Source organism: Jutongia huaianensis (assembly GCF_014384985.1).
Taxonomy (GTDB): Bacteria; Bacillota; Clostridia; order Lachnospirales; family Lachnospiraceae; genus Jutongia; species Jutongia huaianensis.
Window position 1 is genome coordinate 1 of the sequence record NZ_JACRSX010000007.1, and the last position, 57,671, is coordinate 57,671.

Below are 57,671 nucleotides of genomic sequence, written 5' to 3' on the forward strand. Positions count from 1 at the left end.
AAATCTTTTTGTCTTCTGAAATATCTTTTTTAAGATGTGATCTACATCTTTTATTTAGAATTTTCAGGGTTGTTTTACTGTTCAATTATCAAGCTTCTCTCAAGCGTTCCCGCTTGTTTCTTACTGACTCTTTTCTGCGTCAGCGAGATATATATTATCACGCTTTTCCGAAGTTGTCAACACTTTTTTTTAAGTTTTTTTATTTTTCTACAAACTCTCGTTTTCCAACCGTTTTGCAGAAAAGATTTCCTGTCCGGAAATTAAAACTCCTCTATGTCATCAACGACTTTTGAGCGTAAAAAAACACAGTATGATATAACTCACTGTGTAACGGAGAAGGAGGGATTTGAACCCTCGCGCCGCTATTAACGACCTACTCCCTTTCCAGGGGAGCCCCTTCAGCCTCTTGGGTACTTCTCCAGGCTGATTCAATACACATATTGTAGTATCTGATCATTCCTGACACTATCTTTGTCAGAAAAAAATTGCACGGTGTCAATCCGACTCCGGGCAATATTAACGGAGAGGGTGGGATTCGAACCCACGCGCCCTTGCGGACAAACGGTTTTCAAGACCGCCTCGTTATGACCACTTCGATACCTCTCCACATATTCTTTTGTGGCGTTTGCTTGTCTCTCTCAAACGCTGCTTGACAAGTATAACATCCGACGCAGTCCCCGTCAAGTGTTTTTTTAATTTTTTTTAACGTTTTTTCAAAATATCCCTTCTGCTGTATTTATCCCTGATCTCCCATCTTATTCTCCATAACGAAAAGAGGACCATATAAAATGATCCTCTTGCTGTCAAAGAAGCCCAAAATGCCGGTTCCTGAATTTTGAGTCCTAGCATATGCTAGGTGGGTCACCGCACATATACTTCTGCCGTCCCCGGTAATAGAGGCGTGGCATCCATATATAGATATAGGAATCCCTGTTCAAAAGTGTAGGTTCAAAATATCAGGAGTATCGTACACCCCAGGTGATTTCTTTTATAGATAGTATACTCAATTTCATCTCAAAATACAACACTTTGTGTAAAGTATTTTTTCCATATTAAATCTCTTATAGAAAAACAAGGGACTGGAAGGTATGATGAATGTAATGTTCCAGATAATGTTTCATAAAGTCGGCCAGTTCTTTTTCTACCGCATCAGAAACCCGGAAACTAAATAGCTTGCTTAATGATGTTGTCAAAATAAACTGCAACGCATATACTGCATCTCCACTAAGAGTGTAACCTTTTTCCCTGCCGGATGAGATCAGTCTTGCCGCACATTCCCTGCACAAAAAACCTCCTCTGGAAAAATATACTTTTAAATCATCTTTCTTTCCACAGTCCAGGCACTGAAACAGCTCCAGTGCTTCTCCCTGAATCTGCATCATACGCATCTCATAAATCGTTCGCACCAGTGGCAGGGATACCTGTCCTTTGGTCAGAGCACTGCATGCTACATAAAGAAGAAGCAGCTCCTGCGGTGCTTCTACATTTTCTCTGGTAAAATATCTCGCCAGCTCTGCGAAATAAGATGCATAACACAATATATCAAAATCATCTGCAATCTCAGAAAAAAACTTCTGGATATGGGCAGACTGCACATTATAGGATGATCTTCCTTCATATAGATAATATGTGCCGAAAGTAAACGGGATCGCACATGCCGATACTTTACTGTTAATCTTCCGTGCTCCCGTCACAAAAGCCGAGATCCGTCCCCGCTCTCTGGTCAGCAACTCTATTCTTTTGTCATATTCTTTTACCGGAGATGCTGCTAATACCATCCCTGTTACTTCTACCAGCTCTGCCGCCATAATATGTCCCTGCTTTTTCTTCTGCTTTATCCTGATCCGGATTATGTTCTAATGTCTTGTTGTATTCTGCGTTGCGATAACTTAAATAGTCCTCCACCCTGCCACTGGCTGCAAATTGATTCCATCGATCCTGTAATTCCATCGTCCATTCTCCTTTGCCCGTGATATGGCATGATATCACAACTCCGCAGCGTTTCGGCAAAAAGCTCTAAAGATCCTCTTTCCCTTTCCGCACATGATGTCATATATCTGCCTACTCTTAGAATGGCTTTTTCTCTAATGAATATACTGGAAGCTTATGGTATCAGATTATTTCGCCTGATAAACAGCCCGGCGGGGATTTCCATCCTTCAAAAGTGTCTGATACTTTGTCTTGACTGCCTTTGGCATAACAAAACGGATGCCGGAGGATGTCCTGTAAAACGCATCATCGCCTACATTTTTTAGTTTCTTTCCCTGAAATGTAACTCTTTTGAGCTTGGAATCTCCCATAAACGCCCCATATCGAATCTGTTTCACATATCGTCCAACCGTAACATTTTTGAGCTTTTTACATCCCTTAAATGCCTCATAATCAATCATCGTCACATCATAATAAATATCCTGCACACAGATTTTAGCCGGAATATGAATTGACTTCTTCTGTTTTGCACTGTTGGTACATCCGATCAAATGAGCATATGTCGCCGTATATTCATAGATCAGTCCTTTTTTGGTGATTTTCTGTTCTACCGGGGCATTCATTACGGACATTGCCGGTTCCTCTGTCGGAGAAGCAGTCGGAGTTGCCGATGCAGATACCGTAGCCGATGGATTTGGCGATGCCGAGGACGATGCCACTGCTGTCGTTCTCGGTGTGACCGTTGCTGATGCAGCCGGCGTCGCGGTCACCGCCGCCATAGAGTTTTGTGGCATATTAGTCAGATTCACCACTGCCATCACTGCCAAAATAACTCCCGCAATACTTCCTGCTGTTAAAATGCTTTTTATCTTTTTCATATCGTTATTCCTCCTGTCCCTCGGATCGATAACCAAAATTCTTGATCAGGAAATCGCTGTCTCTCCAATCCTTTTTTACCTTAACCCATAATTTCAGGTTTACCTTACAATCCAAAAGCGCCTCAATATCTCTGCGGGCATCTGTTCCGATCTTTTTGAGCATGGAACCCTGCTTGCCAATAATGATTCCCTTGTGGGAATTGCGCTCGCAGACAATCGTTGCATCAATATCAATGAGCGTTCCTCCCGGCCGTTCCTTCATACGGTCAATAGCCACAGCCACTCCATGAGGAATCTCATCATTGAGATTACGCAACGCCTTCTCCCGGATCAGCTCCGAAACAATCTGTCGCTCCGGCTGATCTGTAATGGTGTCCTCATCATAATACTGAGGTCCTGCCTCCAGATAACGGAACATAGACTCTAAAAGCTCGTCGGTATTTTCTCCCTTTAAGGCAGATACCGGAATGATCTCTGCAAAGTCTGCAATTTCCTTATAGGCATCAATAAATGTAAGGATTTCCGCCTTTGCTACAGTATCAATCTTATTGATCACCAGAAATACCGGTGTTTTGACATTTTTGAGCTGCTCCGCAATATGACGCTCTCCCGCTCCAATGAAGGTTGTAGGCTCCACGAGCCAGAGGATCAGATCTACCTCCCGAAGGGTACGTTCCGCCACAGATACCATATATTCTCCCAGCTTATTTTTTGCCTTATGGATTCCCGGTGTGTCAAGAAAGATAATCTGTCCTCTCTCATCTGTATACACCGTCTGAATTCTGTTTCGGGTCGTCTGTGGTTTGTTGGATGTGATCGCAATCTTCTGTCCGATCATTCGATTCATCAGGGTGGATTTTCCTACGTTGGGACGACCGATCAATGTCACAAAACCGGATCGAAATTCTTGTTTTTTAGCCATATTTTTCTCCTTGTACTATAAAGTCATTAACTCATCAAAAAGCTGCTTTTGTTCTTTTATATGATTTTCGTTTCCTATGACACAGATATTGCCATTCTCTGCAATCGCCTCAACCATGGCTGCTGCCGCACGGATGTCCTCCTGCGAGCAAGCCAGTACCTGATCTCTTTCCTGCTGGAGGATTTCCGGCGGAATCTGTGACAGATAAATTCCCATGGAGCGTTTTCCTCGGGATGCCGGCGGTTTCGGAGTATCTAATCCGCTAACGGTACCGATAATCGTTTTTAACAGTTCTCTTTCCTCCGTCTCAAAGGATTTCAGATAAGATGCCGCTTTGCGGTATGCCTCCAGAGTACTTTCCAGCCCTGGATCCCGGTATGATGTAAAGAAACCCTCTCCATTCCGGATCAACTGGCAGGAAACGCCATATGCTCCTCCCTTGACACGAACCTCATTCCAGAGATATCCAAAGTTTAATAAATGACGTACTACATCTAATACTCCTTTTTTGATGCCGGACATATCACTGCATTTTCCAGCCAGTGCCACATACTGCACCTCTGCCGGTGTCATGATCGCTTCGTTTTTCTGCCCGGCTTCTCTCGTAAACGCTGTCATTACATCATCAGGCCGGTCAATATCCGCTTTCTTTTCAAACTGCTCCAGCTTTGCAAGAAATGACGGCAGCTCCTGATCTAATGTCTCAAGCCCATGCTGGTCTGCTGTACAGGAAATGGTCATATTGGCACGCTGAAAGATTTTGTGCAGTAATGCCAGACATCCCTTCTGCAGTTTCTCCTTTTCCTTATCAAAATGATCATCAAGCAACGCCAGATACTGATAATAACCGTAACCGCCATATTGCTCTGTCAGCCAGTCTACCTCTGATAAATGAGACATCGCCCGAAGCATTGCCGCCTGATGTCCCGCAGACATCAGACTCATCTTTTTGCGGGAACGCGCCTCCGCTACAACCTCGCGAAGGTGTTTTTCATCGGCAAAGCTCGTGGTAAACATAATCTCTGCCATAAGCTCCAATGCCTCAGAAAGCTTGCTGCGAAGCACCTTGGTACTCATCTCAAAACGAACTCTGCAGGCATCCTCCTCGCCATACAGACGATAGAAATTTACATCGGCGCCGATGCCACCGGTGTGGAAATTAATCTCGGTATCCAGACTGCTGTAGCTGTGGGACGCGGTATCCATATAGCCGAGCAGTGTCTTTAAAAAGCTCATCTGAGGCATATATTCCCGGCAGTCATCTACATCAAACAGCAGATCAAGATAGACAATATCATTTGTATGAATGTCGTGATGCATTACCGGAATATCACACAGCTTCACCTCTTTGTTATAAATTGGCGCAATTTTTTTGTCAATATCTTCTCTGGAGAGCATCGGAATCTTCTCCAGTACTTCCTTCGGAGACGGCTCCTCCTGATATGCCTTAAGCGCTTGGGTATCCTCAATCAACTGACGGATCTCCTCCTCTGACAGAGATGCCTTATAGGCGGCCAGACGATCCTTTTCCTTCTGCTCTGCCTCAGCAGCCAGACCTTTTTTCGGTTTCATTTCCACCAGAACAGCATGGGGATTATTTAACAGGTACTTCTCGATCAGATTCTCGTAGTAGCCTGTTCCTAACTGTGTTCTCAAGAATTCGTAGGTATCCTGGAAACAAAGTGCATCATACGGCATCTTATCATCATAAAGCCATGTTTTCATAGTATTCAGACCATAGATCAGCCCCTTCGGGAACATTCCGTAATCCGCTTCCCTTTCTTTAAATTCCATGGCGTTGATCGCTGCCTCTAATGCCTTTTGATCCAGTCCCTGCTTCACCTGTTCCTGCAGGGTACTATGGATAGTATCATAAAAGCGCTGTCTGTCTCCCGCTTTGGCATTCTGCGTGGTCAGAGCGAAATAGCTCTGGCGCAGAATATCACAGAAATCCACATCAATATCCGTACCGATTCCGGCATCAAGAAGTGCCTGCTTGAGGGGTGCTCCCGGCATCTCTGCCAGAACATACGCCATAATCTCAAATGCTTTGCACACCTTCACATCAAGAGTGACGTCCATCGCCGCTGCAAAAGCATAATATGTCTTTTCGTCGCTGTCCTCATTTTCAGAAACCGCATACTCTGTCTCCAGCTTCTTCATCCGGGTAAACGGCTTCTGCAGCGGAATGGAAGAATCCAGCTCGATCGCAGGAAAATCCCTCAGATAATGCTGATCCATCCATTCCAGTCTCTCCTCAATGTCCATATCTCCGTATAAATAAATATAACTGTTGACCGGATGATAATAACGACGGTGGAAATCCAGATACTCCTCGTAGGTAAGATCCGGGATATTGGCAGGATCTCCTCCGGATTCATTGCCGTAGGTATTGTCCGGGAACAGTCCGTTCATCACAAAACGCTCCAGCTTTCCATCCGCAGAGGAGAATGCACCCTTCATCTCATTAAATACAACACCGTTATAAGTCACCGGCTCCTCCGGCGAGTTCAGCTCGTAATGCCAGCCCTCCTGCTTGAAGATTTCCTCATGCTCATAAATATTCGGATAAAAAACCGCATCCATATAAACATGCATCAGATTCTGAAAGTCCTTATCATTGCAGCTTGCTACCGGATATAATGTCTTATCCGGATAGGTTGTGGCGTTGAGATATGTGTTCAAAGAGCCTTTTACCAGCTCAACAAAAGGATCCTTCGCCGGAAACTCCCTGGAACCACAGAGCACGGTATGCTCTATAATATGTGGTACACCGGTCGCATCCCTGGGTGGAGTACGAAAGCCAATGGAAAATACTTTATTGTTATCCTCATTACTCAGAAAAAGAACTCTCGCCCCGCTTTTCTTGTGCCGGAGTGCCAGCGCAAAGCTGTCGATCTCCGGAATCACTGCTGACTGCTCCAGTGTATATGTGTCCGGTATTTTTACTTCTTGTATGCTTTTAATCTTTGATGCCATAAAATAACTAACCTCCGTCGATTGCTCTGTATTACAAAATTTCTCTTTATATACTATACCCAATATCTGTCAAAAAGTAAAACCCTGTCCGAAAAGATTTTTACATCAAAAAGGGCAAAACCAGCGTTTTGCCCTCCAAGAATTGCTTCGCAATTCTCGTTGGCTTCCCTCTACGCTACGAGCATTTTCCTATACACTCAAAAAAGACAGCAGAGTCTTTGACCGGAATCCCTGCTGTCCTGTTATCACACAATGCCTCCCCGGCATCTTTTGATCTTATTGATATAATTGTTCAAAACGCCGATATGCCTCATCCCACACAGCAGTATCCTGCGGCAGATATTCTGCGGTATCAAAGGATGCTGCCAGAATATTGCATTTTTCTTCTCTGGTCCGGTATGCTCCCAGCGCATAAAGCTGTTCCATAATATTGCCAACAGCGGTTGCTTCGCTGGCACCTGTGATCACCGGAATCCCTAACGCATTGGCCGTAAACTGGTTAAGCACCTGATTTTGCGCCCCGCCGCCCACAATGTAAAGCTTTTCTTCCCATGTAATATACGGCTTCAGGCTCTGATATACCTGTCGGTAACGCATTGCGAGACTCTCCAGCACACAACGGATCAAGGCACCATCCGTTTGCGGTACCGGCTGTCCTGTCTTTGCACAATATGCCCGGATTTTCTCCGGATAATCCCCCGGCTGCATAAAATCGTCCGGGCGGATAAAGCTCTGCAGCGGTTTTTCCGCCGCCGCCATTTCATTCATCCGGGCAAAGCTGTACTCCTTCCCCTCTCTCCGGAAGCTGCGACGCAGCTCCTGATTGAGCCAGAGACCTATAATATTAACAGTCGGACGGTATCCACCATCCCAGGTCCCTTCGTTGGAAATTTTGTCGCGAATAACCTGTTCTCCCTCTAGCATGGTCTTGGATGAAATACCCATCAGAGACCATGTTCCGCTGGATAAAAAGGTGAATTCTTCCTCTCTGGCAGGTACCGCGGCAACAGCGCATGCCGTATCATGTCCTGATACAGACAAAATATGGAGCTTCTCCTGACCTACCTCTCTGGCTATTTCCGGTCTGAGCGGACCCAGATCCTTTCCGGCATAGTCCAGAGGTGCCAGCAGAGACGGAGCGATTCCTGCTTTCTCCATCAGCTCAACTGCCCATTTCTTTTCTTTCATATCGAGAAGCTGCGAGGTGGATGCAATGGAATACTCACTGTGTACCACTCCGGAAAACAGATACTCGATCAGATTTGGCATAAACAGAATCTTATCGGCTGCCTTCATCTGCTCCGGCATTGCCTTTTGCTGATAACACAGCTTATATAATGTATTATATGCCAGGCTGGCAATTCCGGTCTGGGAAAATGCGTAGCGTTCTCCTTCCTGTACCGCCTTGTCGTGGTCCTTCTCCTCCGGTACAAAGGATGCCAGAACTGAATCCATATTTTCCTGATCCAGTGCCGCATCACGGTAGCTTCCCGGCATACCGAGAAGATTTCCCTGTGCATCAATCATCCCACAGTCAACCCCCCATGTATCAAAACCAACACCGGAGAGCGGCTCCTTACAAAGACGCATTCCCTCCTTCATCTCCTCATAAAGAGAGACGATATTCCAGTATGCCCGTCCGTTCAAAACGGAAAAGTTATGTGGAAAACGGTGAACCTCCTCTAAAGTAATCTTTGTACCATCAAAACGCGCCAGCATTCCTCTGCCACTGCTGGCTCCCAGATCAAACGCCAATACATTAATCGTGTCCATATCCTTCCTCCGTATTATCCTTTATGTGTATGTTATACGCTGCCATCTTGCAGCAATCATCCTTTTTTCATAAATCAGCCGGATATCCATTGGCCTTTCGCAGATACTGTAAAAATTCCCGTTCCGGCAATGGCTTGGAATAGAAATATCCCTGCAGAAAATCTCCCTGCAGTCTTTTAAAGATATCAATATGTTCCTGTGTTTCGATTCCTTCTGATATGATCCGTTTGCCTTCCGCATGGATCATCGGTACAAGCTGGTCCAGATATTTGTTTTCTCCTCTGCCATAAGACCAGACAAGACTTTTATCAATCTTTACATAATCCACCGGCAGGCTCACAATGCTGCTGACATTGGAATAACCGGTTCCAAAATCATCCAGAGCAATCTTTGCTCCGGAAGAACGAAGTGTTTCCAGTGTCTCCCGGATCTCTTCCTTATCCATGATCCCGCTCTCGGTAATCTCCAGATGCATTCTGGACATCGGGATATCATACTCTCCGGCAATACGGATCAGATCCTGTGCCAGCTCCTCGTAGCAGCATTGTACCGGCGACAGATTGATATTAATGTCATCAATCCCCATATCAAAAATATGATTCTGCTTTGCAAAGATACATGCCTTACGATAAATCTGCTCTCCCAGAGCAATAATGTCTCTGTTTTCCTCCGCTACATGAATGAAAAACTCCGGGTTAATGAAATTTTTATCCTTATCCTTTAACCGGGACAATACCTCAAGAGATGTAACTCGCCCCTTTTCCAGTGAATAGATCGGCTGGAAATAAATCTCTATGCTGTTATCAATGACTGCCTGTTCTACCAATTCCGCTACCATCTGCTTTTCTTCTGCAGGCTTCACAGCATCATGGGTCAGAGGAATGAGCTCTCCCACCTTATGATGCCCCGGATGATCAGATCTTGCATAGGCGACCCGCTGTAAAAGCTCCTCCACTGAATCACAGTCATCCAAGATATTCACTTCATAAAAACAATATTCGTGAACAATTTCCTCTCCATCTATCGTCCAGATTTTTGGCATAACGTCTACAAAACGCTGATGCACTTCCTTTGTTTCTTTTTCATTGGGAAGCAAAATAGCAAAGGTAGAGGCAGCGATATGATAATAATCCTTGTCTCCGCACTCTTTCTGCATCAGCTCCGCCATAGCCGCCTGAATTGCGGTAAGCCTGGCATCCTCGTACATCTCCGTCATGGCATTATAGTTGATAATACGGATGATCAGTACACTGCACTCCTCCTTGTATGCCATCTTTTCCCGGACGGTTTCCTCGAAACCATGCATTTTGAAAAATCCTGTAACCTCATCCATATAATAATCCGAGTTTTGAAGGAACAGATAACAACAAAATACCATGACACTGTTCACCGCATAAGCAAACAAAAAGTTCGGAAATACTGTATATTCAAAAATCTTTGCCATCACAACTGCCACAGGAATTGCCACGATCCATTTTTTAATCCTCCGTGACACAAAGGAAACTTTTTGCATCAGCAGCAACGGAACAAGTATATACACAATACATATACCTGCGACCAGATAATACCATCCATTCTTATAAAACATCCCATTTGCATCAAAATGGTAAAGCAGACCGGTAAACGGAGTTGTCACAATCGCAGTGATACCGATAACAAAGGGGATACACCATAACACTCTATGCACATAGATATAATCCAGCCGATGCAAAAGCTCCATAGCATACAAAGAATATATAACAGAATACACCATAGACATTATCAGAAATGCAGACTGCACGATAATTCCCAGCCAGCCGGGAACAGAATGATACATTACGATTCCGCAAAAGACATCACAAACAGCAGTCGCAACTCCCAGCAGCATAAGCCAGAAAAACAGACTGCTCCTATAAACACGTAAATGTCTCTGATGAGAAAACACCAAAGTTGCAGCCAGCATAAATATCATCGCTGCAATTTCATAATGTATCTGTACCGCCATTATACTTCCTCCATGTACAAATGTATCCTCTCCGGAGTCAGAATCCCGGAATAATACCGCCCCTGAAGATATGAAATATCTCCGAGGTCTCTTACTTTGTCATAACGCTGCTGGTTGTCAATCCCCTCCAGACAAATATTCCATCCATTATCATGGAGCATATTGATCTGATATTTTAAAACATCGCTCTCGCCGGAGCAATATCTTTCTACCATCTTCTCGCTGATCTTTACTACACGGAACGGCATTTTCATAATCCCCTGCAGATTACATACATTATCACCATATCGATCCAGAACAACCGTCACACCCTCACTGATCAGGTCATTTATATATTTCTCGAGACGCTCAAACGGCACACTCATATCCTCTGTCATTTCCAGACAAAGACGATTCAGAGGAAATTCATATTTCTTTGCCAGAAATCTGTATTCACGCAGTACCGTTTCGGAACTGATATGAAGCGGTGTCACATTTACGATCAGCTTTTTAAAACCATGCTCTAAGATCCTCTCCTTCTGAGCCAGCTCCAGGGCGCTTTCCAGCGTAATGCGCCCCAGTTCCCGGACATATCCCATTTCCTTAGCAACAGCCCAGATTGCTCCCTCCGGAATCGTCTTTCCATTTTCCCGCAGCATGTAGATTTTTGCCTCAATCGCATGTCTCTGTCCGGTATGGTTGTCAATGATCGGAGAAATGCAGATATCACAGCGTTTGTCCTGCATGATCTTTTTTAACATACGGCCGATCTGAAGCTCCAGATCAATATTGCGCCGCACCTCCCCTTCATATCGGAGAAGCTGTCTGTCATGAAGCTGATCCTTGAGCATTTTTTTCATGCTGGCAACCATCTTATAAAACTCTGACTGGTCATATGCAGCTTCCTCCAGAGTCAGCATATAAAAACCATAGCTGATTGGAATACTTTTATTATTGATCCGGACAGTTCCCGGAAGAATCTGCGAAACCATTTCATACAACTGAACACTTTCGTTTTCCTTCTGCTGCAAAACAGCAAAATCAGATCCATGGATGTGAAACTGATTCTGTCTGCCTCCATACTTGCGCAAAATCTCGCCAATCTCTCCCATAACACCGGTTAATTCGTCCTCTTCACAAATACTCAGAATATTCTGAAAATTCTGGATCGTGATAAAAAGACAGCTAAATCTCTGACGATATTTGAATTTTTCCTGAATAACCTTCCGAAATCCTGCTCTGGAAAATCCTCCGCTGATCCGGTCTGAATACCGGTCCAGATTCTGGTAAAGCATATAACATACAAAGATCATAAATCCGGTTGCAAAGAAAGACAGCAGATATCCATTTTTTAAAATGACCAACTGCAACGCAATTGTAATATCATACATCACACACAATATCACACATACAAACCCTCTGCGCATCCATGAATCGGTACGATTCCGAAACGCCATCAGACATGCTCCTGCAAAGTAAATATTGATCACTAAAATAATTAAATTATGTAAAGAACCCCTGTGATAAATCCCCTGTGCATCATAATAAAATATAAAATGTGTAACAGGGCTGGTAATGTCAAGGATCGTTACGATAAGCGCCGGCAGCACCAATTCCATGTTACGGATACTTTTCAAAATGATCCGGTGTCCACTGAGTGCATGCCAGTACTGAAAATAATAAACAGATAACCAGAGCATAGCGATCCTCGGAATCACAGAATCCAGATTGCGAATAAAGATGCTCTCCGGGAACACAAACTCCCGCAGTATATTGATCACGATATCCGCAACGGTAAAAAGCACACCTGCCTTCAACAACTGGTCAAAGCAGCGGTTCATATACAGATCCAGCCAGTTTTTCTTTTTGTAGCTGACCATGACCACAATCAAAAAGATCGCTGCGATCACTTCATAGGCATACTCGCTCGTCATGTGCTCCTCCATTCTAAAATCAGGTTAATAATGTAACGTTACTCATCTGCCGCACTGTGCTGGAACAGATTGTATCTGTCTTTTCCGGAACGCTTCGACAGATATAATGCCTTATCCGCTTTCTGATAAATAGACATAAAATCCTCTCCGTCTGTCGGTGCAGATGCAATGCCAATACTTGCAGAAACCTCTACCTCATTGTCCCCGTTAGCATATTTTGCCTTGAGACTCTGGCAGAGCTGCTGCCCTTTCTTGCTCATATATTCTGTGAGGTTTTCCAGATCAAACGCATCGAAACCCGCAAATACCGCAAATTCATCACCACCAAGACGTCCGATCAATGCATTGGCAGGAAAGATTTCCTTGATCTTTTCTGCAGTGTCGGTCAGGACACGGTCTCCATATGCGTGACCCAGATTGTCATTGACTTCCTTGAAATTATCCAGATCGATCATAAAAAATACCAGATTCTCGCTTCTCATACGGTGCTCCAGCTGTGCAGAAACTCTGCTCTCCATAGTCTTTTTGTTTAAAATACCGGTCAGAAGATCATTTTCTGCCATCTCGGTGAGTTCCTTCTCCTGAGTCATCTGGGAATCAATATTTTCCATACGGACTACAAATCGTTTATTTTTCCGGTTCTTTTCATGCTTTACCAGAGTGCCCGTCACGGCATACCACGCATATGTATCATCCAGTCTGCGAAGCAGCAGATCTGTTTTGAAGTATTTCTCTCCACTGTCAAAAAAGCTGCGTATTGCTGACCGGACCGGTGTTGCCTCCTCATTGACCCAGTTATAGATATCGTAAACCTCTACGCCCATAAAATCCAGCATATCAAATCCTGTGAACTGCCCGATCGCCCCGGTCACAACGAGATGCTGGGGAGAAAACGTATAATCCAGCCAGATACTTTCCTTTTGTGCTGCGATCAGATCATATCGTTCCTTTTCCTCGTAGATTTTTTTAAACTGAATACCAAAAAATGCAATTCCCGCACAAAGCACAACAATAAACACCATAAGTCCAGCAATCACAGAAATAAATGTCACTCTTTCTGACGCTGCTGCAATGGGGTAATAAAATAGCTTTTGCCACATATTGTTTACCTTTTTATCCTTTCTGCTGTTAATATGTGATTTTGTACTTTACGCCTTCCCCTTGTTTTACCTTCTCAAAATAAAACCTTATTGATATGATTATATCATCCTTCCCGGAAAAAGAAAAGCAAAAAAGCGACTGTCTTTCAGCCGCTTTTGAAATATTTATTTTGTCTGGTCGGCCAGTCCTTCCACCATTTCATGGACATAGTCATAAATATGGGAGCCTGCATCCCCGCCGTATCTGGCAACAATCTTTACAATAGCGCTTCCCACAATGGCTCCGTCCGCAATGGAACTGTACTTATGCACCTGCTCTGCGGTGTTGATACCAAATCCAACGGCTGTCGGTGTATCTGTCACCTCTTTGATCAAACCAACAATCTTGCCTACATCTGTGGTGATCTCGCTGCGCACTCCGGTTACTCCCATAGAGGAAACCACATAAATAAATCCCGTAGCTTCCCTGGCGATCATCTGAATCCGGTCATCGGAGGTCGGGGCGATCAGGGAAATGATATCCACATTATGAGCTGCTGCAATATCCGCCAGCTCTCCCTTCTCCTCAAATGGCATATCCGGAATGATCACGCCATCAATCCCGACTTCCTCGCATCTGGAACAAAATTTCTCATAGCCATACTTAAACAAAGTATTGAGATATGCCAGAAATACCAGTGGAATCTGCGTCTTCTGACGAAGGTGTGCCACCATATCAAACAGCTTATCGGTGGTGCAGCCCGCCTTGAGTGCCCGGATGTTCGCCTCCTGGATCACCGGTCCCTCTGCGATGGGATCTGAGAACGGAATACCAAGCTCTACCAGTCCTGCCCCCGCTTTTTCCATCTGCAGTACAAACTCTTCTGTTTTGTCAAGACTCGGATCTCCTGCCGTTACAAATCCGATAAATGCCTTTTTGCCATCAAATGCGTTATGAATTCTAGTCATGTAAATCAACCCCCCTGTATCTTGCGATTGCTGCCACATCCTTGTCTCCACGTCCTGACAGACAGCAGATAATGATCTGATCTTTTCTCATAGTCGGTGCAAGCTTCATCACATGAGCTACTGCATGAGAGCTCTCGATGGCTGCGATAATGCCTTCCTCTCTGGCAATATATTCAAATGCCTGCACAGCCTCCTCATCTGTTACCGGGACATACTGTGCTCTGCCAATATCCTTGAGATAAGCATGCTCCGGACCTACCCCCGGATAATCCAGTCCGGCCGAGATAGAATATACCGGTGCGATCTGTCCGTACTCATCCTGACAGAAATAAGACTTCATCCCATGGAATACGCCTTCTGTACCGGTTGCCATGGTTGCTGCCGTTCTGTCCGTGTCCACACCGAGACCTGCCGCCTCGCAGCCGATCAGCTGAACACCTTCATCCTTGATAAACTCATAAAACATTCCCATGGCATTGCTGCCACCGCCGACGCACGCCATAACCACATCCGGAAGCCTTCCTTCCTTCTCCAGGATCTGTGCTCTCGCCTCCCGGCTGATCACACTCTGAAAATCCCGGACGATCATTGGGAACGGATGAGGTCCCATAACCGATCCAAGCACATAAAGAGTATCATCGACACGGCTGGTCCACTCACGCATACATTCGTTGACCGCATCCTTTAATGTCATAGTGCCACTCTCCACTGCGTGTACCTTCGCACCCAGAAGCTCCATACGATAAACATTGAGTGCCTGGCGGATTGTATCCTCCTTTCCCATATAGATCTCACATTCCAGCCCCAGAAGTGCTGCTGCAGTTGCAGTCGCAACACCGTGCTGTCCGGCACCGGTCTCTGCAATAATCCGTGTCTTGCCCATCTTCTTTGCAAGAAGCGCCTGCCCCAGAACGTTGTTGATCTTATGGGAACCGGTGTGATTCAGATCTTCTCTCTTGAAATAGATCTTGGCTCCTCCCAGATCCTTCGTCATCTTCTCCGCATAATAAAGCAGCGAAGGGCGTCCAGCATACTCTTTTAACAGCGTGTTTAATTCCTGATTAAACTTCTCATCCTTTTTATAAAACTCATAGGCATCCTCCAGCTTCTTGATCTCGTTCATCAAGGTCTCCGGAATATATTGTCCGCCGTGGATACCATATCTTCCTTTCTGACTCATAATTTATTCTCCATTTCTTTATATATTTCATACCGTTTTATCACCGGTATCATTTGTATTACTCTGCATAACCGATAAATTCCTTTACCGCTGCCACTCTGTCATCTGCACGCATCATCGTCTCCCCGATCAGCACGCCATTGACATTGTGCTCCATAAGCTGCCGGATATCTTCCTTTGTTTTGATCCCGCTCTCCGATACAAAAAGTACATCCTCCGGCACACTCTGACGATAGCGGATACTGTTGTTAATGTCAATCGTAAAAGTATGAAGATCACGGTTATTGACACCGATCAACCGCGCCCCTATAGTTAAAGCGCGATTTACTTCTTCCTGATCGTGTGCTTCTACAAGCGCTGTCAGTCCCAATCCATCGGCAATATCAAAAAACCGTTTTAATTCCTCATCAGTCAGGATGGCACAGATCAAAAGAACCGCATCCGCTCCCATAAGCTTTGCCTCATAAATCATATATTCATCTACCACAAAGTCTTTTCGGATGATCGGAAGACCGACAGCCTTTCGAATTTCCTTCAGATAATTATCACTGCCTTGAAACCAGTATGGCTCTGTCAGTACAGATATCGCGCGTGCACCGCCCTTCTCATAATCTCTGGCAATCTCTACATATGGAAACTCCTCTGCGATCACTCCTTTGGAGGGAGATGCCTTTTTCACCTCGCAGATAAAGGAGAGTCCGGAAGCTGCAATAGCTTTTTCAAAAGGAAAACCCGTGTCACATTCCATAGCCTGAGACTTTTCCCTGATCTGCTCCAAAGGCTTCTCCCGCTTCAACTGCGCGACACGCTCTTTTGTTTTTGTCGCAATCTCATTTAATATCGTCATAATAATCTTATATTCCCTTCCCAGTCCACAAACTACGGACTGTCGGCACAATATATACCACTTATATCTCTTCCTATGCGCTGGCCAGCTTAATAAAAGCATCCAGCTGCTTCAGCGCCTTTCCACTGTCAACGATCTCTCTTGCCATCTCAATCCCCTGCTTGATAGAAACATTCTCCTTAGAAATATGGAATGCTGCGCCTGCATTTAATAACACAACGTCACGCTTCGGTCCGGTTTCTTTTCCTTCAAAGATATCTCTGACAATCTGCGCATTGACTGCCGGCTCGCCACCTACCAGATCACTCTTCTGGCAGCTTTTTAATCCAAACTGTTCCGGTGTAATCTCGTATGTCTTAAAATCGTCTCCGTCAAATTCACATACCTTCGTCGGTGCACTTAATGAAATCTCATCCATGCTGTCCATGCCATAAACGGCCATTCCTTTCTTAACACCAAGATTATGAAGTACATGCGCCAGAGGCTCTACAAGATCTGCACTGTATACACCATAAAGCTGCATGGTTGCTCTCGCCGGGTTCGCCAGAGGTCCCAGAAGATTAAACAGGGTACGGGTGCCCATTTCCTTCCGGACAGGTCCCACAAAACGCATTGCGGGATGATATTTCTGGGCAAAGAGGAAGCCGATATGGATCTGATCCATAACTTCTTTCATTTTATCTGCATCCACGTCAATCTTAACACCAAGCGCTTCCACACAATCTGCTGTTCCGCACTTGCTTGATGCGGCACGGTTACCATGCTTTGCCACGGTCACACCACCTGCTGATACGATTATGGAAGCAATCGTAGAAATATTGATGGTATTGGAGCCATCTCCACCGGTTCCCACAATTTCCAGTACATCCTTGTCATTTTCGAAATGCTCACAGTGATCTCTCAGATATTTTGCTGCTGTTGTGATCTCGCTGATCGTCTCCCCTTTCATGGAAAGTGCGGTCAGGAACGCCGCCTTCTGTGCGTCTGTTGCCTCACCGGTCATGATCTCTCCCATCACCTGTTCTACCATGCTGTCATCCAAATCTTCTCTCTTACTCAAGAGTGCTATTGCTTCTTTAATCATGATTTTACACCTCCAAAAAGTTTTTCAATATCATTCTTCCTTCCGGTGTCAAAATAGACTCTGGATGAAACTGCACACCATATATATCATAATCTGTATGTTTTACAGCCATGATCTCGCCATCCTCTGTCTCAGCGGTCACCTTCAATGTATCCGGGATTGTTTCCTTAACTGCCGCCAGAGAATGATATCTTGCCACCTCTGTGGTCTCTCCTATCCCTTTAAAGATCGGACATTCCTGATCCAGCTTTGCCACAGACATTTTGCCATGCATCAGCTTCTTCGCATAGGAGATCGTTGCTCCAAAGGTTTCACAGATTGCCTGATGTCCCAGACATACTCCTAAGATCGGAAGCTTTCCTTTAAAATACCGGATCGCATCTTCACAGATTCCAGCATCTGCCGGTCTGCCAGGCCCCGGTGATATGATCAGATGTGTTGGATGCATCTCCTCGAGTTCCTCCGGAGTATACTGATCATTGCGCACCACCTTGATATCCGGCTGCAATTCTCCTATCAGCTGATAAAGATTATAGGAGAAGCTATCGTAATTATCAATCAATATAATCATGTTTTAATCCTCCTTAATCCAATTCATCACTTTCGTTTACCGCATTCATAACAGCTCTTGCTTTATTTAAGCACTCGTTATATTCACTCTCCGGAACACTATCTGCCACAATTCCGGCACCGGAGCGGACAAACACCTTACCATTCTTCTTGTAAGCAATACGGATTGCAATACAGGTGTCCAGGTTACCGGTAAAATCAATATATCCAATGGCTCCGCCGTAAATCCCACGTTTATTATTTTCCAGCTCATTGATAATCTCCATAGCACGTATCTTCGGGGCTCCGGAAAGGGTTCCTGCCGGAAGCACGGCATCTACCGCATCCAGACTGCAGCGATCCTCCCGGATCTGTCCTGCCACAGTAGAGCCAATGTGCATTACATGGGAATATCGCTCAATGGACATATATTTTTCTACCTTGACGGTACCAAACTGACTAATTTTTCCCAGATCATTTCTTCCCAGATCTACCAGCATATTGTGCTCTGCTCTTTCCTTTTCATCAGAAAGAAGGATCCGCTCCAGCTCCCGGTCTTCCTCCTGCGTCTTTCCTCTCGGCTTCGTCCCTGCTAACGGGAAGGTATGTAAAACACCATCCTCCAGCTTTACCAATGTCTCCGGAGATGCTCCCGCCACTTCCATATCATCGCTGCTGAAATAGAACATATACGGTGAAGGATTGATGGTCCGGAGATGACGATAGGTATTTAACAGGCTTCCTTCATAATCTGCCTCCAGACGATTGGAAAGCACTACCTGAAAGATATCTCCCTCGTAAATATATTTCTTAGCCTTTTCTACCATGGCACAATACTCTTTCTCTGAAAAAAGTGCCCGGAAATCCGATGTGATCCTGCCCGGCTCAATCGTTGTCGGTATGCCCTCCCGGATCAGTTTAATGATGTCCTCGATCTCTGCGGTGCATCTGGTATATTCTGCTTCAATATCCTCCATACGGGCATTGGCGATCACGATGATCTTCTGTCGCAGATTGTCGAAAGCAATCACCTTATCAAACAGCATCAGATCCACATCCTTAAATCCTTCTGTGTCTTCGGCGTCCAGATTTAACTTCGGCTCACTGTACTTCACATAATCATAGGAGAAATATCCCACCAGTCCACCGGTAAATGTCGGAAGTCCCTCCACCTTCGGACTGGTATATTCTTTTAACAGCTCCTTGATCCCTTCTCCCGGATGCTCCACTGTCTTTGTCTTCGTGCTGCCGTTGCGAATCGTCAAACTGCCGTTCATACAGGTAATCTCCATTTTAGGATCGTAACCCAGGAATGTGTATCTGCCCCAACGCTCCTGATGTTCCACACTTTCCAGCATATAACAGTGTCTGCTGACACCCTTCAGAATACGAAGGACTTCAATGGGTGTCCGGATATCCGAAAGAATCTCCTTGCTGATGGGAACTACCTTGTAGCCTTTTCCCAGTTCTTTTGCCTCGTCTAACGTAATCATCATTCCACCTCTTTCTTTTCGCCCGGCATGGTTTCCTACACACTCAGAAAGAGTTTCGCTTGCGAAACTCTCCGCCTGCGGTGGGTCGCAGGAAAGCGACATCTTCCTATCCGCCGCAGCGCGATCCTCGCGGAGCGTTTTTTATTTATAGGAAACGAGCAGTTTCCTATAAATAAAAAAGTCCCTGACTATCACAGATATTGTGATAGTCAAGGACGGTAAATTCTATTAACCGCGGTGCCACCTTGCTTTATGGTTTCCCACACTCTCAGCGAAATACAATCATATTTCCGGCAACTGACGTATGCCCTCACGTCATGGAATACTCAGAAGAATCCTTCCTTTGACCATGCCCTCAGTGGTCCATTTAATGAATCGCATCTCCGCAGGTTCTCAGCAATCCCTGCTCTCTGTAGGCGCGTGCCTCATTTTTATCTCCACTTCAACGGTTTGAAATATTCGATTTGTTTATATTATACTCCGATTTTCTGATTTGTCAATCACTTTTCCGAGTAATTCGATAGAGTTTAGCGGACACAGGTGGAGATTGCCTCGATCGCCACGCTGCCGCCGCGAACCACCTCGACCCGGTTGATAAATGTCTTTTTAAACAATTCTATCATGTCATTATTATGCGCTTCTGTCTTGACACATTCCACCAGTACGGTATTCCGATCATAATCAACTACTTCCATCCCGAAGGTCTGCACGATCCGGAAAATCTCCTGCTTGTCCTTTTCGCTGCAGCTATGAACCTTAATATATAACAGCTCCTTCTTACGGATCGGTATGTCCGTAAAATCAAGAACCTTAATAACCTCCACGCTCCGGTTTAACTGCTTGATGATCTGCTCGAAAGTAAGATCGTCGCAGGTCAGCCCTATGGTCATTCTTGAAATCGTAGGATCCTCGGTCATTCCCACGGTCAGGGTGTCCAAGTTATAATTTTTACCGGAAAATAATCCGGACACTTTTGCCAATACACCGATCTGATTTTCTACATATGCAGAAATCACTCTTTTCTTTGTCTCCATATTTTCACCTCAGCCTTTCCTATCTCATATCTATTCGCATCTGAATTGCATTTAAATCTCCAGGATCATATCGTCCAGCGAATTGCCTACCGGCACCATTGGAGCAACATTTGCTTCCCTCTCAATGATAAACTCTAACAGAGTTGGCGCATTCTTGTGAGAACGTGCAAATTCAAAGGCCTTTGGAATATCCTTCTCATCGGTGATCCGCATGCCATATGCGTCGTAGCTCTCTGCCAGCTTTACAAAATCAGGACTGTATTTCGGACATTTTTTATTCGGATCCATACAGTTATGCTGACAGCTTCTGCGATAGGTCAGACACGTACATGAATATCTCCTGTCGAAGAGCATCTGCTGCCACTGTCTTACATTCCCAAGATATCCGTTATTGAGAACGATCAGCGTCAATGGAATCTCCAGCGCAACTGCCGTTGCAAACTCCTGAATATTCATCTGCATACCGCCGTCTCCGGAAATCGCAAAGACGTCTGCATCCGGGTTACCGAGCTTTGCACCGATTGCGGCAGGGAAGCCATACCCCATAGTTCCAAGACCTCCGGAGGTCAGAAGCTGGCGATTTCCCTCCAGCTCCAGAAACTGTGTGGTCCAAAGCTGGTTTTGTCCTACGTCTGTTGAAACGATCGGACGTTTATAATTCTCCGCAATATACTTAATGATCTTCTCCGGAGTCAGACCTTCATATCGCTCCATAGTGATCGGATATGTTTCTTTCCATTCCTTCAGCCTCTCTACCCACGATTCGATCTTTAACGGTGCAGCATACTCCAGAATTTTCCGGATCGCCAGCTTTGCATCCGCTACGATCGGAACATCTACAACGATATTTTTTGAAATAGAAGCGGAATCAATATCAATATGAATGATCTTGGCATTTTTGGCAAATTCACTGATCTTGCCGGTGATGCGGTCGTTGAAACGGGTACCGATAGAGAAGAGTACATCGCACTCACTGACTGCATGATTTGCCGCATAGCTTCCGTGAATACCGATATTTCCCATATAAAGAGGATGACTGGTAGGAATCGCCCCCTTACCCATGATCGTTGTAATCACCGGCGCACCGGTAAGCTCCACAAGCTTTTTCATATCCTCATTGGCACCTGAAATATTGACACCACCGCCCAACAGGAATAACGGTTTTTTCGCTTTCTTCAATAAAGAGACCGCCTTCTTCACCTGACCTACATGGACGCTTTCATTCGGCTTATATCCACGGATATTTACCTCCTCCGGATACTCCTCATCTCCCATAGCCACCTGGATATCCTTTGGCAGATCCACCACAACAGGACCCGGTCTGCCTGTTCTCGCAATATAGAATGCTTCCTTGATGATCCTTCCCAGATCCTCTCTCTTTCGCACAGTCACAGCATATTTACAGATATTCCGGGTGATTCCGACGATATCTACCTCCTGAAAAGCATCATTTCCCATGAGTCCTAACGGCACCTGTCCGGTAAAGCAGACTAACGGCACACTGTCATAGTTGGCTGTCGCAATTCCGGTCACAAGGTTGGTTGCTCCCGGTCCGCTTGTCACAAGACAGACGCCAACCTTTCCTGTGGATCTGGCATATCCGTCCGCCGCATGGATCAATGCCTGCTCATGTCTTGGAAGTATCATTTCAATCTCATGTTCATCATAAAGTGCATCAAAAAGATCGACTGCCTGACCTCCCGGATATGCAAACAGAGTGTCAACTCCTTCTGCTTTCAGCGCTTTTACAAATAATTCTGTACCTTTGATCATCTTATTGCCCCTTTCTATCTCATACAGGAAATGAAACATTTCCTAAATTAAGGTAAAAAAAATCCTAAGCCTTACGACTTAGGACGAATATACTCCGTGTTACCACCTAACTTCGGGAAATTTGTCAGGACGGCCGAAAATCCGCCACGGTAAGTCTCCCGCACTCTGCCGGCACGCAGATACATGTTATATACCTGATATACCGTTCCCCTGTAACGGTGGGAATCCGTTGGATGCTACTAAGGATATGCTCCTGTTCGTTCCACTGCTCAAAGGCTACTTCCATACAGTCAGAATAAGAACTTTCACCGGTCGTTCTCTCTCTCCAAATCTGAAAAGTATGTACTCCTCCTCGTCATCGCTTTTTCTTATACTTTCAAGAATAATACTCTTTTTTGTCTCTTATGTCAAGAGAAATGTTCTTTAAATCCATTCTTTAAATCATCCGGCTGTCTCAATTCACCCGCGGAAGCTTTTATTTTACAAACAGCATCAGAAAATCCACCGGCAAAAACTTTGCCAGAATCCGAAAGCCCTTCATCAGCGAACCATACACAGAAACGCTGCGGCCATGTTTTGCGTCCACCAGTGCCTGATACACCACCCGGTCTGCCCTTGCCATGGTCAGCTTTTTGTATAGCTTGACGGCTTCATATGTCTCTGCAATATCAAAGAATTCTGTCTTGACCGGTCCCGGACATACGGCCGTCACGGTAATGCCCCTGCCCGCAAGCTCTCTGCCCAAAGCCCTGGAAAAGCTTAACACATAAGATTTGCTGGCTGCATAAACAGCAAAGCCCGGCTGTGGCATAAATGCTGCTGAGGAAGCCATCTGTATGATCTGCCCCTGCTCTGTCATATAAGGAAGTGTGATATGGGTCACAGCCGTCAGTGCCCGGCAGTTAGTATCCACCATACCGGTACAGTCCTCCTCTTTCATTTTCCCAATCTTTCCAATGATGCCAAAGCCTGCTGCATTTACAAGGATACGAACTCTCGGCTGTTCCTCCGCCAGAGCCTTCTCCAGTGTATCAATGCCCTCCTGCCGGCTCAAATCCAATGCAAGGATCTTCACCCTGCGTCCCAAAAGCTTCTCCTGCAGCTCCTCCAGTCTTTCCCTCCTTCTGGCAACGATCCAGAACTCATGAATGCTTGGATAATTCTGTGCGATCTGAACTGCAAACTCCCTGCCCATCCCGGAGGAAGCTCCTGTAATAATTGCTACGTTTCCTTTTTTCCCCATATCATCTTCTCCTTTAACTGGTAGTGTGCATCCTTTCGATGTTCCTCATCAAAAAGATAATTATATTGAAGTATACGGTACTCTTTGATCCATTCCTGCAGCTCCGCATCCGCCTCATCCAGGTCATCCCAGCTATAAAGATTTCCCTGTCGGTCGTAGAAGCCATTAGCGGTGATGGACGGGATATATTGATACATATCCAACAGAAAATTCTGATAATCCGTCAATTTCAGGCCCGCCGTCTCTGTCATCAGCGTAGACAGATAGTTAATTGAAATCTGCGGGATCTCGGCCGCCCGGATATCATAATTGGCCCAGATCATAAACGGCACCTGATACCGCTTCATCGCATCCTTCTGTGACAGATCATCCGGCATCTCTCCCATGACATTTTTATAAAAATAATCCGGCAAATGCGGCTGGTGATCTCCAAACAATACGATGATCACAGGCTCCTTTACCTTCTCAAAATAAGTGATCAGTTCTTTCAGCGCATCGTCTGACATTTTGATCAGGGAAAGATACTGTTCTGCCTCCGGCTGTAATGTCATACTTGTTAGTTTTACCGGATTTTCAAAGGTATAATCCGTATCATCATAAGAGCTGTGATTCTGCATCGTCACGTTAAAGAGACAAAGAGAGCTTCCTTCCTTTTTGTTTTCATACAGAGATTCCAGCATTTCGTAGTCTGACGCATCGGAAATGTATTTGCGCACCAGCAATGGATTTTTGAAATCATCAATATTGAGAAACTCATCCATATGAAGAAGAGGATATACTCTGTTGCGATTGTATCCGGATGGATTATAAGGATGGATCGCTACTGCTTTGTCATAGCCCTCCTGTGTCTTGATATTGCTGACAACATTGGGCAGATAATCCTTGATGTACTGCAGGTATGGATTGCCCGGCAGAAATGCTTTGGTGCATCCCGTCAGGAATTCAAATTCAGAATTGGCAGTATAACCACCATATACGGAGGAGTCCGCATAACCACGGATCGTATTCTTTTTCAGGCTGTTAAAAAACGGCAGATATGCCTGATCCGTTTCAAACCTTCCCAATACACTGAGATCTGAAAATGACTCATTCATGATCATAATAAGGTTTGGCGACTTGGCGGAACCGGCATGAGATGCCAGCACACTATTGGTAGTGGAAGCCTTTTGATACCGTGACAGGATCTCGTCAGCCTTTGCCGGCGAATACCCATCCGGCTTCTCTACCTTTGCATTTCCGGCATTCGCCGTAACATACAGAAGATATCCATAATCGGACATCCCTATACTGTGATCCCAGGTCAGATTTGTGACGTCACCAAAAAATCCCTGCCCCAGATTGATCCATACAAAAAAGACAACACCGGCTGCCGCTCCCACCACCGATGCAATTCCCTGACGGATGCTTTTCCCGTGTGAACGGGATGGCGTGATCACCACACACAGCACAATAAAAGCAAGTCCCAGGACCAGGCCAAGCCATAGCTGCGGAGAGCCATGGTATTTGTACTCTCCTGCCACATTTGCCGCTGTTTTTACAGCATAAATATCCATATAGACAATGCCATATCCCCGGAAGGCATCGACAAAATAATTTGCCATACCTAATATCAGCACAAATACTCCTGACAGGAGAAATGTGAATCTCAACCATCGTGTCAATGACACGATGATGAGATTCACCCCCATCAGGAGCATAATATTTTTGATACTATATTCTAATCCAATACTGACAATGTCACCATCCAGAAACGCCTCGATGATCACATATTCCACAAAGGACAATGCCACAAACAGGATCGTCTGAAACCAACACTGTCTGCAGAAGCTGTCCCAGCCAGTCTCTTCCTTCATGATTCATTCCCCAATCTATCTGTTAATTTCCAAATCCCGGAAAGAGACTTCCCCAGCCGTCAGAAAAATCATCACTGTCACTTTCACCGGAGTTGTCATTTCCATCGGCCCCCCCCTGTGAGTTCCCCTGATCCCCGGAATTATTATCGGAGCCGTTATTGCCGGAATTGTTATTGGAGCTCTCACCGGAATTATCCTTTCCGCTCTGAAGGCCATTTAAGGAGCCGGAACCCTGCAGTGTCACATCAAGCTCTTTCTCTACATAGCTGCCGTTATCACTACGTTTCAACGTAATCTTTACCTTTGTCCCTTTTTTGTAGCTGTTGGCTTTCTCTTTCAGGCTTTCAATGGTTGTTACCTTGATACCGTTGATGGCTGTGATAATATCTCCCTGCTTGATACCTGCTTTGTCAGCTGCACCATCCTTGGATACCTCAGCCACATAAACGCCCTCCGGCATATTAAAGTTGGATGCCTCCTCTGTGACAGTCTTACCGCTGATACCAAGATAACCCTTTTGGGCATCGGTAAGTACTTCCCGGTTCATAAGCTCATCGATGATCGGTGTTGCCTCGGAGATCGGAATGGAATATCCTACACCCTCAACAGAAGAAGCGGCAATCTTGGAAGAATTGATACCGATAACCTCTCCCCTCATATTCAGCAAAGGTCCTCCACTATTACCGGGATTGATCGCAGCATCTGTCTGAATGACTTTCATCTTGCTGCTCTGTGTGCTTCCATCCTCACTCTGCTCCGTAATCTCCCTGTCCTTGGCACTGACATAGCCCACTGTCACAGACTGGCCATATCCCAAAGCATTACCAATAGCAACTACCATCTCGCCGACCTTGCTCTCGGAGGAATCTCCCAAAGTGGAGATGCGGATGGAATTTAATGTGGATTTCTTTATATCCTTCAGCTTCACAGCAATCACCGCCAGATCCGCAGATGAATCATTTCCCTTTGTCTTGGCATCGTATACTTCTTCGTCAATAAACTGTACGGAAATTGCCTTTGCCCCGTCAACAACATGGTTGTTCGTTGCGATCAGAAGCTCGGTATCATTCTTACCCACGATAAAGCCTGTGCCTGCGCTGACCTCATCCTGCCCCTGATAATACTGTCCAAACAGATCATACGAGCCTTCTCCTTCTGTGGTACTGGTAATAGATACGATCGAAGGCATGGTCTGCTGTGCAATGCCGGACACATCCGCCGTTCCGATCGCTGTGCCGGATGCTGCATTGGTGTATTTTACATTGTCTGTAGTATAAGCGATCTGCTGTCCCCCTGTAATATCGACTCCCAGCACCCTGCCTGAGAAATAACATACTCCCTGAAAACAAACGGCTGCAACAACACCAAACAATATAGCAAGACCCGCACATGCCGCAATTTTCTTTCCACTGATAAAATGTTTTTTGTCCTTGTCCGGAGCATCATTCTGACCCGACGGCTGTCCATAAGTCTGCTGCTGATCATTTCTCATCTGCTGGTTCCCCATAGAGGTCCAGCCATCACGATCCTTTTCCGATGTCTCTGCATTGGCATCGCCTGATGTTTCCTGCGTCTGGGCAGTCTCACCGGCGGTGCTTTGTGCTGCACCTGCCGATGTCGCATTTTCACTGGCATGATAGTCTCCGGAGCTGGTAGCCTCCGGCTTGTGATCTCTATAGGAATAACTGTAAACCGAGCTGTTCTGCTCTTCCCCGGCCGGTTTTACCGTATCTTCACTCTTTTCCATAGGATTCCCATACTCTCCGGTATACTGGTTGGTATCCTGTGTATCCTGATTCTTTTCTTCCATATCGTGTAACCTGCCTTTCATTCTTTTGAAAGAACCAATCTGTGGTCTTTCTCCCTCCATATCTACTGCATAAGTCTAACAGTGATTTGTGACCTACTTGTGAAAAACTAATAAAAATTTTGTTCCTTTTCGAAATAATATTGCGATTTATATCGGAAACTATTATAATAAGGTGGTTCAAAATCTTTATTAAGAAGGTGATAGCGTGATCAAGGATAACCAAAAACTGTTAAATCTGATGCATGTGGTCGTAGATGCGATCATTATTGCTCTTTCATATATTTTAGCCTGGAGTCTGCGTTTTGAGGACACCTGGAGCCCTCTGGTACAATGGCGTATTATTCCTGCACCGATCGGATATATCCGTCCACGGCAGGACTATATTAACATGCTTGTATTTTTGGTTCCGTGTTATCTGATTATATATTATTTCTGCAATTTGTACAATCCGAAAAGAACCTCCAGCCGGCGGACAGAGCTTTTTAATCTGATCAAAGCCAATCTGTTAGGCGTGATTTACTGTGTTGCCGTTCTTTTCTTTATTAAGCAGCAAAACTACGCACGATTGTTTCTTGGTATTTTTGCCATTATGAATCTGTGTATTGATTTTATTTTCCGTATGACTGTCAACAAGATCCTGCGGAAAATGCGAAAAGCTGGCAAAAACTTAAAACACATCCTTCTGGTGGGATACAGCCGTACGGCAGAGGGCTACATCGACCGTCTCCGGGTTCATCCGGAATGGGGATATTTTATCCATGGTATTCTGGACGACCATAAAAGCACAGAGGATTCCTATCGCGGCATTCCCGTCATCGGAAACATTTCTATGCTGGAGGATCTGCTGAGTACCAATGCATACGATGAAATTGCCATCACGCTGAGTATCGACGAGTTCTCCAAGTTGGAATCCATCGTGACGATCTGCGAGAAAGCCGGCGTTCACACGAAGTTTATCCCGGATTACAACCATGTGATCCCGACAAAACCTTATACCGAGGATCTGGACGGTCTGCCGATCATCCATGTCCGCCATGTCCCACTGAGTTCCTCTTTAAATAATGCCGTGAAACGTACTATAGATGTGGTCGGTTCTCTGTTTGGACTGATCATACTGGCGATTCCAATGCTGATCGTAGCCCTGATCATCAAAATCACCTCACCGGGTCCTCTGATCTTTAAGCAGGAGCGGATCGGCCTTCATAATAAGGCATTTCAGATGTACAAGTTCCGTTCCATGAGAGTCCAGGATGCCTCCGAGGAGAAAAAGGCATGGACCACCAAGAACGACCCAAGAGTCACACCGATTGGTAAATTTATGCGTAAAACAAATATTGATGAGCTTCCACAGCTTGTCAATGTTCTGCGGGGAGATATGAGTCTCGTAGGTCCCCGTCCGGAGCGTCCGTTTTTTGTAAAGAAGTTTCAGGAGGTCATTCCGCGTTATATGATCAAGCATCAGGTACGTCCGGGAATGACCGGATGGGCGCAGGTCAATGGTTATCGTGGAGACACCTCCATTGTAAAGCGTATTGAATGTGACCTTTATTATGTAGAAAACTGGACCTTATGGCTTGATTTTAAGATCCTGTTTCTGACCTTCTTTGGCCGAAGCGTCAACAAAAACGCATATTAAGCGATAAACAGAAAGGCAGGGCATCATTATGGAAAGCTATCGAAACCGTGCCGCCCAGAATCAGCGCATCAGAAAAAAAAAGAAAAAGAGAAAACATATCCTCGTTTTCACTTTGATCCTGCTGCTTTTGATCATGGCCGGAGTACTGATCGTGCTGTCTCTCGTCAGTAAAATTGATGAGATCAAAAATCACCCGTTAGAACATATAGCCGTCAATGAGGGACTGGCCGACGGTCATCTGAAAAATTATACGAATATTGTAGTATTTGGTGTGGATTCCCGTGCCAATGCCCTTCACGAAAATACCCGGAGTGATTCCATTATCTTAGTGAGCATCAACAACAAAACCCACGATGTGAAACTGACCTCGATCTTCCGGGATACCTACACACGGATTGACGGACACGGATATACCAAGATCAATCATGCCTATTCCTATGGCGGTCCGGATCTTGCAGTCAATACCATCAATCAGAACTTTGATCTGAACGTGCAGGACTTTATTACAGTCAATTTCAGTGCTCTTTCCAATGTCATTGATGCCCTGGGCGGGATCACGCTGAATATTCATAAGGACGAATTAAAATGGGTCAATGCCTATGCCCGTGATGTTGCAAAAATCAACGGCATGAAATACGAAAAGATCAAAAAACCCGGAAAACAGACTGTAACAGGTGTACAGGCAACCGGCTACTGCCGTGTCCGCTATACCAGCGGGGGAGATTTTACCCGTGCCAAACGGCAGCGCCGTGTATTGACTGCTATCATGGAAAAGGCCAAAAAAAGCAGTCCAATGAGGCTTTACCGGGTACTGAATGAGATGCTTCCACAGATCTACACCAGCCTGACGACACAGGAAATCCTGCATTTAGGAATGTATCTGCCATTTTATGACATCAAAAACAGCAAGGGCTTTCCATATGAGCTGGATTGTCACAGAGCCTCTGACGGCATTTATTATGATTTTCCAACCACGCTGTCCAGCAATGTTACCAAGCTGCACAAAAAGCTGTTTGGAACCGTAAATTACAAACCAACTAAAACCGTAGAAGAAATTACTGCCGGCATGGGGTATTGATCCGTTGCCGGCTTTTATACCATCTCGGAAAGGAGCAGGGCTTTTATATGAAAATTCGCGGACGACTGATCATTGCTTTTCTTTTCATTACGATATTTCCGCTGGCATTGATCGCACTTTGCTATAATACGATCCTGACCAATCAGGCATCCACGCTGGAGGATGATTACCAGTCCGACATTTCCTCTGAAAATCTTCTGTTAAATCCCATTCACATTCTGTCTACCGCAACCATGACGGATTTCCGTACTCTGGTTCATGTGGCTGACACAAATCCGGACGTACTGATCCGGCGGGATTATCTGGATAATGTCAACAGCGAACTTTCCAACCGCTATTCTTTTATTGTTGTATGTAAAGGCAGTCAGGAGTTTTATATCGGGAACAAAAAGGCGTATAAGCAGTTAAATCCTCTCCCCGGTTACCGGGGCTTTGAGGAGGGATATGCCGACACCATCTCCATTGACAACGGTTATCTGATCAAACAGAAGGATTTCAATCTTTCCAATTATGAGCATGCACAGCTCTTTCTGGTCACAGATTACTCAGAAATCCTCCCCCGTTGGAAAAGCCTGATCCGGCAGCTTATTTTTTCCGGCACCCTGATCCTTCTGGGCACGGCAGCTCTTTTGATCATCTGGCTCTACAGTGGCATTGTCCGTCCTTTAAATATCCTGCGGATCGCAACCATGCAGATCGGTGCCGGTAATCTGGATACCCCGGTACGCGTAAATTCCACAGACGAGATTGGCGAGCTGTGCCGGGACTTCGAAGAAATGCGGATCCGGTTAAAGGAAATGATCGAGGATCGTATCCGTTACGAACAGGATACCCGTGATATGATGAGCAATATGGCACATGATCTGCAGACACCGATCACTTCCATCAAAGGATACAGTGAGGGAATCCTTGATGGCGTTGCAAATACACCGGAAAAACAGGAAAAATATCTTCGGACCATTATTTCCAAAGCAAACGATATGAGTTATCTGGTGGACCAGCTTTCTGTCTTTTCCAAGGTAGAACAGAATACACTGCCATATCATTTCATATCCATTCCTCTTCACAGCTATTTCGAGGACTGCATCGAGGCATTTTCCCTTGATCTGGAAACAAAACACATCTCAATCCACTACGAAAACACCTGTCCGAAGGATACCCGTATCCAGGCAGACCCGGAGCAGTTAAAGCGTGTGATCATCAATATTGTAAATAATGCTGTGAAATATCTGGACCGGTCCGAGGGAAATATATGGATCCGTCTGAAAGAGCAGCCTGACACACCAAAATCCGCTCCTTTATACCGCCAGCTTAACCCGGACGGCACCGAAAAGGAACAGGAAAGCACGGTGCCTGCACCGGATCGCTTTGTTCAGATTGAGATACAGGACGACGGTCCCGGCATTGACCAGAAAGCTCTGTCTCACATTTTCCAGCGTTTTTACCGCGCAGACGCTTCCCGAAGCTCCTCTAAGCGTGGGAGCGGTCTGGGACTTGCGATCGTCGCCCGGATCATTGCAGATCATGGGGGACGCGTCTGGGCAGACAGCACCCCCGGCAAAGGAACCTGTATTTACTTTACCTTAAAGGAAACAAATCATTGCGAATAAATTCATTACAAATTGGAGGTATCAGAATATGGCAAGAATACTGATCATTGAAGACGAAACAGCAATCGCAGAACTGGAGAAAGATTATCTGGAGCTCAGCGACTTTGAAGTCGTGCTGGAGCCCGATGGCAGCGGTGGAGCCGCCAGAGCATTGGATGAAGATTTTGATCTGATCATTCTGGATCTGATGCTGCCGGGTATGAACGGCTTTGACATTTGTAAGCTAATCCGCGAAACCAAAAATACACCGATCATCATGGTTTCTGCCAAAAGCGAAGATATTGACAAGATCCGCGGTCTGGGACTGGGCGCCGATGATTATATGACAAAGCCCTTCAGTCCCGGCGAGCTTGTTGCCAGAGTCAAGGCACACATTGAGCGTTACCAGCGGCTGACCACCAGCAGCATCCCAAGCAATGACACTATTGAGATCCGTGGTCTGAAAATTGACAAGACAGCCCGCCGCGTCTACGTCAACGGAGAAGAAAAGGCATTTACCACAAAGGAATTTGATCTTCTGACATTTTTTGCGGAAAATCCAAACCATGTATTTACAAAAGAAGAGCTTTTCCGGGAAATCTGGGAAATGGAATCCGTCGGAGATATTGCTACCGTTACCGTACACATCAAAAAAATCCGCGAAAAAATAGAAGATTCCTCTTCCAAACCACAATACATTGAAACCATCTGGGGCGTCGGATACCGGTTCAAGGTATGACCATAACCGGATGAAATCCGCTTTCACAACCCCCGCCAACATCGTGATACAGCTGATCTCGCGGAAATTTACATTTTAGAAGTGATTTGTTTACATTTTTTTTACAACTTCATCATTGCATGTTCATAAATCATTTCTATAATTGAAAATGTCAAATGGTTAAACATTTGGCAGTGCTTAAAATTTTTTTCATACCTTCTCCTTTAACGGGCTGCTTATTCCGGCGGCTCGTTATTTTTTTCTAAAAATTGTTCATAAACAGATCGGATCAATATCACACCGAAGGGACCCATCAGAATTCCCCAGACACCAAACAGACAGACACCCACATAAAGAGCCGCTGTCATAAAAAACGGCAGCAGTCCCATATGATTTCCCATCAAGTGCGCCTCCAGAAGATCTCTGGCAATCACACATAACAAAAAAGCAATGAATAATATGACTGCAGCATAATAATTTTGTCCAAATGCTGCATAGACTGCCCATGGCACCAGGATCATCCCACTGCCCAGCACAGGAAAGGTATCAAATACCGCAATGCCACATCCGATCAGAATACTGTATGGATTACGGATCAATGCAAGGGAAACGCTGCAAATGACCCATATCACCACAAGAATGATCCCCTGGGACTTCACAAAGGCAAGGCCGGACTTTTTTAATGTCACTGCCACACGATGCACTGCCGGATAAAAGACACTTTTGCGATAAATCCGATGAACCGCCTGCATATCACCGCACAATGCGATCATACTCACAACAATGATCAACACCACCGTAAGCAATCTCGCTGTCCCGGAAAAACAGCCCGATACAATATTCCCTGCCTGCTCCGACAAACGGGAGCCGCTTTCCACAAGAAGCCGGTCACACCATGACGAAATACAGGACCGGCTTTTTCCCGCCGGAAGACCAAGCCAGGTGTCCAGACAGCCACAAAGCCTGCCGGTATGATGAACATACAGCGCCATAAACTCCCGCCGGTATACAGGGAAATTCTGTCCAAAAAGCCTGATCTGCCGGAGAAGCTGCCATATCACCGCAAGTACTGTTCCAAAAACGGCTCCAAAAAACACAGTCAACGTTCCGCCATACGCAAGCCATTTCGGGAAATGGCAATGGTGACGCAAAAACCAGATCACCGGAAACAGCATTCTCATGAGCAGGTATGCCAGTATAAAGGGAAGAAACAGATGAAGCAGATAACGAAATACCAGATATACACATATGGTAATCCCCGTCAGCACGCCAAAGCGGTACAGCAGCGGATGCCGCACTTTCAAACCATATGATGGCATTTCCTTCATAACGTCTTCCCGCCTTTCTCACACATTTCTACGTTATGTTTACTATGCCCGATTTCTATTTTCTTACTCATTCTTTTTCATTTTTTTGACATCCTGTCTGGTGATGGGACGCCGGCTGTATCGTGCCTTTTCGTAAACAGCCTTGCGCCGTGCCAGCTCTTTTTCTCCTGTCTCCTGCTGCATACCCCGGTACAGTTCTCCTGCCGTATGAGACGCCGGCACATTCTGTTTGTAATAACCCTTTACCTGCTTTTTAAAGAGATAGCGTACCCGCTCCCGGTGATTTCGAAAGAACAAAAAGTTCCTTTCCTCCGCATCCAGCTTCTCCACCACATCCTCTTTTATGCCCCTCTTGTGAAAGACAGGCCGTTGTCCCTGAGGCAGATCCGATGGTCCCTGAGAGGTCAGTATCATTCTCACAAAAACATAAATAACCACTGCACCGATCACCGTCAGAAGCAGGATCACGCCAAGCCCCTGACTATGATCATCATTGATCACCTCCGGGATACGGGTTGCCATCGGCATAGGTGTCTCCTCCGGTGGCAGCATTTCCTTTCCGGAAAATCGCTTCAGCAGACGCAGGAGCCAGTGAACCGCTCCGGTAATATAAGCGATCAGCATTTTGAAAAAGTCTCCCACGAAAGAAAAGGATATATCCTGACGCACCAGCACTATCCCCAAAAACACAACCGATACCACCAGCACAATAACACTGACGACCTGCATATTCCCGCGAAAGATACTATCCTCCGGCACGTTTTTCAGTTCCCCGTTCTGCTCCAGATATTCTATCATCCCCTGAAGGGACATACACCAGAAATGACCGGCAATACAGATTCCCGCAAGTATGATCCCATAGAGGCGCAGGAGCATCTCCTCGTGTAAGCCTCCATAAAAAAATAATAGGACTGCTTCCGCAAATACAAGCCATGGAATCCGGTAAATATTCAAAAAAAGACGTCCCATGGCCCGCAGCAAGCATTCCAGAACAATGCACGCGCCTACCAGAATCCCTGCACAAGTAACCGCTCTTCCGGCAGGCAGTAATGTTTTAAAAAAATAATATATTCCAATCCATGCCGCAATATGAAGCAGATCGATTGATATTTCCAGCCAGATCTGCGGCTTACTTTTGATTTCCACTCCCCGTTTCACCAGCTACACCTCCCAGTACATAAAGCCGTCCTTTGGCTGTCCTGCTTCTCCTTCTCGGCAAAGAACGATTCCATAAACCGCTTCTCCCTGTGTTTTCTTTTCTTCTGCCAGGCAATACAACTCCTGCGTTTCTTCCGGAGTAATGATCAGATAGCATTTCCTGCTGCTTCCATGTTCTTCCAGTTTCTTCCAAAGAGCTTCCAGACTTCCCAGGAGATTTTCAGCGTCTGCCAGGGCAAGCTGACGATCCACCAGATTCAGATGCTGTCTGGTATTCCCTGCGGGACAGTCGATCTGCTTCCCGGTAAGGACATCTGTCATATTGCTGCACAGAGACACCGGAATGCCTTTTTGAAGCAGATCTGCTGCCACGGAAGATGCCAGTGAGATCGCCATTTCCTGCATTTCTCTTTTATGTCCTTCGTTACGGCACCTTCCATCCAGCAAAATACAGATTTCCTGGTCATAGCTTGATTCATACATATTTACAAGAAGCTTTCCGCTTTTGGCCGTACTTTTCCAATTGATCCGCCGCATGCTGTCCGTGGGGCGGTACTCTCTCATCCCGCGAAACGCAAAGGGATCCTCCTCCAGCGTTCTGCGCGCCAGCTGCTCCCCCTGCATCCTGCGGTACAATATATCAAACCGGCTGACATCCCGCTTATAGGGATATACATAAAGACAGGTCTTATTTTCTCTCCGCTCAGAGCATGTAGTGGTATATAAGAAATCCTTTGCCAGTACATCAAAGGAATCCAGTTCATAAAAACCACGCCGGGAAGGAATAAACTCCAACGTCCGGGTAATCCGTCTCCGGCCTCCCGCCGCAAAAAGATCTGTACGGTAATAATAGTCTGTTACCGAGGCATTTCCATCCTGCTCAAACAAAAAGGCGGCAGAGGTTTTAAATTTCACCTGAAGAGAAGGAAGCGGCATTCTCTTTTCGTTGCAGATGGTTTCCTCCAAAAGACAACGCTCACCGGCATTGACCCCCTTCTGGCAGAAATGCAGACTTACCGACAGCCCCTTCTTCCAATGCTCCTGAAAATACTTGTTTTCTCCATATAACACCAGCACAGCCATGATCACTGCAATGATTAAAATCACATTCTCACCTCGTCCATTCTTCTGTGGGTGCCGGAACAGTATCCAAAATCCCATGCAAAATTTCCTGTGCCGTACCACCCTGTCCCGTGCGATAAGATACAATACGGTGTCCCAATACTGGAATACACAGCTCTTTTACATCATCCGGCGTCACATATTCTCTGCCCTTTATCGCCGCATACGCCTGTACACAATGAAGATACGAAAGGGTTCCTCGGGGATTTACTCCCATCATCAGGGCAGAATGTTCTCTGGTCGCCTGAACGATCTGTACCAGATACTTCCGTACCCCGTCACTGACATAGACCTGACGGCATAACTGCTGCATCTGCAGAATCTCCTCACAGGAACAGACCGGTTTTAACTCCTCTAACGGATCCTCCGTCTGATACCGGTCAATGATCATCAGCTCCTCCTGCATCGTCGGATACCCCATAGAAAGCTGCATAGCAAAACGATCGATCTGCGCCTCCGGCAAAGGATATGTCCCCGTCGTCTCCACCGGATTCTGGGTGGCGATCAGAAAAAACGGCCGTTCCATGGATCGCGTCACGCCATCCACCGTCACCTGCTTCTCCTCCATACACTCCAGCAGACTGGACTGGGTTCTGGGAGTTGCACGGTTGATCTCATCGGCCAGAAGAATATTGCAAAAAACAGGTCCCGGTGTAAATTCAAACGCCCCCTTGTCCTGCCGGAAAATATTTAAACCGGTCACATCCGAAGGCAGCAGGTCCGGTGTAAACTGAATTCTGCCAAACGCTGCATCCAGCGAAGCTGCAAGTGCTTTCGCAAGCTTGGTCTTTCCCGTTCCGGGCATATCCTCCAGAAGTACATTACCTCCCGCCAGAAAAGCTGCCATCAGCTTCTGAAACACCGCTTCCTTTCCAACGATCACTTTTGATATATTATTTTGTATTGCCATTACTTTTTTGGCAAGCTCTGCCGTTTCCACCTGCATATCCATATTCATCACCCTTTCTTTTTATAAAGTCCGCCCGACTGTCTCAGCCTCAGACATTTGCAATTACTTTTCTTCATCTTATCACATAGCACATCAGGGGGCAAACCGCTTTTTAGCGATCTGTCCCCTGATATCTGATAAACCTGTATTCTACTGTCTATTCTACATTTTTTAACGCCTCATCCATCGGCACCTTCTTGATCCGGTGCATCTGCATAGCCGCTACCACCAGATAGGAAACGATCGCCAGAATAAAGCACTGTGCATATGTTTCCTTAGAAATGCCAAATGGAATCCATCCACTGTATCCCTTCATAAACGCCACAAAGATCTGCCGGATCAGCTCCGTTACCAGCACAAAGCTGATAAGGACTGCCAAAAGAACAACCCAGGACGTAGCAACCAGATAAAGCTGTCCGATCTCCCGATCCTCATATCCCAGAATCTTTACCATAGATATGGAGGTAGAGTTTCGTTCCAGAATGATCTTGGTCAACAGATACACTACCAATATGAACATAACCACTGCAAAAGCCTCCACGATCGTAAACATATCCCCCATGGATACCTTAAGCTGTTCTGCCATCTTCGTCATGTCTTTTTCTGTAATACAGTTGATTATTTTGTTATCACTGATATCCGTAATCTTGGAGTTGGAGAAATAAGCGCTGTAATAATCTTTATCCACATCAAAAACATCCTCGTAATAGCCGTGACTCATGTAAACACCTATGGTTGTCGGGCTGTCCAGAATACCTCTGACCTGCAGCTTGATCAGCTGATCCTCATACTCCTCTTTTAATAGAAAGTCATCCCCCTCCTTCAGCTTATATTTTTCTGCCATACCACTGGAAATGACTGCCCCCTTCTCCGGCAGTTTATCCTTAATATAGCGGCTATCATCAAAAATGCCATATACTGTTGCCTCTTCCTGATTATAACCATCAAAATATGTCTTCATGGTGCAGACGGCAAACTTTTCCGCATCCCTGTTGGAGGTCCGGGCATCGCCCTTGAGCATATACTGATACTTTGCTGCCATATGCTCTCTGGAAATATTGGATACGTTATTTAAAAGCGGTACAAACATCATACCAAATAACAAGATTGTGGATGCCACAAAAACTCCAAAGATCAGCGTCAGATAGCTGGATATATTCTGCAGGATGATACGCAGACGGAAACGGTTAAAGAACTTGAAATGTGGCAGCTTTACTGCTTTCTTTCTCTTGCTCTTTGTCAGATCCCTGCGGATAAACTGTAATGGAGACAGCTTCAGCTTGCGGATCAATGTAGCCCCCGTTACCAGGAGCATTAACAGAATCGGAACAAGCGTAGTCAACACAAATGCCTGCTGGTTCCAGAGGGTCTCATATTTTGGAAGACTATAACTGGAGTAATAGAGATCCGCAATCACACCTTTCATATAAGTATATCCCAGTATATTTCCCACCAGAGCCGCCAAAAGCGTCACAATGATCGGCATGGAAATATAATGACGGAACAGCTCGCCCCTGGTATAACCGGAAGCCCTTAGGGTTCCGATCACTGTTGCCTCCTTGGTAATGGTATGGCTGATGGTCACACCAAAGATAAATGCAAGCACTGCGATCAGGATATAGAGAAACGCCAGCATGGAACCGCGGTCACTTCCCAGATCATCCCCCGCAAAATTCATTGCCTGATTGGTATAACGAGGAACGTAATCATCAATTCCGTTGTCCATGTTCAACACTCCCAGCATAGAGCCGAGAGCCGTTGCCCCGCCGCCTTCTCCGGCAGCATCCACTACCGTTTCCAGCAGATCATCGGACCACTTTTTCTCTTCCATATCATCGGCCGGATCACCGGCATTGTAGGTCCAGGCGTAATTATATGTGAGATTACGGTCGGAGAGTGACTCAAATTCACTTTTTGTTCCCATTGCCACTCCGAAATTCACAGAATCAAACATCATATCGGAATTATTCTGAAACATCGTAGTATAATCGGAAAAAGAAACCAGACCGGATACGGTATAATCCTTCCCATCAATGGAAAGAATATCGCCTGTTTTTGTCTTGTTGTTATCGGCAAACATTCTGTCGATGACAATTTCATTGTCCTTTTCAGGAAGACTTCCATCCATAATACAGAGCTGATTGATCTCATCCCTGCTTTCATAGATCCGGAGAGTCTTTTCCTTCTTATCCTTTCCTTTATAACTCCGCTCCACATAAAAGTCCGGATAAACCGTTACATCTTCTTTTTCAATTTTATTAACCGCTTCATCCTTCATCTTCTGTTTCAGATGAAAATGGCCGTTTTCTACATGATATTTTTCATAACGCTGGTTGCAGGTAGCGATCATACTGTCACTGGCAACGAAATCTCCGGATTCCAGTCCGATGGTCATTACCATAAACAGAAAGATCACGGCATACTTTCCAAACTCTGTCCGTAATTCCCGCAACAGTCGTTTATTTAATGGATTTTTCATTACCAATCTAACTCCTCTGCCGATATCTTATTTTCGTTGCGGTACGCCTTTCGGATCTTTCCATCACGAAGCTTTACAACGGTGTCCGCCATTTCCTTGATCGCATCATTATGAGTTACCATGATCACGGTATTTCCATATTTCTGATTGACATCTCCGATCAGCTTCAGAATTTCCTTGGATGTAGAATAATCCAAAGCACCGGTAGGCTCGTCGCAAAGAAGAATATCCGGATTCTTCACAAGAGCACGGCCAATCGATGTTCTCTGCTGCTGGCCGCCGGAAAGCTGATTCGGAAGCTTATGACGATGCTCATATAATCCCAGAGTATGTAACAGATCATCAATATTCAGTGGATTATCGGATAAATATGCACCCACCTCGATATTCTCCTTAATATTGAGATTCGGGATCAGATTGTACATCTGGAATACATAGCCCAAATGCTCTCTGCGGTACCTGGTCAGACGTTTTTCCGTCATATCCACCATCTTCTCCCCGTCGATGGACACATAACCGGAATCCGGTGAATCAATGCCGCCAATAATATTGAGCAATGTAGATTTACCGGAACCGGATGGACCCAGCAGTACACAGATCTCTCCCTTATCTACGCTGAGATCGATCCCCTTCAGAACCTGCACTTTGCTGTCTCCCTCACCAAAGCTTTTCTTTAGATCACTAATTTCAAGAAACATAATTTTCTCCATTCTTTCCTTTGATTGTTCCATATGCTTTTTGCGGTTGCCGTAAAGAACATAACTTTTCTTCTTCGCAGGTCCGCAATGAGGTTAGTCTTTGCTAACCACTTTCTTATTATATCATCCCTTTATTGAAATACAAACCTTATTATTGATAATTATTTTCATCAGAAATCCGAAAACAAAATTTTTTTGAATTTTTAACACAACATTAACATATATCTGTGTTAATATAGGGAGTAGGATTTTTATTCAATATGTAAAATAAGCACAGCACAAAAGGAGTTTTACCGATGACACAACGCGAATTTCGAAAAAAGTCAATTATGATCTTGGGATTATCCGTTCTTTTACTGGTCTGTATGATCTGGGATTCTGCCATATTCTCCGATTCCTCCGGGGAAAGCAGTACCGCAAACGCCCAGACCCAGTCTGTCAAAAAGGCCTCTGTTACATCAGGCTCTGCCCTAATCACAAATGTACAAGCCGTGTGGATCTCATTCGGAGATTATAAATCTGCCGGTTTATATAATAAGTCTCGTTCCGCCTTTCAGGCAAATGCCGAAAAGTACTTCAAAAAACTGAAAAAAGACGGAATCAATACGATTTATTTTCATGTTGTTCCGTGTAATGATGCGATCTACCCAAGCAAGTACCTGAAATGGAGCTCATATATGTTTGAAGCCGCTCCGGATTATGATCCATTAGACATTCTCATAAAAACCGCCCATAAACAGGATATGACCTTCCACGCCTGGCTGAATCCTTACCGCCGGAAAATGGGCGTCAGCTACAATCCGGGAGCAGACGCTTCTCTCAAGCGGATTCAGCGCATTGTCACAGAGATCGTCCGGAATTATGATGTAGACGGCATTCATTTTGATGATTATTTTTATCCTGCCCACGGAAGAGGGGCACAATATAACAGCGTATCTACCGCCAAAAGGAAACGTGTGATTAACAGGATGGTTCGTACCATTTACCAGACGGTGAAGGCACAGGACCCTGATATACTCTTTGGTATCAGTCCGGCCGGAAATATTGAATATGCCGAAAGCCTTGGCTGTGATCTGTCCACCTGGCTCAGCAGAGACGGATACATCGATTATATCGTGCCGCAGATCTACTGGAGTGACCAGTACCGTCTGGGAGGCAATGTTACTCCTTTATATACGAAACGTCTCAAGAAATGGATCAAATTAAACAAAAACAATACGCCGATGTACATTGGTCTGGCAACCTACCGCGCCGGTACATACAGTTCTTCCGATCTGGGATGGCGCCGCAAAAACAACAATCTTGTTACACAGATCAAAAAAGAAAAAGCAGCGGGCTGTGACGGTTTTGTACTGTTTAGTTCCAGTTACATGTACCGCAGCCGCGCTGCAAAGGAAATGAGTAATTACAGAGATTATATCAGATGATCTCAAGCCCATTGATAATACTTGTAATCTGATATTCTAAAGCAAATATCGCGGAATCATATTCCGGATATGTGTCCTTGACGTATTGTATCAATGGATAAATATATTTTTTCGTTTCGACGATATATGCCTGCATGCGTTTTTCCGAAAAAACTCCTGCCATCGAAGATACATTGTGGCAGCGGTCAAAGATCTTCGCAATGCAGGCTTCTTTACTTCTCAGTATATTCTCCATATAACGCTGCATCATTTCTTCTTTTGACTCGCCCTCTCTGCGGGTTTTGGTGATACAACGCACGCCCTGGCGCACTTTCTCATTGACAGTAAGCTCCTCCGGAGATACCGGACAATCCTCACAGACATCATGAAGGAGCATCACAGCCAGAAGATCATCGTCATCCTTTGCCACTCCCAGAGCGATCCCGTGCATTGCAAGCATCATAGGATGAATAATATAGGGCCTGCCCTCGGTACGTTTCTGTCCGTGATGAAACCGAATGGCCGCCTCCAGTGCCACAGCACTCTGCTGCATATGATGTTCTTTGATGTACTCCCGCAAATACTGCTCCATATACGCAGCTTCCTCGTCAAACTGTAATCTCAAATCATTTCCTCCTTTTGCCCAACTGTGCAAGCATGATCACTACCATAATGCCTGTCAGCAGCTCTGCTGTCATGAAAGAACTCCAGATACCTTTCATCCCCCAGATCCTGCTCATGGTAAAGGCACAAAGAATGATAGCAACCACTCCTCTTGAAACTGATGCCGCCAATGCCTGCAGTCCGCAATCAGAGGCACTCAGATAACCGGTAGCAACTATATTTATTCCCGCAAAAAGAAATCCCGGAAAATAAAGTCTGACTCCATCAAATGCAAGGCTCCGTAAACTCTCCGAGCCCTCACTGTTAAACATAGCAATTAACGTATTGGTCTGTACTCTGGTGATCACTATGATGACCGCCGCAATGCCAAGAGCTGTCCAGATTCCATAACGCAGGATCTTTCGTGCCGATGATTCATCCCCCTGCCCATAGTATCTGCTGATCAACGGCTGGGAGCCCTGTGCCACACCGTTGAACATGGACATTGCCACCAATGCCAGATTGGCAATAACTCCATAGGCTGCCACTCCCACATTTCCGGCAATGCCCAGGATTAAAAAATTAAACATCGTGGTGGTAACTCCTGATGAAAATTCTCCGATAAAGGCAGAGGTACCGAGCTGACAAGCCTGCAATAGACGCTTCGGCGAAGGCCGCTGCCACAAAAAGCGGATCTGGTTATCTTTTCGTAAAAAATGCGTGCCACAGACACAGGAACTGACAACAGGAGACACTGCTGTCGCCAATGCAGCACCTGCCATCCCCATCCCCAACGGAAACATAAAGATATAGTCAAAAATAATATTAAAAATACTTCCGGCCAGTGTCGCCGTCATAGCCAGAGATGGTGCCCCATCATTTCTTACAAAGGCATTCATTATAAAATTGATCATAAAACATGGTGCAAATATCAGAAAAATCCTTGCATAGGGAATCCCAAGGGCTGCGATTGCAGAATCACCACCCATTATTTTCAGAATCCGGTCCGGAAAAAATGCCCCGGCCAGCATAAATGGAATACTCAGAAATAAAACAGAAAAAATAGCATTGGAGAAAAAGCGGTGACATACCGAATCCCCCTGTGCCTTTAAAATTGTAAAACGTGTAGCAGAGCCAACACCTACCATAGAACCAATGGCATAGATCAGATTATATAATGGCAGACAGAGATTTAACACCGTAATTCCATCGGCACCTGCTGCTTTCGATATATAAAAGGTATCCGCCAGAATATATATGGATATCCCCAGCATTCCCAATATATTCTGCGAGACAAACTTTATATATTCCTTTCCAAGGCTCTGCGACATTCTATCGTTTCATAATGCTTTTCTTATAAGCATCATTTTCCCCTTCGTTTTTATAATTAGATTTTAACGATGTCACAGAGATAAGTCAACGGTTTTTCCACTCTGCTCTGCATCCTGTGCTGTTTTTTCTGCAGAAGAAGTATAGACAGCCATCTTTCCTGACTGCCGGAAAATCTTATTGGCAATGGAACGCAGAGAAACAGATATATTGCCCTTAGAGGAAAGAATCTCCTCAATCTTTGCCGGACGTGCTTCGCCGAATTTGTCCTCATCCAGGGTCAGACTGCCGTTTCCCTTTAACTCGATGCCAATGGATGCCAGATCATCCTTATTATTTTTGATCATTTTGGTCATTTTCTTTTTTAATGAAGTAAGCCGGCTATCCTGATTATCCTCCGTGGATTCTATCAGATTATTGTATGTCTTTACAAAAGCCTTGGCATTTTGCAGCACCTCCAGACCGTGATCACTGTCATACTCCAGAGAATTGAGCTTCTCTGCCATCCGCTTTACCGCCCTGGCATCTGCAGAAATAATCTTTGCCTTCGGCTGGGAGCCACGGTAATCATCCGTGATGGCATTTGTATTGCCCCGGTATGCGTTTCGCATATAATAATTTACGTTGTGGTTTATTGAATAGGATACTGTATCCATAATTATCACCTCTCATATATCATCAGGCTTTTCCAAGCACATTTGTCCATATCACTATTTATTGTATCGGTAGCATTGCAGGATTTCTTGAGTAAAAACAATGGGACAGAAATAAAAAAGTGACTGTCGGAAAACCACTTACCCGTTAACCAACAGTCACTTTCTATTTGGGAAACATTTCATTCCGTGACAACTGTCACAAAAAATTCAAATGTTTATTATGCATATTTTGCTGTATTCAGTTTTACACCAGGACCCATTGTGCTTGCCAGTGTAACACTTCTGAAATACTGTCCCTTTGCAGATGCAGGCTTTGCCTTACGGATTGCATCCATAATTGCATTTACGTTATCTGCAAGCTGCTCCTCTGAGAAGGAAGCCTTTCCTACAGCAACGTGGATGATATTAGCCTTATCCAGACGATACTCAACCTTACCGGCCTTGATATCCTCGATAGCCTTTGTAACATCCATTGTAACAGTACCAGCCTTAGGGTTTGGCATTAAACCACGAGGTCCGAGAACACGACCCAGACGACCTACAACACCCATCATATCCGGTGTAGCTACTACAACATCAAAATCGAACCATCCTTCGTTCTGGATCTTAGGAATCAGTTCCTCTCCACCAACGAAATCAGCACCTGCAGCCTGTGCCTCATCAAGCTTTGCACCCTTTGCAAATACAAGTACACGAACAGTCTTACCTGTTCCGTGTGGCAGTACAACTGCACCACGAACCTGCTGATCAGCATGACGTCCATCAACGCCAAGACGGATATGAGCTTCGATTGTCTCATCAAACTTTGCAACTGCTGTCTTCTTAATAAGACTTACAGCATCCTCAACTTCATACTGTGTCATCTTATCTACAAGCTTAGCAGCTTCTACATATTTTTTTCCCTTTTTCATATTATTAACCTCCTAGTGGTAGTAACGGCGTGTCTTAATGGCAGCGTTCTGCCAGCCTCCCACGACGTCCAATCTCATAACAAGTCTTTTTATGAATCTGTATTTTTACATTGAGTTATTTATTAGTCCTCTACAACAACGCCCATGCTACGGCAAGTACCGGCGATCATGCTCATTGCTGCCTCTAAAGAAGCTGCATTCAAGTCAGGCATCTTGGTCTCTGCAATTTCCTGTACCTGAGCCTTGGTAATGGTTGCAACCTTTGTCTTGTTAGGTACACCAGAACCGGACTGAATCTTGCAAGCCTTCTTGATCAGTACAGCTGCCGGAGGAGTCTTTGTAATAAAGCTGAAGCTCTTATCCTGATATACAGTGATAACAACAGGGATGATCAGATCTCCCTGATTTGCTGTCTTCGCATTGAACTCCTTTGTAAACTGTACGATATTAACTCCATGCTGTCCAAGGGCTGGTCCAACAGGCGGTGCTGGAGTTGCCTTTCCGGCAGGAATCTGCAATTTAATATATCCTTCGACTTTCTTAGCCATTTTCTTTACCTCCTATATATTTTCCATGACGCATCTGCGCCGAAAATCACACTCTTTTGTGCGGCATCTGTGAAACAGATGACTTTTCAGACGATCTCCACATCGTTGAAACTAATTTCAACCGGTGTTTCACGTCCAAACATATCGATGTTGATCGTGACCATACGGTCCTCGTGATTGATCTGGCGAACAATTCCTGTCGTATCTTCCCAGACACCGGATTTCACAACTACGGAATCACCAATGCTGAACTCACATGCCGGAGCATCAGCCTTCAGTCCCATGCTTGCCATTTCAGCTTCTGTCAGTGGAACCGGTTTGGATCCCGGTCCGACAAATCCTGTCACACCGCGGGTATTCCGAACAACGTACCATGTATCATCATTTAAATACATATTGATCAGCACGTAAGCCGGAAACATCTTTTTCTGGACAACCTTTGAGTCATCCTCCTCCCCCTCAGTCACATTCAACATCGGGATGGAAACCTCAAGAATCTGATCCTGCAGGTTACGATTCTCTATGGTTTTTTCGATATCCATTTTTACCTTTTTCTCGTATCCGGAGTAGGTATGTGCCACATACCAATGCGGCTCTTTATCTGCCATACGATCTGCCATACGTCAATCACCCTTATCCTATCTGAAGAATTTTATCCAGGCCGGTCTTAATCACAAAGTCTAATAATGCGATAAGAACTGCCAGAATAATTGTAACGACAATAACTGCTGTGGACTCCTTCACTACTGTGTTTTTGTCCGGCCAAACGATACGTTTGAATTCGGCTTTCATATTCTGAAAAACACCTTTTTTCTTTGCAGCATTTTCTGCTTTCTTCTGTGGTTCGTTCTGCTCTTTGATTTCCTCTTTGATCTCAGAATCTCCCATATCTCACATTCCTTTCATGCTACGAGACTATTTTGTCTCCTTGTGTAATGTGTGTCTTCTACAGAATCTGCAATACTTCTTGGTTTCCATTCTGTCAGGATGGTTTCTCTTCTCCTTCGTGGTATCGTAGTTACGCTGCTTGCATTCTGTACATGCTAAAGTAATCTTTACTCTCACGACACTATTCACCTCCATATTATTTTGTTAAAAAAAGACATAAAAAAAAGACCTGTTACATCGCCCGCTTATTATATCAAAGTACATGTCTTTCGTCAAGAGGGGAATGCTATTATTTTTGCAACGAAAATCTGCGGTTGCCTATATAGAAAGAATCCATTATGATGGAAGTATCTTATTACAGAGAACGAAATATAAATGAGGTGATCCATTATGAAAAAACGCCTGTCCATAAAAAATGACCTTCTGCTTCTGATCCTCCTGCTGGTGATCGGACTTTTGATTCCTCTGGGATACCAGCTTTTTCACCGTACAGCGGGAAACACGGTAACGATCACCATTGACGGAGATCTCTGGCGCACACTGCCTCTTTCCACCGATACCACAATTGATATCCCCGGACGCGGCGGTACCAACACGCTGTGCATAAAAAACGGGCAGGCCTCCATCACAGAGGCTGACTGCCCGGATAAGTTATGTGTTCATCAGGTCTCCATTCAACACAACGGGGAAAGTCTTGTCTGTCTCCCTCACAAGGTGATCGTGAAAGTAACTGCCAATGCTTCCGACAGGGATCTGGATGGAATTGCCAAATAATTAACCCATAACAATTTAACAATAGTAGTTAAAAAGCATACCACTATATAATGATGTGATGTAAGCATATCCCTTTGGCGGTCTGCCATAATCCGGATATGATACAATCTTCTTTTCAATGTAATCCATTGGATTCAGTTTAACCTGTTCATTTTTCTTGAGAAGACGTCTGTTTAAAGATGAATCCTTTCCCACAAGCTTCTCCATATCGCCGCCCAGAGCCGCCTGCGCTGCCAGTGATTCATCCAGCTTCATCCTGCCTGTATCATCAAAAGCGATCCCACAGGATTCCATCTCTGACATATAAGGCTTTAATAAATTTTGATATTCCCTGACCAGCTTTGAATTCTGCCCGGTCTCACTATGATATGTACTGGTGTTTTCCACCAGCTTGTTGTAAGACTTCACAATGCCGTAAACTCCTTCAATGATCTTGTCACTGTCCGGAACATAGGATATCTGTGCCGCCTGGTCTCCCGGCGCATACATAGATACCTCCAGAGATCTTCCCAGTACAAAGGTGTTGCTTAAAGTTTCTTTTGTCTCCCCATTCCACTCAAAGGATGCACTGGATGGACTGGATACCACATTGTTCATATTATAATAAGAAACAATGCCTCTGCCATCTCCGTTTTCTCCAATACGATCCATAAAGGAGAAAAGATTACCTCCATCCGGCGATCCTGTCATATTGGACTCGATACGCATCATGATCTTGTCAGCACTCCTGGAGACCGGGGTGGCTGTCAGACCGATCCGTGCTTTATTGATAAAGTCACACAGCCCCTCGATGACCTCTCTGTGCGTAGCATCCTTGCGTATATTATACTGGAAATCATAGCTGTCATCACAGACAGATACCTGAAAACGATATGTTCCGGCAGAAAGTCCTTTTCCCGTCATATAATACTCATTTCCGACATTTACCTGTGTAGTCGCCAGACGATTTACCCGGATCAATGGATCCTCCGGAAGCCGGCTGTAATCATCACTGACAATCCGGGTTCCAATCTGGGCCTCATCAGAGGATACAGCCTTTTTCTGTGCAAACACGCTGTCCTGTGAATCCTCTGACAGCATAGAAAGCGTATTGCTCAAAGATATGGCTGCTTCTTTAATATTTACGGCATATTCCTGCTTTGCCTGAGACAACCGGACCAGATATACTGGCGAAGACTGCGTCATCTTCACAATATTTTTCATGACGGAGCGCAGTTCCGATGACTTATGCGCATCGTATTTGGTTGCAGGTTTTTGTGCATAGTTCCCAACAAAGTAATTGTAAACATTATAATCCATCCAAACCACTCTCCTTTTCATAATATTTATATGCAGCTATTTACTATTTTGCAATTGGTGCATAACGGATACGGATCGTCGGCAGTGCCTTTAACTCCGTATAGTAATTTGTCTGCCAGTCCTCTCCCTGGGAAGGATCATTCTCTCCGCTGGCAGGCGGTGCAAAAATCTTTAACTCCATATCTGCTGCACCACCGAGGCGATTCTTGAAGAATGCGCTCATCATATCCACACATTTGACGCCGGGTGCCTTATAGAACCACTGTCCATTCAGCTCCAGCATCAGGTTCATATCTGCTGTATCCTCATCAAAATATGCCTCGCAGAATACCGGATCACTGTCAAAATGCAATGGAACAGCAACTCCGTCTGCATCCTCTGAGCCACCCCAGCGAAGGGTTGCCGGAAGTGCAAGCTCCTCTCCTGTCTCCATAGACGGCTGGAAAAAGTCATCATGGATAATCTCACGATAAGTATCCATCAACGGCTGTTCAATACCAACCTCTGCGTTGTTTGGATCTTCAATCTCCAGACCAAGACGTCCTCTGTCACGGAACTGATACAGAGTGAATCCGGAAAGCCATTTCTCCTTATCAGCCTTAAGCATTTCGCAGAAGGACTTCAACATATCAGCCTGATCATATGGTCCTGTGACATCACCATCGGAATTAAACTCGGAAAGCACCATCGGCTTTTTGGTTCCGCCATTGACAAAGGTATAACGCTCATAGCTCTTCTTTGCTAATGTATAGATATCCTCAACCTTGCTGCGGGAGAAGGTGTCTCCCCCTTCCTCGGCCACATCATACGGCCATCCCCAGTGAAGAGACATATAACGGTCAACAGATACAATATCTGCTGCTCTGGAAGCCTCCGCAAAGATATCCTCCATCTCCATCTTCTCATCATCCACACTCTTGCAGCCATCCAGACAGATAATCGTCTTTACATTTGGAGCCTCCTCACGGATAATCTCACTGGCGTGAGCAAAGAATGCTGCAACCTCCTCATAGCTGGCACGCTTATTAAATGAGAACCAGTTACCGGTTGCCTCATGGTTAATACGAAGCTGTACACGGCCAAAGGTACGAAGATCCTGACCGATTGCTCTCAAATGCTCATCGGAAACCTTTGGATCAATAGTCATAGTCAAAAGAACATCCTGACCGTGGCGGCGTACATCGCGCATACATGTAAATGGCTCGTCATCACGGGTCCCGTTCAGACCACCCTTATATGTAAAATAGTCATCATATGGGAAATCCCATGCAAACTGAACCGACGGATCTGCGTGAACTACACTGGCACGTCCCGGCCACCCCTCATCATTTGGATAATAGCAGTACATCAGATTGATCGCTCTGTGAGGTCTGCCCAGCTTCTGCAGGATATAGTCCTGATTGACATACTCTCCTCTCTCACTACCGTCTCCCAGATCAACAGCACACTGTGCCGGTCCCATATGAAGGGACTTTGCTTTCAAATCGCTCATTATAATACCGTACCTTTCTAACACCTGCCACGGGTGGCAGATTGTATTTTTTAATTTCATAAAAATTATACAAATAATGGAGTTTATGAAACAACTCCATTATCTCTTATATTATATTAAAAGAAATGTCTTTGTGCAACCGATAAATCAAGGTTTTCACGCCATTTCCATTTTTTTATTAAAATCTTCCAAATTAATTATATCATCCATTAATAAAAAAATCTATGTTTTTGTATGGTGAAAGGACAAAAAAAGAAGCCTTATCTCTAAGACTTCTTTCATCCGCAATGCGGAAGAAGGGACTTGAACCCTCACGTCGTTGCCAACACTAGATCCTTAGTCTAGCCTGTCTGCCAATTCCAGCACTTCCGCATATGTTGTCCGCCTCACTTTCGTGCCGCGAACATATAGCATAATATCATCTCATTTCTAATTTGTCAATAGATTTTTTTCAATTTTTTTAACGTTTTTTTATAGTATTCTAATTTTTTATCTGATACAATAGGGATATATCATTGCAAAAGGAGGGATTTCTTATGAAAAAAGAGGGATATTATTCCTCCGGACAATTCGCCAAAATGGCGGAAGTATCGGTGCGCACCATCCGATATTACGATAAGCAGAATATTTTAAAACCTTCTTATGTAAATGAAAACGGGACCCGCTTTTACAGTGACCGTGATCTGGCCAGACTGCAGCAGATCCTTCTATTGAAATTTCTGGGATTTTCTCTGGACGATATCCGGGAGATCACTGTGGACACAGCGGATTATCATATGATGAAAAACTCTCTGGAGCAGCAGCACAAGCTGATCCAGGACCGGATTGAACAGATGCAGCTGGTAGAAACTGCCATCCGTGATACCGCAGATGCCATCACGAAAGACCACGAGCCGGATTGGAGCCAGATGCTCCGTCTGATACATCTGACCGGTATGGAAACAAGCCTGAAACGCCAGTATCAGGATTCTACCAATATCACAGCACGGATCAATCTGCACCAGAAATATTCCGTCAATAAACAGGGCTGGTTTCCCTGGATCTATCAACAGGCCGAAATCCGGTCCGATATGCACATCCTGGAACTGGGATGTGGAAATGGTGCTCTCTGGACAGAAAATCTGGACAAACTGCCGGAGCAGATATCCATCCTGCTTTCCGACACATCCGAAGGCATGCTCCGGGATGTGCGAAGAACCATCGGTGCAGGGGATATCCGATTTTCCTATCGGACCATTGATTGTGCGGATATTCCATGTGAGGATCATTCCTTTGATCTGGTATTCGCAAACCACGTTTTATTTTACTGTGATGATATCGACCAGGTATGCCGGGAGATCCGGCGTGTTCTGAAAAAAGACGGATTGTTTATCTGCAGCACATATGGCTCCCTTCATATGAAGGAGATCAGTCAGCTGGTGCAGGACTTTGATCCCCACATTCAGCTTGCCGCAGATAATCTTTACGAGCGTTTTGGGCTGGACAATGGTGCCGGGCTTCTTCACCGCCACTTTACCCAGGTGGATCTGTCCCGTTATGAGGACAGTATTTATCTGAAAGAACCGGAACCGTTGATTGATTATATCCTGTCGTGTCATGGAAATCAAAACCAGTATCTGCTGAACCGGTACAAAGATTTCCGCAATTTTGTCCAGAAAGAAACACAAAAAGGGTTTACCATTACCAAGGATGCAGGCATTTTTCTCTGCCGGGTGTAAGAAACAAACGTAACTGTCAACCAACCACACATTTACAGAGAGGATCTTTATGAGAAAAAATTACAAATCAATTTCCTGTCTGCTGACGGCAGCTCTGGTTCTGACCGCAGCTCCGTTCCATGCAGACGCACTTACAAAACCAAAGCTGAACAAGAAAAAACTCACCATGAGGGTCGGCCAGAAAAAGAAACTGGCCATCAAAAACAAAAAAGCATCCCAGATCAAAAAGATCAAATTTACCGTCAAAAAGAAAAATATAGCACGGGTCAATAAAAAAGGGGTCGTAACTGCTTTGAACGAAGGAAACACAAAGCTGGTCTGTAAAGTGACCTTAAAAAACAAAAAAACATATAAGCTCAACTGTAAAATCACAGTGAAAGAGGCAGAAAGCACTGTCTCCACGGCAACACCGGGAGCCTCCGCTGCTGCCGGCGTTGCCGGCACTCCTGCAGCAAGTACGGCCGCCTCTGTAAAACCGGGCTCTCCGTCCATGAAACCGAACGCTTCCGGCACTCCGGTCCATACGGATGCCCCGGACGTCACGCAAAAACCATCCGCAGGTCCGGATGGTTCTATCACCCCGGATAATACCGACGCACCGGCTGATACTGCAAAGCCTGACAATACTCCGGATACTTCCAAGGCTCCGGCTGATACTGCAAAGCCTGACAACACTCCGGCGGCTTCCAAGGCTCCGGCTGACACAGCAAAGCCTGTCAACACTCCGGCGGCTTCCAAGGCTCCGGCTGACACGGCAAAGCCTGTCAAAACTCCGGAGACTTCTAAAACTCCGTCATTTACCGACACGCCGGATACACCAGGTACGCCGTCTCCTTCTTCCCAGGGACCACATCTGTCTGCCAATGGCATTTTGACCTCCGATAATGGCGTGATGCGTACCGGAATAGATGCCTATGACATTGTAAAGGAAATGGGTGCCGGCACAAACCTCGGCAATACTTTGGAATCCTGTGGTACGTGGATCGGCACCTCCAGCACTTCCAATTACGAAACCGCATGGGGACAGCCTGTCACCACGCAGAAAATGATAGATGGGATGAAGGCCGCCGGCTTTGACTCCATTCGTATTCCGGTTGCATGGAGCAACATGATGGCAGACGACGGAACCTACACCATCAACGAAAAGTATTTTAACCGTGTAGAAACCGTGTTAAACTATGCGTTAAATGCAGATATGTATGTCATTATCAATATCCATTTTGACAGCGGCTGGTGGGCACGCTTTGGTTCCAAAACGGAGCAGGAACGCAAGGATGCCATGACAAAATATAAAACGATGTGGACTCAGATTGCCAATCGTTTTCAGGAATACTCCGACCGTCTGATCTTTGAGTCCGCCAACGAAGAATTGGGAACTCGTTTAAACAGCACCGATGATTACAAAGGCTCCGGTTATTACGCAAAGGATGACATGGATTCCCTTTATAAACTGACAAACGAGATCAACCAGACCTTCGTGGATATCGTTCGTTCGACCGGTGGCAACAATGCCAGGCGTTTCCTTCTGATCGCCGGATACGATACCGATATCTCAAAGACCTGCGATCTGAGATACAAAATGCCAACGGATACGATCGATTCCCATCTGATGGTTTCCATTCATTATTATTCTCCTGCTCCCTACTGTATTGCAGATAATCCAAAAAACTCCTGGGGATATGATGCAAGCTGGGGAACCGATGAGGACATCAAAGCACTTCAGGGTGAACTGTCACAAATGCGCATCTTCTTCGTAAACAAGGGCTACCCCGTCATCATCGGAGAATATGGTGTAACAGATACAAAGATCAGCGAAAATAATTTTGTCCGCAAAGAGGGACGTGATCTGTTCTTTCGTAGTGTCTGCGAATTTGCGTTAGAAAACAATATGTGCCCGATCCTTTGGGACTGCAGTCAGGTTTTTGACCGCAGAAGCCTCACCATGACAAACGAGGCAGAAAAAGCATTATATATAGAAATGAATGAAAAGGCACATCATTCCAAGCTGGTAAAGCCTTCCGTTTCCGATGCTGGTTACCATTGGACCGGTACCGTTGCAAACAGTAACTGGAATGCTTCCAGTGCATCTGCGAGTGATCCGAACTCCACATTTATTATCACCAAAAACGGGGGCTGCTTTACCATCTCCGGCATTGACTGGTCCGTCTTCAAAAATCCGGTTTTAAAGCTGACCTGCAAAGAGAGCTCCGGATCTGCCCTGTTCCGTCTGGCAAACCAGGTCGATACCAGCAACCAGTACTGGCATCATCTTTATGACAACGGCACCGGTGTCATATCCGAAAAAACCATTTCCTCCGGAAGTACCATTTCCATTAATATTCCGCTGAATGATATGACATCAACCCAGAACCTGTATTTTGCACTGGCAAACAGCTCTGATTTCAATGGAATCATTTCGATCGAAGTCGTGGAAAACTAATCCTCCCCCTCCGAAAAGGGCGGTAGCGTATTCACTTTTCACAAGAATCGATTCTTTTCGTGGTGAAATTTACAGCAATGTGACAATTTTATAAAAAAAGCTTGAAGGTGACGTTACGTCACCTTCTATACTATACCCAGAAACAAAAAATAACGCATACTTCTATTGGGACTTACACAAATGTAACAAATCACAAAACTGAAAAACAACGAAAGGAGATTTCCTATGAAAGGTATTATCTTAGCCGGTGGTTCCGGCACAAGACTTTATCCGTTAACCATGGTTACGTCCAAACAGCTTCTGCCGATTTACGACAAGCCAATGATCTATTATCCTCTTGCCGTACTGATGAATGCAGGAATCCGTGAAATTCTGATCATCTCTACTCCACAGGACACACCTCGTTTTAAGGAGCTTTTAGGAGATGGACATCATTTTGGCATCGAGCTGACCTATGAGGTACAGCCAAGCCCGGATGGGCTGGCACAGGCTTTCATTATCGGAGAGGAATTCATCGGTAATGATACGGTTGCTATGGTTCTCGGAGACAATATCTTCTCCGGCCACGGACTGAAAAAACGTCTGAAGGCCGCTGTAGAAAACGCAGAATCCGGCAGGGGAGCAACTGTATTTGGCTACTATGTAGATGATCCGGAACGTTTCGGTATCGTGGAGTTTGACCAGGATGGCAAAGCCGTTTCCATTGAGGAGAAACCGGAGAAGCCAAAGAGCAATTACTGCGTCACAGGTCTTTATTTCTATGATAACCGCGTGGTACAGTATGCGAAGGATCTCAAGCCAAGTGCCAGAGGCGAACTGGAGATCACCGACCTGAACCGTGTCTATCTGGAGAACGGAGACCTGAATGTAGAACTTCTGGGACAGGGATTTACCTGGCTTGATACCGGTACACACGAGAGTCTCGTCGAGGCAACCAATTTCGTGAAGACGATCGAATCACACCAGCACCGCAAAATTGCATGTCTGGAGGAGATCGCATACCTGAATGACTGGATTACAAGGGAAGATGTTCTGAAGGCATATGAGCCTTTGAAGAAGAACCAGTACGGCCAGTACCTGATGGACGTTCTGGATGGAAAATATATGGATGTGCTTCACTAAGGAGCAACGAAAGGAGATTAAAATTATGACAATTATTGTAACCGGCGGTGCCGGATTTATTGGAAGCAATTTTGTATTTCACATGCTGGACAAGTACCCGGACTACCGCATTGTCTGCCTTGACTGTCTGACATATGCCGGAAACCTTTCTACACTGGCACCGGTCATGGACAACCCGAACTTCCGTTTCGTAAAGGAAGACATTACAGACCGTGAGGCAGTTTATAAATTATTTGAGGAAGAACATCCGGACATCGTTGTAAACTTCGCTGCCGAAAGCCATGTAGACCGTTCTATTGAAACTCCGGAGGTATTCCTTCAGACAAATATCATGGGAACTGCCGTACTCATGGATGCATGCCGTAAATACGGTATCACCCGTTACCATCAGGTATCTACCGACGAGGTATATGGTGATCTTCCACTAGACAGACCGGACCTGTTCTTCACGGAGGAGACTCCGATCCATACAAGCAGCCCATACAGCTCATCCAAAGCCGGTGCAGACCTTTTGGTACTGGCATATCACAGAACCTACGGACTGCCTGTTACCATCAGCCGCTGCTCTAACAACTACGGACCATATCACTTCCCGGAGAAGCTGATCCCTCTGATGATCGCAAATGCACTGAATGATAAGCCGCTTCCAGTCTATGGTACCGGCGAAAATGTCCGCGACTGGCTGTATGTGGAGGATCACTGCAAGGCCATCGACCTGATCATCCACAAGGGACGTGTTGGTGAGGTATACAACATCGGCGGTCACAACGAAATGACAAATATCGACATCGTAAAGATCATCTGTAAAGAGCTTGGTAAGCCGGAGAGCCTGATCACTTATGTATCTGACCGTAAGGGACATGATATGCGTTATGCGATCGATCCAACCAAGATCCACAATGAACTGGGATGGCTTCCGGAGACGAAATTTGCAGATGGTATCAAGAAGACCATCAAATGGTATCTCGACAATAAAGAGTGGTGGGAAACTATCATTTCCGGCGAATATCAGAATTATTATGAGAAAATGTATGGAAATCGCTAAGAGGGGTTAATTCTTATGAAAATATTAGTGACCGGCGTTGCCGGACAATTAGGCCATGATGTGATGAACGAGCTTGCCGGAAGAGACCACGAAGGCATCGGCAGCGATCTTGCACCGGAATACAGCGGCATCGCAGACGGCTCCTATGTCACCACAGCAGACTATGTATCCATGGATATTACCGATCGTGCTTCTGTCGCAGAAACATTATTAAAGATCAATCCGGATGCTGTCATTCACTGTGCTGCCTGGACTGCCGTTGACGCCGCAGAGGACGAGGACAAAAAGGATACGGTTTATGCGGTCAATGCAACAGGTACAGAAAATATCGCCGCTGTCTGCAAAGATCTGGACTGCAAAATGATGTATATCAGCACCGACTACGTCTTTGACGGCCAGGGAACCACTCCATGGCAACCGGACTGCAAGGACTACAAACCATTAAATGTATATGGTGCTTCCAAGCTGGATGGTGAGCTGGCAGTGTCCGAAATTCTGGACAAGTATTTTATCGTCCGTATCGCCTGGGTATTTGGAACCAACGGAAAAAACTTTATCCGCACCATGCTCAATGTAGCAAAAACACACGACAAGCTCACTGTTGTCAGTGACCAGATTGGTACTCCAACCTACACCTTTGATCTGGCAAGACTTCTGGTGGATATGATCGAAACAGACAAATACGGCTACTATCATGCAACCAACGAAGGCGGCTATATCAGCTGGTATGATTTCACAAAAGAAATCTTCCGTCAGGCTGTAGCACTGGGACGTACCGAATATGACGAAAACCACGTCACTGTTTCTCCTGTCACCACAGAGGAATACGGCGTATCAAAGGCGGCAAGACCTTTTAACAGCCGTCTGGATAAGTCCAAGCTCACAGCAAACGGATTTACTCTTCTGCCAACCTGGCAGGATGCGGTTGCTCGTTATCTGAAGGAGATTGAATTTTAATCAAGAGCAATCCATAACATCCATTGTGTAGCAATTTCCTTTTTGATCACAAAATCACAAAGCAGATAAAATATTGGAAATATATTCACATATATCCGATATAAAACACAAACCGTGGATAAGCATTTGCATAACAAGCTTATCCACGGTTTATTTTTCATGTATTGGGAAAATACTTTTTACATATTTACTGTTACTTTTTGCTTAAAACCGGAAATCTCTCTTTCCTTCCTTCAGCTCCTCCAGATACTGGATGGCTCTTTCCCGTACCTTCTCGTTTGGCACCTTCCGGATCTCTCTGGCAATCAGCTCCTCACCGATCTGTTTTGTCTCCGGAGATGCATAATCCTCCAAATACTCTTTCAAGGTCATCAGCGCATTTGGCTGACAGCAGTTTACGATCTGCCCGGATTTCAGAAGCGTCATAAAACGGTCT

Annotated in this window: 48 protein-coding genes, 3 tRNA genes, 1 other RNA gene and 1 other annotated feature (1 of these 53 running past the window's edge); of the genes, 11 read left to right on the forward strand and 41 right to left on the reverse strand. The window is 45.3% G+C overall.

Translation table 11 applies throughout. The annotated features are described in order from the left end of the window. Positions 1–331: 331 nt before the first annotated feature. The 23 genes from H8704_RS07020 to H8704_RS07130 form a co-directional block, all read right to left on the reverse strand. Positions 332–420: transfer RNA gene (locus H8704_RS07020), tRNA-Ser, on the reverse strand. A 100-nt stretch (positions 421–520) separates the two neighbouring features. Further along, positions 521–606: transfer RNA gene (locus H8704_RS07025), tRNA-Ser, on the reverse strand. A 200-nt stretch (positions 607–806) separates the two neighbouring features. Further along, a non-coding RNA gene (gene ssrS, locus H8704_RS07030) (6S RNA) lies at positions 807–984 on the reverse strand. A 77-nt stretch (positions 985–1,061) separates the two neighbouring features. Further along, positions 1,062–1,808 carry a DNA repair protein RecO gene (gene recO, locus H8704_RS07035; RefSeq protein ID WP_249297792.1) on the reverse strand — a complete coding sequence of 249 codons (747 nt, stop codon included), beginning with the start codon at positions 1,806–1,808 and terminating at the stop codon, positions 1,062–1,064. After that, positions 1,744–1,950, reverse strand: coding sequence for a hypothetical protein (locus H8704_RS07040; protein WP_249297793.1), 207 nt, complete (start codon positions 1,948–1,950; stop codon positions 1,744–1,746). The genes recO and H8704_RS07040 overlap by 65 nt, the downstream gene beginning before the upstream one ends. Positions 1,951–2,117: 167 nt before the next feature. Beyond that, positions 2,118–2,807, reverse strand: coding sequence for a leucine-rich repeat protein (locus H8704_RS07045; RefSeq protein WP_249297794.1), 690 nt, complete (start codon positions 2,805–2,807; stop codon positions 2,118–2,120). 4 nt (positions 2,808–2,811) lie between these two features. Then, positions 2,812–3,729 (reverse strand): GTPase Era, encoded by a 918-nt coding sequence (gene era, locus H8704_RS07050; protein WP_249297795.1) that lies wholly within the window; start codon positions 3,727–3,729, stop codon positions 2,812–2,814. Positions 3,730–3,744: 15 nt separating this feature from the next. Then, positions 3,745–6,708: an insulinase family protein gene (locus tag H8704_RS07055; RefSeq protein WP_249297796.1), complete on the reverse strand. Its 2,964-nt coding sequence runs from the start codon at positions 6,706–6,708 to the stop codon at positions 3,745–3,747. A gap of 276 nt (positions 6,709–6,984) precedes the next feature. Continuing rightward, complete coding sequence (locus H8704_RS07060) at positions 6,985–8,481, reverse strand: rhamnulokinase (RefSeq protein ID WP_249297797.1); 1,497 nt, start codon at positions 8,479–8,481, stop codon at positions 6,985–6,987. Between the two features lie 67 nt (positions 8,482–8,548). Beyond that, on the reverse strand, positions 8,549–10,465 hold the full coding sequence (locus tag H8704_RS07065) for an EAL domain-containing protein (RefSeq protein WP_249297798.1): 1,917 nt from the start codon (positions 10,463–10,465) through the stop codon (positions 8,549–8,551). Then, a complete protein-coding gene (locus tag H8704_RS07070) occupies positions 10,465–12,378 on the reverse strand; it encodes an EAL domain-containing protein (protein WP_249297799.1) in 1,914 nt (637 codons plus the stop codon). Before H8704_RS07070 ends, H8704_RS07065 begins: the two co-directional genes overlap by 1 nt. A gap of 38 nt (positions 12,379–12,416) precedes the next feature. Further along, the gene (locus H8704_RS07075) at positions 12,417–13,478 is read right to left on the reverse strand and encodes a GGDEF domain-containing protein (protein WP_249297800.1); all 1,062 of its coding nucleotides are present in this window, start codon (positions 13,476–13,478) and stop codon (positions 12,417–12,419) included. 165 nt (positions 13,479–13,643) lie between these two features. Further along, positions 13,644–14,426, reverse strand: a complete 783-nt coding sequence (gene trpA / locus H8704_RS07080) for a tryptophan synthase subunit alpha (protein WP_022464942.1) — start codon at positions 14,424–14,426, stop codon at positions 13,644–13,646. Next, positions 14,419–15,606 (reverse strand): tryptophan synthase subunit beta, encoded by a 1,188-nt coding sequence (gene trpB / locus H8704_RS07085; protein ID WP_022464943.1) that lies wholly within the window; start codon positions 15,604–15,606, stop codon positions 14,419–14,421. The genes trpA and trpB overlap by 8 nt, the downstream gene beginning before the upstream one ends. Positions 15,607–15,664: 58 nt before the next feature. Continuing rightward, a complete protein-coding gene (gene trpC / locus H8704_RS07090) occupies positions 15,665–16,453 on the reverse strand; it encodes an indole-3-glycerol phosphate synthase TrpC (RefSeq protein WP_249297801.1) in 789 nt (262 codons plus the stop codon). Positions 16,454–16,526: 73 nt separating this feature from the next. Next, a complete protein-coding gene (gene trpD, locus H8704_RS07095) occupies positions 16,527–17,537 on the reverse strand; it encodes an anthranilate phosphoribosyltransferase (protein WP_249297802.1) in 1,011 nt (336 codons plus the stop codon). Between the two features lie 4 nt (positions 17,538–17,541). Beyond that, positions 17,542–18,108, reverse strand: coding sequence for an anthranilate synthase component II (locus H8704_RS07100; RefSeq protein ID WP_022464946.1), 567 nt, complete (start codon positions 18,106–18,108; stop codon positions 17,542–17,544). A gap of 13 nt (positions 18,109–18,121) precedes the next feature. Next, the gene (trpE, locus tag H8704_RS07105) at positions 18,122–19,582 is read right to left on the reverse strand and encodes an anthranilate synthase component I (RefSeq protein WP_249297803.1); all 1,461 of its coding nucleotides are present in this window, start codon (positions 19,580–19,582) and stop codon (positions 18,122–18,124) included. 524 nt (positions 19,583–20,106) lie between these two features. After that, positions 20,107–20,613, reverse strand: a complete 507-nt coding sequence (gene ilvN / locus H8704_RS07110; RefSeq protein WP_022464948.1) for an acetolactate synthase small subunit — start codon at positions 20,611–20,613, stop codon at positions 20,107–20,109. Between the two features lie 51 nt (positions 20,614–20,664). Further along, the gene (gene ilvB / locus H8704_RS07115) at positions 20,665–22,386 is read right to left on the reverse strand and encodes a biosynthetic-type acetolactate synthase large subunit (RefSeq protein WP_249297804.1); all 1,722 of its coding nucleotides are present in this window, start codon (positions 22,384–22,386) and stop codon (positions 20,665–20,667) included. A gap of 76 nt (positions 22,387–22,462) precedes the next feature. Further along, positions 22,463–22,754: a binding site (T-box leader), on the reverse strand. 107 nt (positions 22,755–22,861) lie between these two features. Further along, the gene (locus H8704_RS07120) at positions 22,862–23,629 is read right to left on the reverse strand and encodes an SDR family NAD(P)-dependent oxidoreductase (RefSeq protein ID WP_249297805.1); all 768 of its coding nucleotides are present in this window, start codon (positions 23,627–23,629) and stop codon (positions 22,862–22,864) included. Next, positions 23,608–25,482, reverse strand: a complete 1,875-nt coding sequence (locus H8704_RS07125) for an LTA synthase family protein (RefSeq protein WP_249297806.1) — start codon at positions 25,480–25,482, stop codon at positions 23,608–23,610. Before H8704_RS07125 ends, H8704_RS07120 begins: the two co-directional genes overlap by 22 nt. 22 nt (positions 25,483–25,504) lie before the next feature. After that, a complete protein-coding gene (locus tag H8704_RS07130) occupies positions 25,505–27,292 on the reverse strand; it encodes a S1C family serine protease (protein WP_249297807.1) in 1,788 nt (595 codons plus the stop codon). A gap of 205 nt (positions 27,293–27,497) precedes the next feature. On the opposite strand from H8704_RS07130, the gene H8704_RS07135 reads away from it, so the two are divergent. The 4 genes from H8704_RS07135 to H8704_RS07150 are packed head-to-tail and all read left to right on the forward strand — an operon-like array spanning position 27,498 to position 32,334. After that, positions 27,498–28,928: an undecaprenyl-phosphate glucose phosphotransferase gene (locus tag H8704_RS07135; RefSeq protein WP_249297808.1), complete on the forward strand. Its 1,431-nt coding sequence runs from the start codon at positions 27,498–27,500 to the stop codon at positions 28,926–28,928. Positions 28,929–28,956: 28 nt separating this feature from the next. Continuing rightward, positions 28,957–30,006: an LCP family protein gene (locus tag H8704_RS07140; protein WP_249297809.1), complete on the forward strand. Its 1,050-nt coding sequence runs from the start codon at positions 28,957–28,959 to the stop codon at positions 30,004–30,006. 47 nt (positions 30,007–30,053) lie between these two features. Continuing rightward, entirely contained in the window at positions 30,054–31,616 is a 1,563-nt protein-coding gene (locus H8704_RS07145; protein ID WP_249297810.1) for a sensor histidine kinase, read from the forward strand. A gap of 28 nt (positions 31,617–31,644) precedes the next feature. Further along, the gene (locus H8704_RS07150) at positions 31,645–32,334 is read left to right on the forward strand and encodes a response regulator transcription factor (protein WP_249297811.1); all 690 of its coding nucleotides are present in this window, start codon (positions 31,645–31,647) and stop codon (positions 32,332–32,334) included. A 215-nt stretch (positions 32,335–32,549) separates the two neighbouring features. Here H8704_RS07150 and H8704_RS07155 read toward each other — a convergent pair whose 3' ends face one another. From H8704_RS07155 to H8704_RS07180, 6 genes are all read right to left on the reverse strand, one after another. Beyond that, positions 32,550–33,641: an AI-2E family transporter gene (locus tag H8704_RS07155; RefSeq protein WP_249297812.1), complete on the reverse strand. Its 1,092-nt coding sequence runs from the start codon at positions 33,639–33,641 to the stop codon at positions 32,550–32,552. A gap of 63 nt (positions 33,642–33,704) precedes the next feature. Next, positions 33,705–34,799, reverse strand: coding sequence for a hypothetical protein (locus tag H8704_RS07160; protein WP_249297813.1), 1,095 nt, complete (start codon positions 34,797–34,799; stop codon positions 33,705–33,707). A gap of 3 nt (positions 34,800–34,802) precedes the next feature. Beyond that, positions 34,803–35,960, reverse strand: a complete 1,158-nt coding sequence (locus H8704_RS07165; protein ID WP_249297814.1) for a DUF58 domain-containing protein — start codon at positions 35,958–35,960, stop codon at positions 34,803–34,805. Continuing rightward, positions 35,911–36,873, reverse strand: a complete 963-nt coding sequence (locus tag H8704_RS07170; RefSeq protein ID WP_249297815.1) for an AAA family ATPase — start codon at positions 36,871–36,873, stop codon at positions 35,911–35,913. Before H8704_RS07170 ends, H8704_RS07165 begins: the two co-directional genes overlap by 50 nt. A 154-nt stretch (positions 36,874–37,027) precedes the next feature. After that, positions 37,028–39,349, reverse strand: a complete 2,322-nt coding sequence (locus H8704_RS07175; RefSeq protein WP_249297816.1) for an ABC transporter permease — start codon at positions 39,347–39,349, stop codon at positions 37,028–37,030. Next, positions 39,349–40,047, reverse strand: a complete 699-nt coding sequence (locus tag H8704_RS07180; protein ID WP_249297817.1) for an ABC transporter ATP-binding protein — start codon at positions 40,045–40,047, stop codon at positions 39,349–39,351. The genes H8704_RS07175 and H8704_RS07180 overlap by 1 nt, the downstream gene beginning before the upstream one ends. A 296-nt stretch (positions 40,048–40,343) precedes the next feature. On the opposite strand from H8704_RS07180, the gene H8704_RS07185 reads away from it, so the two are divergent. Further along, positions 40,344–41,474, forward strand: a complete 1,131-nt coding sequence (locus tag H8704_RS07185; protein ID WP_249297818.1) for a glycoside hydrolase family 10 protein — start codon at positions 40,344–40,346, stop codon at positions 41,472–41,474. Here H8704_RS07185 and H8704_RS07190 read toward each other — a convergent pair. The 8 genes from H8704_RS07190 to rpmG form a co-directional block, all read right to left on the reverse strand. Then, the gene (locus tag H8704_RS07190; protein WP_249297819.1) at positions 41,467–42,078 is read right to left on the reverse strand and encodes a hypothetical protein; all 612 of its coding nucleotides are present in this window, start codon (positions 42,076–42,078) and stop codon (positions 41,467–41,469) included. The genes H8704_RS07185 and H8704_RS07190 overlap by 8 nt on opposite strands. A gap of 1 nt (position 42,079) precedes the next feature. Next, positions 42,080–43,387: an MATE family efflux transporter gene (locus H8704_RS07195; protein ID WP_249297820.1), complete on the reverse strand. Its 1,308-nt coding sequence runs from the start codon at positions 43,385–43,387 to the stop codon at positions 42,080–42,082. Positions 43,388–43,459: 72 nt separating this feature from the next. After that, a complete protein-coding gene (locus H8704_RS07200; protein WP_118677293.1) occupies positions 43,460–44,041 on the reverse strand; it encodes a hypothetical protein in 582 nt (193 codons plus the stop codon). 218 nt (positions 44,042–44,259) lie between these two features. After that, a complete protein-coding gene (gene rplA, locus H8704_RS07205) occupies positions 44,260–44,952 on the reverse strand; it encodes a 50S ribosomal protein L1 (RefSeq protein WP_022464969.1) in 693 nt (230 codons plus the stop codon). A gap of 122 nt (positions 44,953–45,074) precedes the next feature. Beyond that, complete coding sequence (gene rplK, locus H8704_RS07210) at positions 45,075–45,500, reverse strand: 50S ribosomal protein L11 (RefSeq protein WP_022464970.1); 426 nt, start codon at positions 45,498–45,500, stop codon at positions 45,075–45,077. Positions 45,501–45,586: 86 nt separating this feature from the next. Beyond that, a complete protein-coding gene (nusG, locus tag H8704_RS07215; RefSeq protein ID WP_022464971.1) occupies positions 45,587–46,120 on the reverse strand; it encodes a transcription termination/antitermination protein NusG in 534 nt (177 codons plus the stop codon). Positions 46,121–46,133: 13 nt separating this feature from the next. After that, positions 46,134–46,388, reverse strand: a complete 255-nt coding sequence (secE, locus tag H8704_RS07220; RefSeq protein WP_022464972.1) for a preprotein translocase subunit SecE — start codon at positions 46,386–46,388, stop codon at positions 46,134–46,136. A 27-nt stretch (positions 46,389–46,415) separates the two neighbouring features. Then, positions 46,416–46,565: a 50S ribosomal protein L33 gene (gene rpmG, locus H8704_RS07225; RefSeq protein ID WP_118559744.1), complete on the reverse strand. Its 150-nt coding sequence runs from the start codon at positions 46,563–46,565 to the stop codon at positions 46,416–46,418. Between the two features lie 213 nt (positions 46,566–46,778). Between rpmG and H8704_RS07230 the strand changes: the two genes are divergently transcribed. Then, positions 46,779–47,162 carry a NusG domain II-containing protein gene (locus tag H8704_RS07230; RefSeq protein WP_118689604.1) on the forward strand — a complete coding sequence of 128 codons (384 nt, stop codon included), beginning with the start codon at positions 46,779–46,781 and terminating at the stop codon, positions 47,160–47,162. Between the two features lie 15 nt (positions 47,163–47,177). Here H8704_RS07230 and H8704_RS07235 read toward each other — a convergent pair whose 3' ends face one another. The 3 genes from H8704_RS07235 to H8704_RS07245 all read right to left on the reverse strand — a co-directional run bounded on the left by H8704_RS07235 (position 47,178) and on the right by H8704_RS07245 (position 50,325). After that, on the reverse strand, positions 47,178–48,461 hold the full coding sequence (locus tag H8704_RS07235; protein WP_249297821.1) for a hypothetical protein: 1,284 nt from the start codon (positions 48,459–48,461) through the stop codon (positions 47,178–47,180). Between the two features lie 43 nt (positions 48,462–48,504). Beyond that, positions 48,505–49,953, reverse strand: coding sequence for a glycoside hydrolase family 26 protein (locus H8704_RS07240; RefSeq protein ID WP_249297822.1), 1,449 nt, complete (start codon positions 49,951–49,953; stop codon positions 48,505–48,507). Positions 49,954–50,241: 288 nt separating this feature from the next. Continuing rightward, positions 50,242–50,325: transfer RNA gene (locus tag H8704_RS07245), tRNA-Leu, on the reverse strand. A 164-nt stretch (positions 50,326–50,489) separates the two neighbouring features. Here H8704_RS07245 and H8704_RS07250 point away from each other — a divergent pair. The 5 genes from H8704_RS07250 (at position 50,490) to rfbD (ending at position 57,235) form a co-directional block, all read left to right on the forward strand. Next, positions 50,490–51,671, forward strand: coding sequence for a methyltransferase domain-containing protein (locus H8704_RS07250; RefSeq protein WP_249297823.1), 1,182 nt, complete (start codon positions 50,490–50,492; stop codon positions 51,669–51,671). A gap of 49 nt (positions 51,672–51,720) precedes the next feature. Then, positions 51,721–54,111, forward strand: coding sequence for a glycoside hydrolase family 5 protein (locus tag H8704_RS07255; protein ID WP_249297824.1), 2,391 nt, complete (start codon positions 51,721–51,723; stop codon positions 54,109–54,111). Between the two features lie 225 nt (positions 54,112–54,336). After that, positions 54,337–55,233: a glucose-1-phosphate thymidylyltransferase RfbA gene (gene rfbA, locus H8704_RS07260; protein WP_249297825.1), complete on the forward strand. Its 897-nt coding sequence runs from the start codon at positions 54,337–54,339 to the stop codon at positions 55,231–55,233. A 25-nt stretch (positions 55,234–55,258) separates the two neighbouring features. After that, positions 55,259–56,278: a dTDP-glucose 4,6-dehydratase gene (rfbB, locus tag H8704_RS07265; protein ID WP_022464978.1), complete on the forward strand. Its 1,020-nt coding sequence runs from the start codon at positions 55,259–55,261 to the stop codon at positions 56,276–56,278. Positions 56,279–56,293: 15 nt separating this feature from the next. After that, entirely contained in the window at positions 56,294–57,235 is a 942-nt protein-coding gene (gene rfbD, locus H8704_RS07270; RefSeq protein ID WP_249297826.1) for a dTDP-4-dehydrorhamnose reductase, read from the forward strand. Between the two features lie 204 nt (positions 57,236–57,439). On the opposite strand, the gene hydG is transcribed toward rfbD, so the two are convergent. Next, positions 57,440–57,671, reverse strand: the 3' end of a protein-coding gene (gene hydG, locus H8704_RS07275; protein WP_249297827.1) for a [FeFe] hydrogenase H-cluster radical SAM maturase HydG. Its footprint extends 1,196 nt past the window's final position; only the last 232 of its 1,428 coding nucleotides appear in the window; its start codon lies off the right edge, out of view; the stop codon is at positions 57,440–57,442.

Excerpts from the sequence above, each read along its gene's own strand:
- H8704_RS07180 (WP_249297817.1), bottom strand. The coding sequence starts at position 40,047 with ATGTTTCTTGAAATTAGTGATCTAAAGAAAAGCTTTGGTGAGGGAGAC.
- H8704_RS07075 (WP_249297800.1), bottom strand. The coding sequence starts at position 13,478 with ATGTGGCAAAAGCTATTTTATTACCCCATTGCAGCAGCGTCAGAAAGA.
- H8704_RS07100 (WP_022464946.1), bottom strand. The coding sequence starts at position 18,108 with ATGATTATATTGATTGATAATTACGATAGCTTCTCCTATAATCTTTAT.
- rfbB (WP_022464978.1), top strand. The coding sequence starts at position 55,259 with ATGACAATTATTGTAACCGGCGGTGCCGGATTTATTGGAAGCAATTTT.
- H8704_RS07120 (WP_249297805.1), bottom strand. The coding sequence starts at position 23,629 with ATGGGGAAAAAAGGAAACGTAGCAATTATTACAGGAGCTTCCTCCGGG.
- H8704_RS07155 (WP_249297812.1), bottom strand. The coding sequence starts at position 33,641 with ATGAAGGAAATGCCATCATATGGTTTGAAAGTGCGGCATCCGCTGCTG.
- H8704_RS07230 (WP_118689604.1), top strand. The coding sequence starts at position 46,779 with ATGAAAAAACGCCTGTCCATAAAAAATGACCTTCTGCTTCTGATCCTC.
- H8704_RS07070 (WP_249297799.1), bottom strand. The coding sequence starts at position 12,378 with ATGACGAGCGAGTATGCCTATGAAGTGATCGCAGCGATCTTTTTGATT.
- nusG (WP_022464971.1), bottom strand. The coding sequence starts at position 46,120 with ATGGCAGATCGTATGGCAGATAAAGAGCCGCATTGGTATGTGGCACAT.
- trpE (WP_249297803.1), bottom strand. The coding sequence starts at position 19,582 with ATGATGATTACGTTAGACGAGGCAAAAGAACTGGGAAAAGGCTACAAG.
- ilvN (WP_022464948.1), bottom strand. The coding sequence starts at position 20,613 with ATGGAGACAAAGAAAAGAGTGATTTCTGCATATGTAGAAAATCAGATC.
- recO (WP_249297792.1), bottom strand. The coding sequence starts at position 1,808 with ATGGCGGCAGAGCTGGTAGAAGTAACAGGGATGGTATTAGCAGCATCT.
- H8704_RS07065 (WP_249297798.1), bottom strand. The coding sequence starts at position 10,465 with ATGGCGGTACAGATACATTATGAAATTGCAGCGATGATATTTATGCTG.
- H8704_RS07140 (WP_249297809.1), top strand. The coding sequence starts at position 28,957 with ATGGAAAGCTATCGAAACCGTGCCGCCCAGAATCAGCGCATCAGAAAA.
- H8704_RS07145 (WP_249297810.1), top strand. The coding sequence starts at position 30,054 with ATGAAAATTCGCGGACGACTGATCATTGCTTTTCTTTTCATTACGATA.
- H8704_RS07060 (WP_249297797.1), bottom strand. The coding sequence starts at position 8,481 with ATGGACACGATTAATGTATTGGCGTTTGATCTGGGAGCCAGCAGTGGC.
- ilvB (WP_249297804.1), bottom strand. The coding sequence starts at position 22,386 with ATGATCAAAGGTACAGAATTATTTGTAAAAGCGCTGAAAGCAGAAGGA.
- H8704_RS07240 (WP_249297822.1), bottom strand. The coding sequence starts at position 49,953 with ATGAGCGATTTGAAAGCAAAGTCCCTTCATATGGGACCGGCACAGTGT.
- trpA (WP_022464942.1), bottom strand. The coding sequence starts at position 14,426 with ATGACTAGAATTCATAACGCATTTGATGGCAAAAAGGCATTTATCGGA.
- H8704_RS07185 (WP_249297818.1), top strand. The coding sequence starts at position 40,344 with ATGACACAACGCGAATTTCGAAAAAAGTCAATTATGATCTTGGGATTA.
- H8704_RS07045 (WP_249297794.1), bottom strand. The coding sequence starts at position 2,807 with ATGAAAAAGATAAAAAGCATTTTAACAGCAGGAAGTATTGCGGGAGTT.
- secE (WP_022464972.1), bottom strand. The coding sequence starts at position 46,388 with ATGGGAGATTCTGAGATCAAAGAGGAAATCAAAGAGCAGAACGAACCA.
- rplK (WP_022464970.1), bottom strand. The coding sequence starts at position 45,500 with ATGGCTAAGAAAGTCGAAGGATATATTAAATTGCAGATTCCTGCCGGA.
- trpB (WP_022464943.1), bottom strand. The coding sequence starts at position 15,606 with ATGAGTCAGAAAGGAAGATATGGTATCCACGGCGGACAATATATTCCG.
- H8704_RS07250 (WP_249297823.1), top strand. The coding sequence starts at position 50,490 with ATGAAAAAAGAGGGATATTATTCCTCCGGACAATTCGCCAAAATGGCG.
- H8704_RS07165 (WP_249297814.1), bottom strand. The coding sequence starts at position 35,960 with ATGGGATTTTGGATACTGTTCCGGCACCCACAGAAGAATGGACGAGGT.
- trpD (WP_249297802.1), bottom strand. The coding sequence starts at position 17,537 with ATGATTAAAGAAGCAATAGCACTCTTGAGTAAGAGAGAAGATTTGGAT.
- rfbA (WP_249297825.1), top strand. The coding sequence starts at position 54,337 with ATGAAAGGTATTATCTTAGCCGGTGGTTCCGGCACAAGACTTTATCCG.
- H8704_RS07150 (WP_249297811.1), top strand. The coding sequence starts at position 31,645 with ATGGCAAGAATACTGATCATTGAAGACGAAACAGCAATCGCAGAACTG.
- H8704_RS07055 (WP_249297796.1), bottom strand. The coding sequence starts at position 6,708 with ATGGCATCAAAGATTAAAAGCATACAAGAAGTAAAAATACCGGACACA.
- trpC (WP_249297801.1), bottom strand. The coding sequence starts at position 16,453 with ATGACGATATTAAATGAGATTGCGACAAAAACAAAAGAGCGTGTCGCG.
- H8704_RS07175 (WP_249297816.1), bottom strand. The coding sequence starts at position 39,349 with ATGAAAAATCCATTAAATAAACGACTGTTGCGGGAATTACGGACAGAG.
- H8704_RS07170 (WP_249297815.1), bottom strand. The coding sequence starts at position 36,873 with ATGGATATGCAGGTGGAAACGGCAGAGCTTGCCAAAAAAGTAATGGCA.
- H8704_RS07195 (WP_249297820.1), bottom strand. The coding sequence starts at position 43,387 with ATGTCGCAGAGCCTTGGAAAGGAATATATAAAGTTTGTCTCGCAGAAT.
- rplA (WP_022464969.1), bottom strand. The coding sequence starts at position 44,952 with ATGAAAAAGGGAAAAAAATATGTAGAAGCTGCTAAGCTTGTAGATAAG.
- H8704_RS07125 (WP_249297806.1), bottom strand. The coding sequence starts at position 25,482 with ATGAAGGAAGAGACTGGCTGGGACAGCTTCTGCAGACAGTGTTGGTTT.
- era (WP_249297795.1), bottom strand. The coding sequence starts at position 3,729 with ATGGCTAAAAAACAAGAATTTCGATCCGGTTTTGTGACATTGATCGGT.
- H8704_RS07130 (WP_249297807.1), bottom strand. The coding sequence starts at position 27,292 with ATGGAAGAAAAGAATCAGGATACACAGGATACCAACCAGTATACCGGA.
- rfbD (WP_249297826.1), top strand. The coding sequence starts at position 56,294 with ATGAAAATATTAGTGACCGGCGTTGCCGGACAATTAGGCCATGATGTG.
- H8704_RS07200 (WP_118677293.1), bottom strand. The coding sequence starts at position 44,041 with ATGGATACAGTATCCTATTCAATAAACCACAACGTAAATTATTATATG.
- H8704_RS07040 (WP_249297793.1), bottom strand. The coding sequence starts at position 1,950 with ATGGAATTACAGGATCGATGGAATCAATTTGCAGCCAGTGGCAGGGTG.
- H8704_RS07255 (WP_249297824.1), top strand. The coding sequence starts at position 51,721 with ATGAGAAAAAATTACAAATCAATTTCCTGTCTGCTGACGGCAGCTCTG.
- H8704_RS07235 (WP_249297821.1), bottom strand. The coding sequence starts at position 48,461 with ATGGATTATAATGTTTACAATTACTTTGTTGGGAACTATGCACAAAAA.